58 protein-coding genes, 3 pseudogenes and 1 riboswitch (1 of these 62 cut by a window edge) are annotated in these 57,671 nt (G+C 46.1%); of the genes and pseudogenes, 23 read left to right on the forward strand and 38 right to left on the reverse strand.

Translation table 11 applies throughout. The annotated features are described in order from the left end of the window. The first annotated feature begins 32 nt into the window (after positions 1-32). From BP97_RS0103670 to BP97_RS35160, 6 genes are all read left to right on the forward strand, one after another. On the forward strand, positions 33-266 hold the full coding sequence (locus tag BP97_RS0103670) for a hypothetical protein (protein ID WP_028547890.1): 234 nt from the start codon (positions 33-35) through the stop codon (positions 264-266). A gap of 265 nt (positions 267-531) precedes the next feature. Continuing rightward, a complete protein-coding gene (locus tag BP97_RS0103675) occupies positions 532-1,329 on the forward strand; it encodes a TerC family protein (protein WP_028547891.1) in 798 nt (265 codons plus the stop codon). A 278-nt stretch (positions 1,330-1,607) separates the two neighbouring features. After that, positions 1,608-1,787 carry a hypothetical protein gene (locus BP97_RS39520; protein ID WP_081823918.1) on the forward strand — a complete coding sequence of 60 codons (180 nt, stop codon included), beginning with the start codon at positions 1,608-1,610 and terminating at the stop codon, positions 1,785-1,787. Between the two features lie 246 nt (positions 1,788-2,033). Beyond that, a complete protein-coding gene (gene pepF, locus BP97_RS0103685; RefSeq protein WP_028547892.1) occupies positions 2,034-3,824 on the forward strand; it encodes an oligoendopeptidase F in 1,791 nt (596 codons plus the stop codon). Between the two features lie 106 nt (positions 3,825-3,930). Further along, complete coding sequence (locus BP97_RS35155) at positions 3,931-4,257, forward strand: LapA family protein (RefSeq protein WP_051620342.1); 327 nt, start codon at positions 3,931-3,933, stop codon at positions 4,255-4,257. 161 nt (positions 4,258-4,418) lie between these two features. Then, positions 4,419-5,750: a sensor domain-containing diguanylate cyclase gene (locus tag BP97_RS35160; RefSeq protein WP_051620343.1), complete on the forward strand. Its 1,332-nt coding sequence runs from the start codon at positions 4,419-4,421 to the stop codon at positions 5,748-5,750. 96 nt (positions 5,751-5,846) lie between these two features. Here the strand turns inward: BP97_RS35160 and BP97_RS41380 are convergent, their stop codons facing one another. Further along, entirely contained in the window at positions 5,847-5,972 is a 126-nt protein-coding gene (locus BP97_RS41380) for a hypothetical protein (protein WP_269321899.1), read from the reverse strand. Positions 5,973-6,013: 41 nt separating this feature from the next. Further along, positions 6,014-6,841, reverse strand: a complete 828-nt coding sequence (locus BP97_RS0103705) for a DUF92 domain-containing protein (protein ID WP_036745465.1) — start codon at positions 6,839-6,841, stop codon at positions 6,014-6,016. A gap of 139 nt (positions 6,842-6,980) precedes the next feature. On the opposite strand from BP97_RS0103705, the gene BP97_RS0103710 reads away from it, so the two are divergent. Beyond that, positions 6,981-8,156 carry an HD domain-containing phosphohydrolase gene (locus BP97_RS0103710; protein ID WP_231506204.1) on the forward strand — a complete coding sequence of 392 codons (1,176 nt, stop codon included), beginning with the start codon at positions 6,981-6,983 and terminating at the stop codon, positions 8,154-8,156. A 35-nt stretch (positions 8,157-8,191) separates the two neighbouring features. Here BP97_RS0103710 and BP97_RS0103715 read toward each other — a convergent pair whose 3' ends face one another. From BP97_RS0103715 to BP97_RS0103725, 3 genes are all read right to left on the reverse strand, one after another. Then, positions 8,192-10,159, reverse strand: coding sequence for an ATP-dependent DNA helicase (locus BP97_RS0103715; protein WP_028547895.1), 1,968 nt, complete (start codon positions 10,157-10,159; stop codon positions 8,192-8,194). Between the two features lie 72 nt (positions 10,160-10,231). Next, complete coding sequence (locus BP97_RS0103720; protein WP_036745522.1) at positions 10,232-10,861, reverse strand: fumarylacetoacetate hydrolase family protein; 630 nt, start codon at positions 10,859-10,861, stop codon at positions 10,232-10,234. 155 nt (positions 10,862-11,016) lie between these two features. Beyond that, entirely contained in the window at positions 11,017-12,621 is a 1,605-nt protein-coding gene (locus tag BP97_RS0103725; protein WP_231506205.1) for a CapA family protein, read from the reverse strand. Positions 12,622-12,943: 322 nt separating this feature from the next. On the opposite strand from BP97_RS0103725, the gene BP97_RS0103730 reads away from it, so the two are divergent. Next, positions 12,944-14,158, forward strand: a complete 1,215-nt coding sequence (locus tag BP97_RS0103730; RefSeq protein WP_028547898.1) for an MFS transporter — start codon at positions 12,944-12,946, stop codon at positions 14,156-14,158. A gap of 33 nt (positions 14,159-14,191) precedes the next feature. Further along, positions 14,192-14,374: a hypothetical protein gene (locus BP97_RS0103735; RefSeq protein WP_028547899.1), complete on the forward strand. Its 183-nt coding sequence runs from the start codon at positions 14,192-14,194 to the stop codon at positions 14,372-14,374. Positions 14,375-14,455: 81 nt separating this feature from the next. Here the strand turns inward: BP97_RS0103735 and BP97_RS0103740 are convergent, their stop codons facing one another. Beyond that, complete coding sequence (locus tag BP97_RS0103740; protein ID WP_028547900.1) at positions 14,456-15,091, reverse strand: O-methyltransferase; 636 nt, start codon at positions 15,089-15,091, stop codon at positions 14,456-14,458. A gap of 164 nt (positions 15,092-15,255) precedes the next feature. Between BP97_RS0103740 and BP97_RS0103745 the strand changes: the two genes are divergently transcribed. After that, positions 15,256-16,431, forward strand: a complete 1,176-nt coding sequence (locus BP97_RS0103745; RefSeq protein WP_028547901.1) for a THUMP domain-containing class I SAM-dependent RNA methyltransferase — start codon at positions 15,256-15,258, stop codon at positions 16,429-16,431. Here BP97_RS0103745 and BP97_RS41660 read toward each other — a convergent pair. After that, positions 16,401-16,499, reverse strand: coding sequence for a hypothetical protein (locus BP97_RS41660; protein ID WP_442952347.1), 99 nt, complete (start codon positions 16,497-16,499; stop codon positions 16,401-16,403). The two genes, BP97_RS0103745 and BP97_RS41660, sit on opposite strands and share 31 nt — an antisense overlap. A gap of 39 nt (positions 16,500-16,538) precedes the next feature. After that, positions 16,539-16,679, reverse strand: coding sequence for a hypothetical protein (locus BP97_RS40095; RefSeq protein ID WP_156043136.1), 141 nt, complete (start codon positions 16,677-16,679; stop codon positions 16,539-16,541). Between the two features lie 24 nt (positions 16,680-16,703). Here BP97_RS40095 and BP97_RS41665 point away from each other — a divergent pair. Continuing rightward, a pseudogene (locus BP97_RS41665) lies at positions 16,704-16,944 on the forward strand (response regulator); the annotation flags it as partial. Between the two features lie 89 nt (positions 16,945-17,033). After that, a pseudogene (locus BP97_RS41670) lies at positions 17,034-17,237 on the forward strand (response regulator transcription factor); the annotation flags it as partial. 268 nt (positions 17,238-17,505) lie between these two features. On the opposite strand, the gene BP97_RS0103760 reads toward BP97_RS41670, so the two are convergent. Then, a complete protein-coding gene (locus tag BP97_RS0103760) occupies positions 17,506-18,789 on the reverse strand; it encodes an adenylosuccinate synthase (RefSeq protein ID WP_028547902.1) in 1,284 nt (427 codons plus the stop codon). Between the two features lie 114 nt (positions 18,790-18,903). On the opposite strand from BP97_RS0103760, the gene BP97_RS0103765 reads away from it, so the two are divergent. Then, the gene (locus tag BP97_RS0103765) at positions 18,904-19,794 is read left to right on the forward strand and encodes a LysR family transcriptional regulator (protein ID WP_028547903.1); all 891 of its coding nucleotides are present in this window, start codon (positions 18,904-18,906) and stop codon (positions 19,792-19,794) included. Between the two features lie 117 nt (positions 19,795-19,911). Here the strand turns inward: BP97_RS0103765 and BP97_RS0103770 are convergent, their stop codons facing one another. The 6 genes from BP97_RS0103770 to thrC form a co-directional block, all read right to left on the reverse strand. Continuing rightward, positions 19,912-20,256 (reverse strand): hypothetical protein, encoded by a 345-nt coding sequence (locus BP97_RS0103770; RefSeq protein ID WP_231506206.1) that lies wholly within the window; start codon positions 20,254-20,256, stop codon positions 19,912-19,914. Between the two features lie 57 nt (positions 20,257-20,313). Continuing rightward, positions 20,314-20,400, reverse strand: a riboswitch (cyclic di-GMP riboswitch). 91 nt (positions 20,401-20,491) lie between these two features. Continuing rightward, positions 20,492-21,706 carry an MDR family MFS transporter gene (locus BP97_RS0103775; RefSeq protein WP_028547905.1) on the reverse strand — a complete coding sequence of 405 codons (1,215 nt, stop codon included), beginning with the start codon at positions 21,704-21,706 and terminating at the stop codon, positions 20,492-20,494. A gap of 146 nt (positions 21,707-21,852) precedes the next feature. Then, a complete protein-coding gene (locus BP97_RS0103780) occupies positions 21,853-23,340 on the reverse strand; it encodes an esterase-like activity of phytase family protein (RefSeq protein ID WP_028547906.1) in 1,488 nt (495 codons plus the stop codon). Between the two features lie 152 nt (positions 23,341-23,492). Continuing rightward, a complete protein-coding gene (locus BP97_RS0103785; RefSeq protein WP_028547907.1) occupies positions 23,493-23,714 on the reverse strand; it encodes a YuzB family protein in 222 nt (73 codons plus the stop codon). Between the two features lie 34 nt (positions 23,715-23,748). Beyond that, positions 23,749-24,051, reverse strand: coding sequence for a heme biosynthesis protein HemY (locus BP97_RS0103790; protein ID WP_028547908.1), 303 nt, complete (start codon positions 24,049-24,051; stop codon positions 23,749-23,751). 78 nt (positions 24,052-24,129) lie between these two features. Continuing rightward, the gene (gene thrC, locus BP97_RS0103795; protein WP_028547909.1) at positions 24,130-25,413 is read right to left on the reverse strand and encodes a threonine synthase; all 1,284 of its coding nucleotides are present in this window, start codon (positions 25,411-25,413) and stop codon (positions 24,130-24,132) included. Positions 25,414-25,543: 130 nt separating this feature from the next. Here thrC and BP97_RS0103800 point away from each other — a divergent pair, with 130 nt between their 5' ends. Then, positions 25,544-26,446 (forward strand): LysR family transcriptional regulator, encoded by a 903-nt coding sequence (locus tag BP97_RS0103800; protein ID WP_028547910.1) that lies wholly within the window; start codon positions 25,544-25,546, stop codon positions 26,444-26,446. Here the strand turns inward: BP97_RS0103800 and BP97_RS0103805 are convergent. From BP97_RS0103805 to BP97_RS0103845, 10 genes and pseudogenes are all read right to left on the reverse strand, one after another. Continuing rightward, the gene (locus BP97_RS0103805; protein WP_028547911.1) at positions 26,381-26,827 is read right to left on the reverse strand and encodes an amidohydrolase family protein; all 447 of its coding nucleotides are present in this window, start codon (positions 26,825-26,827) and stop codon (positions 26,381-26,383) included. The genes BP97_RS0103800 and BP97_RS0103805 overlap by 66 nt on opposite strands. A 45-nt stretch (positions 26,828-26,872) precedes the next feature. Next, complete coding sequence (locus BP97_RS41675; RefSeq protein WP_081823920.1) at positions 26,873-27,073, reverse strand: ABC transporter substrate-binding protein; 201 nt, start codon at positions 27,071-27,073, stop codon at positions 26,873-26,875. Between the two features lie 105 nt (positions 27,074-27,178). Continuing rightward, positions 27,179-27,649 (reverse strand): (2Fe-2S)-binding protein, encoded by a 471-nt coding sequence (locus BP97_RS0103810; protein WP_028547912.1) that lies wholly within the window; start codon positions 27,647-27,649, stop codon positions 27,179-27,181. Beyond that, positions 27,636-29,960, reverse strand: coding sequence for a xanthine dehydrogenase subunit D (pucD, locus tag BP97_RS0103815; RefSeq protein WP_442952348.1), 2,325 nt, complete (start codon positions 29,958-29,960; stop codon positions 27,636-27,638). Before pucD ends, BP97_RS0103810 begins: the two co-directional genes overlap by 14 nt. 46 nt (positions 29,961-30,006) lie before the next feature. Next, the gene (locus BP97_RS0103820; RefSeq protein ID WP_028547914.1) at positions 30,007-30,936 is read right to left on the reverse strand and encodes an FAD binding domain-containing protein; all 930 of its coding nucleotides are present in this window, start codon (positions 30,934-30,936) and stop codon (positions 30,007-30,009) included. A 203-nt stretch (positions 30,937-31,139) separates the two neighbouring features. After that, a complete protein-coding gene (locus tag BP97_RS0103825) occupies positions 31,140-31,763 on the reverse strand; it encodes a nucleotidyltransferase family protein (RefSeq protein ID WP_231506207.1) in 624 nt (207 codons plus the stop codon). Further along, entirely contained in the window at positions 31,681-32,748 is a 1,068-nt protein-coding gene (locus BP97_RS35170; RefSeq protein WP_051620345.1) for an XdhC family protein, read from the reverse strand. The genes BP97_RS0103825 and BP97_RS35170 overlap by 83 nt, the downstream gene beginning before the upstream one ends. A gap of 41 nt (positions 32,749-32,789) precedes the next feature. After that, a complete protein-coding gene (locus BP97_RS0103835) occupies positions 32,790-34,118 on the reverse strand; it encodes a 5'-deoxyadenosine deaminase (protein WP_028547916.1) in 1,329 nt (442 codons plus the stop codon). A gap of 29 nt (positions 34,119-34,147) precedes the next feature. Next, a pseudogene (locus BP97_RS40910) lies at positions 34,148-34,294 on the reverse strand (helix-turn-helix domain-containing protein); the annotation flags it as partial. A 12-nt stretch (positions 34,295-34,306) separates the two neighbouring features. Next, on the reverse strand, positions 34,307-34,759 hold the full coding sequence (locus tag BP97_RS0103845) for a hypothetical protein (RefSeq protein WP_028547917.1): 453 nt from the start codon (positions 34,757-34,759) through the stop codon (positions 34,307-34,309). 511 nt (positions 34,760-35,270) lie between these two features. Here BP97_RS0103845 and BP97_RS0103850 point away from each other — a divergent pair. Together BP97_RS0103850 and ytvI are read left to right on the forward strand one after the other, a co-directional pair. Next, positions 35,271-35,639, forward strand: coding sequence for a winged helix-turn-helix transcriptional regulator (locus BP97_RS0103850; RefSeq protein WP_028547918.1), 369 nt, complete (start codon positions 35,271-35,273; stop codon positions 35,637-35,639). A gap of 24 nt (positions 35,640-35,663) precedes the next feature. Next, positions 35,664-36,752 carry a sporulation integral membrane protein YtvI gene (gene ytvI, locus BP97_RS0103855; protein ID WP_028547919.1) on the forward strand — a complete coding sequence of 363 codons (1,089 nt, stop codon included), beginning with the start codon at positions 35,664-35,666 and terminating at the stop codon, positions 36,750-36,752. Between the two features lie 64 nt (positions 36,753-36,816). Here the strand turns inward: ytvI and BP97_RS0103860 are convergent, their stop codons facing one another. The 6 genes from BP97_RS0103860 to BP97_RS0103885 all read right to left on the reverse strand — a co-directional run bounded on the left by BP97_RS0103860 (position 36,817) and on the right by BP97_RS0103885 (position 42,362). Then, a complete protein-coding gene (locus tag BP97_RS0103860) occupies positions 36,817-37,056 on the reverse strand; it encodes a hypothetical protein (RefSeq protein WP_028547920.1) in 240 nt (79 codons plus the stop codon). A gap of 254 nt (positions 37,057-37,310) precedes the next feature. Next, positions 37,311-38,210: a M14 family metallopeptidase gene (locus BP97_RS35175; RefSeq protein ID WP_051620346.1), complete on the reverse strand. Its 900-nt coding sequence runs from the start codon at positions 38,208-38,210 to the stop codon at positions 37,311-37,313. A 136-nt stretch (positions 38,211-38,346) separates the two neighbouring features. Next, on the reverse strand, positions 38,347-39,156 hold the full coding sequence (gene racE, locus BP97_RS0103870; RefSeq protein WP_028547921.1) for a glutamate racemase: 810 nt from the start codon (positions 39,154-39,156) through the stop codon (positions 38,347-38,349). Between the two features lie 165 nt (positions 39,157-39,321). Then, positions 39,322-40,371 carry a delta-lactam-biosynthetic de-N-acetylase gene (locus BP97_RS0103875; protein WP_064745656.1) on the reverse strand — a complete coding sequence of 350 codons (1,050 nt, stop codon included), beginning with the start codon at positions 40,369-40,371 and terminating at the stop codon, positions 39,322-39,324. Positions 40,372-40,506: 135 nt separating this feature from the next. Further along, positions 40,507-41,805, reverse strand: coding sequence for an alpha-glucosidase/alpha-galactosidase (locus BP97_RS0103880; RefSeq protein ID WP_028547923.1), 1,299 nt, complete (start codon positions 41,803-41,805; stop codon positions 40,507-40,509). Positions 41,806-41,924: 119 nt separating this feature from the next. After that, positions 41,925-42,362 (reverse strand): disulfide oxidoreductase, encoded by a 438-nt coding sequence (locus BP97_RS0103885; protein WP_028547924.1) that lies wholly within the window; start codon positions 42,360-42,362, stop codon positions 41,925-41,927. A gap of 90 nt (positions 42,363-42,452) precedes the next feature. Here BP97_RS0103885 and BP97_RS0103890 point away from each other — a divergent pair, with 90 nt between their 5' ends. After that, the gene (locus tag BP97_RS0103890) at positions 42,453-43,313 is read left to right on the forward strand and encodes an AraC family transcriptional regulator (RefSeq protein WP_028547925.1); all 861 of its coding nucleotides are present in this window, start codon (positions 42,453-42,455) and stop codon (positions 43,311-43,313) included. A 54-nt stretch (positions 43,314-43,367) separates the two neighbouring features. On the opposite strand, the gene BP97_RS0103895 is transcribed toward BP97_RS0103890, so the two are convergent. The 3 genes from BP97_RS0103895 to BP97_RS0103905 all read right to left on the reverse strand — a co-directional run bounded on the left by BP97_RS0103895 (position 43,368) and on the right by BP97_RS0103905 (position 47,288). Next, positions 43,368-44,645, reverse strand: a complete 1,278-nt coding sequence (locus BP97_RS0103895; protein ID WP_081823922.1) for a glucose 1-dehydrogenase — start codon at positions 44,643-44,645, stop codon at positions 43,368-43,370. Continuing rightward, positions 44,642-46,681, reverse strand: coding sequence for a glycoside hydrolase family 15 protein (locus BP97_RS0103900; protein ID WP_028547927.1), 2,040 nt, complete (start codon positions 46,679-46,681; stop codon positions 44,642-44,644). Before BP97_RS0103900 ends, BP97_RS0103895 begins: the two co-directional genes overlap by 4 nt. Positions 46,682-46,850: 169 nt before the next feature. Next, complete coding sequence (locus BP97_RS0103905) at positions 46,851-47,288, reverse strand: hypothetical protein (protein ID WP_028547928.1); 438 nt, start codon at positions 47,286-47,288, stop codon at positions 46,851-46,853. Between the two features lie 199 nt (positions 47,289-47,487). Between BP97_RS0103905 and BP97_RS0103910 the strand changes: the two genes are divergently transcribed. The 6 genes from BP97_RS0103910 to BP97_RS0103940 all read left to right on the forward strand — a co-directional run bounded on the left by BP97_RS0103910 (position 47,488) and on the right by BP97_RS0103940 (position 55,046). Continuing rightward, positions 47,488-48,141, forward strand: a complete 654-nt coding sequence (locus BP97_RS0103910) for a helix-turn-helix domain-containing protein (RefSeq protein WP_036745466.1) — start codon at positions 47,488-47,490, stop codon at positions 48,139-48,141. Between the two features lie 2,448 nt (positions 48,142-50,589). Beyond that, positions 50,590-51,261, forward strand: a complete 672-nt coding sequence (locus tag BP97_RS0103925; RefSeq protein ID WP_028547932.1) for a hypothetical protein — start codon at positions 50,590-50,592, stop codon at positions 51,259-51,261. Further along, the gene (locus BP97_RS39530) at positions 51,258-51,821 is read left to right on the forward strand and encodes an accessory gene regulator B family protein (protein ID WP_081823923.1); all 564 of its coding nucleotides are present in this window, start codon (positions 51,258-51,260) and stop codon (positions 51,819-51,821) included. The genes BP97_RS0103925 and BP97_RS39530 overlap by 4 nt, the downstream gene beginning before the upstream one ends. Continuing rightward, positions 51,811-51,933 carry a cyclic lactone autoinducer peptide gene (locus BP97_RS40100; protein ID WP_156043137.1) on the forward strand — a complete coding sequence of 41 codons (123 nt, stop codon included), beginning with the start codon at positions 51,811-51,813 and terminating at the stop codon, positions 51,931-51,933. Before BP97_RS39530 ends, BP97_RS40100 begins: the two co-directional genes overlap by 11 nt. 61 nt (positions 51,934-51,994) lie before the next feature. Beyond that, positions 51,995-53,806 carry an EAL domain-containing protein gene (locus BP97_RS0103935; RefSeq protein WP_028547933.1) on the forward strand — a complete coding sequence of 604 codons (1,812 nt, stop codon included), beginning with the start codon at positions 51,995-51,997 and terminating at the stop codon, positions 53,804-53,806. A gap of 88 nt (positions 53,807-53,894) precedes the next feature. After that, positions 53,895-55,046 (forward strand): phosphodiester glycosidase family protein, encoded by a 1,152-nt coding sequence (locus tag BP97_RS0103940; RefSeq protein ID WP_028547934.1) that lies wholly within the window; start codon positions 53,895-53,897, stop codon positions 55,044-55,046. Between the two features lie 90 nt (positions 55,047-55,136). Here the strand turns inward: BP97_RS0103940 and BP97_RS0103945 are convergent, their stop codons facing one another. From BP97_RS0103945 to selD, 4 genes are all read right to left on the reverse strand, one after another. Beyond that, the gene (locus BP97_RS0103945; protein ID WP_028547935.1) at positions 55,137-55,511 is read right to left on the reverse strand and encodes a YtxH domain-containing protein; all 375 of its coding nucleotides are present in this window, start codon (positions 55,509-55,511) and stop codon (positions 55,137-55,139) included. A 23-nt stretch (positions 55,512-55,534) separates the two neighbouring features. Continuing rightward, positions 55,535-55,987: a DUF948 domain-containing protein gene (locus tag BP97_RS0103950; protein ID WP_028547936.1), complete on the reverse strand. Its 453-nt coding sequence runs from the start codon at positions 55,985-55,987 to the stop codon at positions 55,535-55,537. 164 nt (positions 55,988-56,151) lie between these two features. Beyond that, positions 56,152-57,195, reverse strand: coding sequence for a tRNA 2-selenouridine(34) synthase MnmH (gene mnmH, locus BP97_RS35180; protein WP_036745467.1), 1,044 nt, complete (start codon positions 57,193-57,195; stop codon positions 56,152-56,154). A gap of 76 nt (positions 57,196-57,271) precedes the next feature. Beyond that, a protein-coding gene (selD, locus tag BP97_RS0103960) for a selenide, water dikinase SelD (RefSeq protein WP_028547937.1) crosses the window boundary here: on the reverse strand, positions 57,272-57,671 show its final stretch. 665 nt of this gene lie beyond the right edge of the window; only the last 400 of its 1,065 coding nucleotides appear in the window; its start codon lies off the right edge, out of view; the stop codon is at positions 57,272-57,274.

Consider the following 57,671-nt stretch of genomic DNA (forward strand, 5'->3'; position numbering starts at 1 on the left):
CGATATCTTGTTGAAGAAATGGAGCTAGACGGATGATTAAAAAACATTTAATTTATAAACGCGACAAATGGAATATGCTAACGGTTGAGGTTCACGGTAAAACGTTAATTTTACGTGAAATATCCGACCAATGGGGTGAAGAGTGCCATACCTTTCTTAGCCGACCCGCTATGATGCATTGGGCAGAAGACCGCTTTTCGAAGGAAAAGTTTGGAGGCACTGAGGAAGAATGGACTGCCATCATGCAAGCCTTTAAAGAAGTATAGCTTATTTTTCCTGATAAGAGGGCTTGACTTCAGGCTTGTCCACCTCATATAATAAACTTAATTACATAGGACGTCCTCCAAAGGGGAGTAGCTGTCACAGTAAAGTCGTCAGTTCGGGTGCAAACCCCGGCTTTATTGGCAACGAAACGTTGTTAGCAAGACCTTTGCCTATACGGTAGAGGTCTTTTGTGTTTACTTAAGACCTTTACCGCGTACGGTAGAGGTCTTCTTTATGTAAACCAACTAACGAAGGAGCGGATTGGACATGGAGTGGTTAGACCCGACATTTTTCACGGCATTATTAAGCATTATTTTGATCGACCTGGTATTAGCAGGTGACAATGCCATCGTTATCGGACTTGCAGCAAGAAATTTACCCAAGGAGCATCAGAAGAAAGCAATTATTTGGGGTACTGTCGGGGCTATCGTCATTCGCGCAGTTGCCACACTGATTGTTGTCTGGCTGCTGAAGCTGCCGGCCCTGCTGCTGATTGGCGGCGTCGTCCTGATATGGATTGCCTATAAGCTTCTGGTAGATAAAAAAGATCACGACATTCAAGCGAAAACAAATCTATGGCCCGCTATTCAAACGATTATTATCGCCGATGCGGTAATGGGCTTTGACAATGTCATGGCTGTTGCCGGCGCTTCTCACGGAAGCTTTTTGTTAGTCGTAATTGGCTTGTTGATCAGTGTTCCCATTATGGTATGGGGCAGCACGTTGTTCATCCGCTGGATGGAGAAATTCCCATGGATTATGTATATCGGCGCAGGTATCCTGGCCTTCACTGCCGGTAAAATGCTGACAGAAGACCCTATGGTTCATACCTGGTTCGAAGCCAATCCTATTGTAAAATGGTTATTAGTGGTAGTCGTAGTCGCCGGGGTTATGATCGCCGGGTTGTGGAAAAAGCTGTTCGGTTTTTTCGTATCAATCAATGACAATGGACACTTGACCATTCCTCAAGAGCTTGTGGAAGAAGCCGATATTCATCCAGATGACAGCTTCCTCGCAAGACGCGATGAAAAAGGACGTTTGGTTCTTGTAAAGTCCAACGGTTAATTTCAGCTATTTGACTCCCTACTCTCTCACCTGCATTAAGGCTCTGAGAGATTGGGGAGTTTTTTCATTGTTACCAGGCACGATCTAATGACTACGAGCAGTTCTGTTTTCCCTCCCGAGCCCGTAGAATGATCTTGGAGGAAAACCTGTTCCTTCCTCTCCCCCTATTAAACCCAAAAACAGGATTTATGTGCAGCGCGTCGAATTGGTTGTAACACAGTCCTTTTTACTACTTGGACATACTAAACCGATCCGCCGTCAGATGAGGTGATTTTTACATGAGCAATTCAACTTCTATCCTTACTTTCATCATCGTATCCTTCTGCTTCGCCCTAATCTTAATTATGAAAAGAGAAACTTTACCTAGCGGCATCAAGCGTCCTCTTGCCATCCTTGCTCTCGTCATGGTGGCTTTCTCTTTCTCGCTGATTGTCTACAGCTTCTTCAGCTTGCACTAACCGTTGGTCCAGGAGAAGAGTTTTTTCTCCTCCAGTAGGACATACAACCTGTTTTACTTCGATTAAAGATTCTCTTATAATATATCTACAATCCGGTCATACTAGGAAAAAAATTGCAGGGGCGTGAGCACTATGCGTTTTTTTCCGTTAGTCATGACAGGTATCCTGTTTGCCGGAACGGTGCTTTCAGCTCCTTTGCCGGCAGACGGCTCAACTAAACCATCCAAAATTACGAGGAGGGCTCCCATGAATCAAGTACTTAAGAGAAATGACGTACCTGCCGAGCATCGCTGGCAACTGGAAGACTTGTTCCCCAACCAGCAAGCGTGGGACAAAGAGTACCAAGAGGTCAAGGAAGCCTTGCAAAAAGCAGGCGCTTTTCAAGGCAAATTAAAGGATCCTGCCGCTATCAAGCAATGCTTTGAGCTGGAAGACTCTATCTCGTTACATATGGAACGACTCTACGTTTACGCTAACATGAAGCATCACGAGGATACTGCTGATTCCACGTATCAAGCATTATCCGATAAAGCCAAACGATTAAGTGTAGAAACCGGCGAGGCCTTATCCTTCATCTCTCCCGAAATCTTAAGCTTATCAGACGATGAGCTGCATAAACTGATCAACAATCCAGAGCTTAAGTTCTACAAACGTACTTTGGATGAAATGATTCGCGAGAAGCAGCATGTACTCTCCAAATCGGAGGAAGCACTGCTTGCTCAAGTGGGCAATTTATCTCAAGCTCCAAATACGATCTACGGCATGTTAAATAATGCTGACTTGAAATTTCCTAAAGTGAAGAACGAGCAAGGGGAAGAAGTTGAACTAACGCACGGCCGCTATATACAATTTCTTGAAAGCCGTAACCGTGAAGTGCGTAAGGATGCTTTTCAAGCGATGTATGCGACTTACGGTAAGAACAAAAACACAATTGGAGCAACGCTAGCTGCGAATGTAACGAAAAATATTTTTTATTCCAAGGTGCGCAAGTATCCTTCGACTTTGGAAATGTCCCTTTACGGTGACAATATTAATAAAGAAGTGTACACCAATCTGATTGATACAATCCATCAATCGCTGCCGTTAATGTACCGGTACATGGAGCTTCGCAGAAAGCTACTTAAGGTCGACGAGCTGCATATGTATGACCTTTTTGCTCCATTGGTGGACGAATATAAAATGGACATTACATACGAGCAGGCGCAAGCAACCGTTAAGGAAAGCTTGAAGCCGCTTGGTCAGGATTACCTCAACATATTGAGTGAAGGCTTTAAAGACAGTTGGATTGATATTTACGAGAATGAAGGCAAACGTAACGGTGCTTACAGCTGGGGCGCCTACGGTACGCATCCTTATGTTCTGCTGAACCATAAGGATAACTTGAACAGCATGTTTACCCTCACCCATGAGATGGGTCATGCGATTCATTCGTACTTATCCGATGCCAATCAGGAATACCGCTATGCTCAATATACGATTTTCTTGGCGGAGGTTGCTTCAACCCTTAACGAGGCGCTCCTTATGGATTATTTGCTCAAGAAATCAACCGATCCGAAGGAAAAAATGTATTTGCTGACCTATTACATGGATCAGTTCAGAACGACCGTGTTCCGTCAAACCATGTTCGCCGAATTCGAGAAAATCATTCATGAAAAAGCAGAGCAAGGCGAATCCCTTACTCCGCAGGATTTCAGTAAAATTTATTACGACCTTAACGTTCTTTACTACGGCAAAGATATGGTGGTCGATAAAGACATCGAGATGGAATGGGCCCGTATCCCCCATTTCTATAACAGCTTCTACGTGTATAAATATGCTACCGGTTTTTCGGCGGCAACCAGCTTCGCCAAACAAATCCTTGAAGAGGGACAGCCGGCAGTGGACCGCTATCTCGGCTTCCTGAAGAGCGGAGGCAGCGACTACTCCATCAACATTTTGAAACGTGCTGGCGTGGATATGTCGACTCCGGAGCCTATTCAACAAGCTATGGATGTATTCAAGGACTTGCTTGAGCAGATGGAACAGCTGGCCAAGTAACGTTGTACTGCAAGGCTGCGGACATGATTCATGTTGGCAGCCTTGTTTGTTATTACAATTTTAATCTGTTCTTCATCAGTCCATCCTAGAGGAGGGGGTCCAATATATGAAAGCGCAATGGATGTTTATTTTCATCTTATTATTTGCCCTGATTACTGCTATATTTGCCGTTATCAATGTCGAACCTGTTCGGGTTCAGTTTCTATTCACTCAAGCCGATATTCCGCTTATTCTCGTTATCCTTAGCTCAACTCTACTTGGGGGCCTGATAGTAGGTCTGATTGGCCTAATCCGTCAGTACAAGCTGACAAGATCCATCAAACAGCTGGAGAAGCAGCTGCAGGAGCTTAAAATGGGATCAGCTGAGAATACCAATAGTCCGGCAGTTACGGAGCCACCACTAACTACACCTCCAACCCAGACCGGGCCATAGCAATACCAATATTTCTGATTAGTTTATTGAGACTTTTGGGGAATGGTTAAAATAAGTCCGTTTTTTTCCAATTTTTCATTGATCTATCCTCTATCATTCATTACAATAAAGCTAAACCATGCTACCAATTATTGCACAATATGCAGGAAGGACTCCTCCATATGTTAGAACCGTTGAAGGAAGTCGAAGAGCAGCAGCCTTACACCATCAGCGAGATGAACCATACATCCACCCCTTTTCTATCGGATATATTGGAGAATATTACAGACGGTATTTTCTGTTTGGATGACTTCGGACGTTTCACCTACTTGAACAGTACGGCTGAGAGCTTGTTAGAACGAAGCCGCACAGACTTGCTGGGCGCTTCGATTTGGACCTGTTTTCCCGAATCATCTGGAACTCCTCTGTATGATTATTATTTAGCAGCTGTGACAACCCAGACCCCACAAACGTTTGAACTATGGTTCGCTCCGCTTAACAAGTGGTTCGAGGTTCGCACCTATCCTGGAAGGCAGATGTTTACTACTTATTTTCGTAATATTACGATGAGCAAAAACAACGAAATAGCATTGCGCGAGAGCGAAGAAATGTACAGGATGATTACGGAAAACTCTACGGATATGATCTCAAGAATTGCCATGGACGGAACCTACCTATATGTCTCACCAGCCACCAAAACATTGTTAGGCTATGAGCCGGAAGCATTGATCGGCAGCAACGTCTTTGCTATGCTGCATCCGGATGATTTTCGATTTGCAGACGAGCTTACAGAAAAAAGTTTAAACGACGTGCGTATCGATTTAGGCTCCTACCGTATTCGCAAAAAGGATGGGACTTATATCTGGTTTGAAACGACGGCACGGACGATTCTTGATAACAGCGGATTGAATAAAGAAGTCATTACGGTTTCCAGAGATATAACTGCACGCAAGCATGTGGAAAAGCAGCTCCGTGAAACGAACGAGCTGCTGCAAAAAATATCGACCGTTGATGCTTTAACCGGCGTAGCGAATCGACGCGGTTTTGACGAATGCTTGTTGAAGGAATGGAAGCAAGGAAGCCGAATGTCCACTCCTTTATCGCTTATTCTGGTCGATATTGATTTCTTCAAACGATATAACGATTCATACGGACATATTGAAGGGGATTTTTGCCTAAAGCGAGTTGCCGAGTCATTAAAAAAAGCGGCCAAGCGGCCGGGTGATTTCATAGCGCGTTACGGCGGAGAAGAATTCGTCATCATTCTTCCCTCTACTGATGCCCTAGGAGCCCGGACCGTTGCCGAGCATCTTCGGGAGCAAGTGGAACTGCTGCAAATTCCTCATACCCGCTCTGAGCACTCACCCTATATTACAATTAGCTCCGGTACAGCGACCATGATCCCTAATCATGACACCGAACCGAGCGAGCTGTTCCTCCGTGCAGACAAGGCATTATATCAAGCCAAGCAGGAGGGTAGAAATGTTGTCAGACTGTATCACCGGGATGAATAATCCAACTTAGCCGCAGGTTCAAATGGATCAGCGGCTTTTTGGTTTCATTTTTTGTGATTTCTTTTCCCACAAATGACGCAAACTGTAAAGAGCAGCCTATCGATTCAAGCTGCTCTCATCAGACATTTGAACGGAGGAAGTCAAAATGATTATAACGGTCATTTGGGTCGTCGCTATTGTCGCTGTCTTCTCAATACTTGGAATATTGATTTGGTTTTTCAAGAAAGCATATTCCCGCTAAATAAAAGGAATTAAAGGGTGGTCTAGAGCAGCCTGTACAAAGCAATACAGATCGCTCCTCCCAAGAAGGAGCTTATCATATTGACAGCATCATTCGTCATAAACGAAGCTCCCCGAATCCGTTCCGCCTGCGTTTGGCAGTGTAGACTCTTCTCTATCTCCTTGCCGCACACCTTGCACCGATACATAACCTGACAAACAGCCCCTAACCATGAATCAATTAATGAGCCCGCTAACCCACCGCATGCGCCAAGAAGCAGTATCCCCCACCACGATACCGCCCCTTCAACAGAACTTTGCTCTCCTCCATGCTGGAGATAGAGCAATGCCCAGGCAGAAATGCCAATCACAATGCCTCCAGCCAAAGAAGCTGCTAGCCCAAGCCAAGTTACGCCTCCTGAGGTTCCTGCCGGGACCCTGCGGCCATTAACTATGGATCTGGGCAGTGATCGGCTAAGCCCTCCGATTTCCGTCGCCCACGTATCTGCATTGACTGTCGCCATGATACCTATATATGCAGCCCACCAGAACGGATGGGGCCATAAGCTGTGCCCTATGCATAGGAGCATGCCGATTCCGCCGTTCGCCAATACTTGTCCGGCATCTCTTCGACCTGTTTTCGCATAATTTTGTTCTACGGCAGCCTTACGGCGCTGCTTCCATTTTGACAATAGTGAGGAAGTAATAAAAAACACAATCAGCGTTCCAAACCACGGGAAGCTGCCGAATACATACATGATGGTCCCAACGATGATAGCTGCAGCGGCGCCTGATGCGGATAATGATCTTTTGGAGTAGGCCGCCAGTGCTATAATGAAGCTGCAAACTAAACCGATCACCCAGTCCAACATTCATACCCCTCCTTATCGTTTTCTGCGAAAAAATTATTTCATAAGCCATTTCTTTTAAACTAATGATTTACAGATCTTTAGTCATTATAATATGATTTTCATAGCTGGAAAAATAGAGTCCCTTCGGGAGGATAATAGCGTGAATAGTGATCACCCTGTGAAAGCGCTCGAAAAGAAAAATGAACTTGACCCTCAGCAGCTGCTCCGGATTATTTTTGACTATGCATCCAAAATAACAAATGAGCGACGCTTGGATTATTTGCTTCTCTTGATGGCGGATATGGGAAGAGAAATGATCTTAGCTGATCGGTGTACCGTGTGGCTGCTGGATAAACAAAAAAATGAGTTGTATTCCAAGGTTGCCCATGGGGTCCCACCGCTTAGAATGCCTGCCAGTGCCGGCCTTGTCGGTCACTCCATCGCTGCCGGATCACCTATTTTCATTAATGACGCCTATGAAAACGTCGAATATAAGGAAGTACTGCTAAGCGGAGCCATAGCCATGGATAAGCAGACCGGGTACCGCACCAAATCATTGATGGTTATTCCGTTTCACAATAACGAAGGCGAAATCATGGGAGCGTTTCAGGCTGTAAATAAGCTGACCGCGGATGAAGCATTTTCCGAAAAAGACGTTGAATATTTGTCTCTGGCGGCATCCTATGCAGGGAAATCGCTCGAGTCCGCGCTGCTATCCCATGAAATCGAGGAAACACAAAAAGAAATCATTTATATGATGGGAGAAATCGGTGAAAGCCGCTCCAAGGAAACCGGCAACCACGTGAAGCGCGTTGCGGAATATTCATACATAATAGCCCTCGGTCTCGGAATGAGTCAAGAGGAGGCCGAGCTTTTGAAAATTGCTTCTCCGATGCACGATATCGGCAAAGTGGCCATACCCGACGAGCTATTGAAAAAGCCAGGCAAGCTGACTGTTGAAGAGTTCAACGTAATGAAAACCCATGCCGAGATTGGATATGGGCTGCTCAAAAACTCCAGCAGGCGAATCTTAAGAACAGCTGCCATTGTAGCACATCAGCATCATGAAAAGTGGAATGGGACCGGCTATCCTCTTGGGCTGAAGGGCGAGGAAATCCATATTTACGGCAGAATTACGGCTATTGCCGATGTGTTCGATGCCTTGGGTACTCAACGGGTCTACAAGGAAGCATGGGAGCTTGATCGTATTCTTACCTTGTTCCATGAGGAACGCGGACAGCACTTCGACCCTCGGGTTGTTGATACGTTCATGGAGCATTTGCCTCGATTGCTGGAAGTGCGGGAGGCTTACTCCGATTCCATGCCCGTAACATAATAACAAAACAGCCATGCGAATGCATGGCTGTTTTATTACATCGTCAGAGAAGGCTCCACAGTTTCCTTCCATTGCACTCCCGGCGGCATCAAAGCCGCGATGTGTTCCCACACAGCGTCCAGCTCCGGATTCTCCTCGCTGAAAATCGCTATAATGCCACGGTCCTCACGGGAACGGATCAAACGCCCCATTCCTTGTTTTAGTCGAAGCAGCATATACGGTAAATCAACCTCATCGAAAGGAGCGCTGGACGCCTGCCGTTTGGCCATAAAGACCGGATCTTGAGGAGGGAAAGGAAGTGACCAAATAATCACGTTAGATAATGAAGGCCCCGGCACATCCAACCCTTCCCATAAGCTGACCGCGCACAGGATACTATGCTCGTCATTTTGGAAAGCGGCTATCAGATGGCTAATTTCTTGTTCTCCTTCAAATCCGAAACGCATGCCTCCGCATTCTGGATAATTAACAATTTCTTTCTTGAATCGCTGCAGCTCATCTTTGGTCGGAAACAGGATCAAGGCTCTTCCTTCCGTTTGAACCAATAAGCGGACGGCCGTCTTCATTTTCTCAGAGAACGTTCCCTTGAAGGACCATTTGGGCACGATAACCTCCATTTGATTCTCATAATCATAGGACGAAGCCACAGAAAAAGACAAATACTTGTCAATGCCCAGACTGTCCGCTACATAATCAAAAGAACCGTCAACCGATAACGTAGCAGAAGAAAATACGACCGGCATTTGAGAGCTGAATACTCCCTCACGCAGCACTTCTTTGACCATTCTCGGCATAATCACCAGAGATAGCCCATTAACGCTTTCGGTTACCCAGCAGATCACGTTATCAGATCCGTGAAATAGAGCAAGCGCCTTTTGCATCATTTCCAAGTGCTCTTCAACAATGCGCAGCTCGTATTCATTCAAGGTAAACAGCTCGCTTTCAAAAACAAGCTCTTCCTCAATCTCTGTTAACACATTTTGAAACTTCTTAATTTCTTGAAGCAGCTGATCATTCAATAGAACCTGCTTTCGTTCTGAACCTACAATCGCTTTGCTCTGGCTCTCCAGCACCTCGAACATCATTTCACTCTGCATAATAGCTTCATCAATGAATACAGCCAACGATTCTCGTACCTCTCCTTTTAGAAGCCTTGTAATAAGCTCCTCAAATACTACATGCTTCAGTTTATAGGTCAGTGCCTTTTGAGCAGCAGATTCGAGTAAATGCCCTTCGTCAAAAACAACAGCGCAATGTTCCGGGAGCAAAGGCAGCTGGCCTTCACGCTTCCTTCCCTCATACGTCCACACATGCTCCATGTAGAAATCATGAGAGCAAATGATTAAATCGCCTGCTTTGCGATAATGGTCTCGTGAAAGCGTCTGACCACAGCGGTGACGTCTATCGCACACGAAGCAGTCCTGAAAGGAATCCCAGTTCATCTTGTTCCATTGTTGGTCGTTTAGCTGCGGATAGTTTTTCCGGTCCCCATAGGCATAGAACGATTGTAACGTCTCACTAGAATGAACGAACTCAGGCAGCTCTTCGTACACCTCACCGTAGGTGTCTATGTCTTCATGTCCTAATCTTGCTTCATCCAGCTTGACCAGGCACACATACTGATCGGGGGACTTGCCCAATCTAGCATCAATCGCCATACCCAAATAACGCGACAGCTTGGCGATATCTCCTTCCGGCTTCACCAGCTGCTCAATCAGCGATTCGTCCGCACAGGCGATAACTGCTGGCTTTCTCATATATCGTGCGTAGCATATGGAATATAGCAAGTACACCAATGTTTTGCCCGTACCTACTCCCGCTTCTGCGAAAATGGTCTGTTTCTCCGCAAATGCCCTCTCAAGCTGAAAGGCCATATAAATTTGTTCATCACGAACCTCAAAACCGGACTCCGGTAAAATATCATAAAATACATCCGCTATCCAATTCCCCACCTGTTGAATAAAAGGCTGAGAATGGTCATATTCAAAAGGATACCGCTTCAAAGTTAATTTGCCCCCATGATGTTCAAGATGATAAAAAGGATACTGGAATCCCTCCCGTATCCTTAATCTTTATTAAACCAATTGAATCGTAAATTCTCCGAACAGCTCTTCGCCCCATAGAAGCTCCATACGCTCACCGGATGACACGGCTGCAACCCCTGCCGGTGTACCGGTATAAATAATATCCCCAATGCCTAGCCCATAATGCTTGGCTATGTAATCAACAATGACTTGAAGGTTAAATATCATATCATTGATATTTCCACGCTGTGCCTCCACCCCATTGCGACGTAAAGAAAACTCCGTTTTCTTGATTTCGTCAAATCCCGGAAAGCTATGAAATTGGGTGACTGCAGCCGAGTTCAGAAATCCTTTGGCAGGCAACCAAGGCTGACCCTTCTTCTTAATAACCGATTGCACATCGCGAAGAGTAAAATCAATACCTAGCGCCATTTTGTCGACCAATTGATCCACCGTTACTCCTGGCTTGTAGTCAGCGCCTATGTGTAGAACCAGCTCCGTTTCAAAGTGAACTTCTCCACGGTCACCTGGAAGTGCAATAGGCTGTCCTTGTATGGATGCTAGCGCATGAGTTGGTTTGGTAAAAATCATCGGTTCATCGGGCACTTCATTCCCCAATTCTGCAGCATGCAGACCGTAGTTGCGGCCGACGCAGTATATATTGCGAATGGATTCCATCATAGTCATTCCTTTGCTCTCAATATAGTCACATTTCTTTAGCATAATCGAATAGCGCCAAAATCTCAATGGCAGCCTTATTTAGGAGGCACTCATTCATCCTCATTGAAAAAAGTGAAGGCATCTATTTATAAGATATCCTTCACTTGAGGCATACGTTACTCCTGCTTATTGCCCGAGTCCGGAGTAGGCGACGGTTTGGGCGAGGTCTTCGGCTTCGCAGTCGGTTTCGGGGTCGGCGTAGGGGTCGGCTTGGTTTTGGGGGTTGATGTGGGGCTCGGCTTTGGCGTATTCCGTGGTTCATTTGACTTAGAGGACGAATTATCGGAATGGCTTCCGGAGGACTTCGACGTTCCAGTCTCTGAAGTTATACCGGATTTCTGCGATGGAGCTCCCGTTTCCTTCTTCGTATCCGCTGCCGGCTTTTTCACAACTGGTGTCGGCGTAGGGGTCGGTGTTGGCTTCGGAGCAACAGGACCTTCGGTAATTTTACCTTCCTTGTCTACCTTAGCGTTGATGGAAATAGTACTTAATTTATCAAACAGCTTGGCTCCGTCTTCCTCCGTCATTCTTACAGGCTGCGCCCATTTCGTTAGAATCGGCACCATCTGAAGCTCACATGTCCGTTCTTTCGTGCAGACCGCATCCAGAACCATGCTTTCCCATGTGGCCGGCTCCTCATTCGTGGTAAATATAAAATTGCCCATACTGTAGGCGATCCATTTGCCTTTATACAGTTCGAAGCCCTGCACAACATGAGGATGGCTTGCTACGACAAGATCAGCCCCCTGATCGATATATTTGTGAGCAAGATCGGTTTGTTCCTTGACCGGACGATCTTTGCGCTCCACGCCCCAATGAGCGATAACTACGACCAAATCAGCCTCTTGACGAGCTTTGGAGATTGCTTCTAGCGGAAGCTTCGAGTTATAGGTTTCGGCAACACCAGGCTTATTCTTGCCCGCATACCAATCCGAGTTCTCAGCTACTCGGCTGAAGCCAAGAAAGGCAATTTTGATCCCGTTGCGCTCCATAATCACTGACTGATAAGCTTCATCGATATTGCGCCCGGTTCCGACTCGCTTCATGCCTGCTTTATCCAACTCGTCCAGCGTATCAAGTAGCCCTTCTTGACCATAATCCATAATATGATTATTGGCTGTGTTCACCAGATCGATACCTGCCGCTTGCAGTGCCGGAAGAGCTTGCGGGGAAGATCTATACACATAATCCTTGGTTTGAGCGCTTCCTCGCTCAGTGAGCGGGGTTTCCAAATTGGCGACCGTGATGTCCGCCTTGGACAAGTAATCCTTCACATAGCGGTAAGGGTAATCCCAGCCGTTCTTCTTCAGAATGTCCTCTACTTTACTGGCAAACATGACATCCCCGACGAAAGTAAGCTTTACGCTCTCTTTGTTGTTGTCCGTGGCTTCTGCTGCTGGAGGCTCTTTTGACGTATTGTTAACCACAGAATTCGTGTTGTCTGTTCCTGCGTTACTGGCATTTCCAACGGATGTTCCATTCTGAGTGGCAAAGGAAACCCCCGACCCCTTTGGCGATACTTCAACTGGAGGTCCTGCAAGCTCAGGGGTATCTTTGCTGGATAACCAGTTCATTAAATAACTGAATGAGGCCAGCGTCAACACGCCGAGAATACCGAGTGTGATCCATGTTTTACGGTTGTTCTTCTTCTCTTCCAGCTGTTTTTGAGAGCGGGTTTCATTTAATTCATTTGATTCATTCACTTCACTTGCGTTATTCACTTCCTGCTGGATTTCGGATCGTGATTCTTCTATGATGATCTACCCCTTTTTAAAGATGCTGCATCAAAGACAATAGTCCTTTAGTATCTACAGAAATCAGGAAAACGAAGACCTTCTGCCATTATACCAAAACTTCCCGATCGGGTCATGGAACCAATAACCTATATAGCCTCTCCCCGGAATGAAGCCTGCCCAAGTTAACATAAGTACAAAATGTGAATATTTCCCATGCTTGTGATACAATAAATGATAGGCTCTGCTATTTAACTAAATCTCTACTCAAGACGCAATTTATTGACAGCAGGAAAAGAGGAGAACCGTTTTGGCAAGATGGCAAATTAATTTAATTGTACTATGGATCGGACAATTTTTGGTGATGAGCGGTATGACGATGATTACCCCTTTTTTACCGTTGTACATCCAAGAAATGGGCTTATCGGATCCACATCAGATCGCAATGTGGTCCGGCTTCATATTCGCGGGTAACTTCGTTACATCTTTCTTATTCCAGCCTTTATGGGGAGGACTCTCGGACCGCTACGGGCGTAAAGTGATGCTGCTGCGTTCCGGCTTCGGGATGGCTATCGTCATGACCCTTATGGGCTTTGCAACAAGCCCTTGGCAGCTTCTCGGGCTCCGTATCATGAACGGTGTGATTTCAGGCTTTATGCCTGCCGCCGTCGCTCTTATGTCCACGAATACACCCAAAGAAAAAATCGGTTTTGCCATGGGCACTCTGCAATCGGGCGGGGTAGCCGGCTCCATTCTAGGACCGTTTATCGGTGGACTGTTAGCCGAATGGGTCGGTTTTCGACCTATTTTCTATATCACAGGACCGCTGTTGTTCTGCGCTTCACTGCTAGCCATGTTCCTCGTGAAGGAGAACTTTGACGCAGCCGCAGCTAAGAAAAAAGCGAACATTTCCACCATCGAGGGCTTCAAGGAATTGAATAAAACGAAAGAACTGCCTGCCCTTTATGCCGTTACCTTCGTCATACAATTTTCAATGCTAAGCTCTATGACCTTGATTCCTCTATTTGTTCAGGATCTGCACGGCAAAGGAGAAATGCTAGCCTTTTACGCGGGACTGGTCGGTTCGATCACCGGGTTTTCCAACATGGTTGCCTCGCCGCTGCTGGGCCGTCTTAGCGACAAAATTGGGTCCGTCAAAATATTGGCAGTTTGCCTGGTTGGTGCGGCAATCTCCTTTATCCCCCAGGCCTTTGTCACGAACATATGGCAGCTGTTTGCTGCAAGGTTCATGCTAGGCGTATTTATGGGCGGTATGCTGCCCTCGGTCCAAACATTAATAAGCAACTTTTCACCTAAAGGAATGGAAAGTCGCGCTTACAGCTTTAATACCAGCGCCTTGAGTCTCGGCAACATGCTTGGTCCGGTTATCGGCGGCGTATTGTCCGGATGGATTCACATTCAAGGTCTGTTTATTATGGCGGCAGTTCTGCTGTTCGCCAACGCTTTATGGGTACGCAAAGCACTGTTTAACCGCCAGGCCCGCTCTGGAGAGCCATCTCCATAGACGGTATGATCCATTATGTTTCGGAGGTGCTGAATGAAAGTGAGTGTCAAAAAGGTTCTGTTCGTCATCGTATGTGCAGAACTGATGATCTGGTATTGGGCCCAAATGGACATCCGGGATCAGAACCGGCAAGTCGTCTACCATCAAAACATCCACGAAACGGAAGCGCCTCAGAAACCGCATGGTAACGGAGCTGCACTTAAAAAAGCGTCATAGATTGAACACGACTATTTATAGAAAAGCCGCTAACGCTGAACCCCAAGAAGGAGCCAGCATTAGCGGCTATTTTTTTCTGACTTAGCGAACTCTTGCGATGGCCAACCCGTCATAGGCTGGCAAAATAACGCCTTCTAGTCGCGGATCGCTGGCGATGCTCTTATTAAACTGACGCATCTTAACAATCCGGTTGCCCTTCTCCTCAGGATTCATGCTGCTTCCGTGCATCAGAGTATTGTCCCCGACAATAATTGCGCCCGGATTAGCCAGCTTGATCGCCCACTCCAAATAATTCGGATAATTGCCCTTGTCCGCATCGATGAAAAACAGATCAAACTTGCGTCCTTCCGACTCGAGCTGTGACAAACTGTCCAAAGCTTCACCTACCCGGTACTCCACCTTGTCTCCAAGTCCTGCTTCCTTCAGATTACGATACGCCATGTCAGCGTACTCCTGCTTCAGCTCCAAGGAATACAATCTCCCCTGCTCTCCTAAACCCCGCGCGAGACATATGCCGCTGTAGCCTCCGAGCGCTCCGATTTCCATTACACTGCGCGCACCTGTCATTTTAACAAGCAGCGTCAATAGCTTGCCGTAGCCTTTGGCAACCGATATATCCCTCATGCCACTATCGGCAATACTTTGTGTTACCTTCTCCAGCTGCTCATCCTGTTCCAATAAAGATTCTACATACTGCTCCGCCGTCGACTGTTCCATACTGCCATTTCCTCCCGAATCATTGTATAAACGCAACGTTTATCCTATACTAGACTATTGTATGGCTTTTCCAAAAAGACTTCAACTGAAGATGAAGCGTCAATACAGACAAACACACTGCGTCTTCACTAGACGTTAGCTTAGATACGGAGTGAATAAATGATATGTCAGAGATTCATTTGATCGCCACGGCTCCTATGGGGCTGGAGGCCGTTGTTGCCCGGGAAGTCCGGGACCTTGGCTACGACCAGGTTACAGTAGAGAACGGGCGCGTCACCTTCGTCGGAGACGAGCTTGCTATTGCCCGCTGCAATCTGTGGCTGCGTACCGCAGACCGAGTTCTCGTCAAGATGGGGCAGTTCAAGGCCCTCACCTTTGACGAGCTGTTCGAGGGTACCAAGGCATTACCATGGCCGGATTGGATTCCGGAGAATGCAGAGTTCCCTGTGGAGGGACGCTCCCACAAATCCCAGCTGTCCAGCGTTCCCGCCTGTCAAGGCATTGTGAAAAAAGCAATTGTAGAGAGCATGAAGCAGAGCTACCAAACCGAGTGGTTCCGAGAGACTGGAGCGCGGTACGTCATCGAGGTAGCGCTGTTGAACGATATAGCTACGCTGACCCTCGACACGACCGGTGTCGGTCTGCATAAGCGCGGTTACCGTAAGCTTGTGACGGAAGCCCCGCTCAAGGAAACAATGGCTGCAGCTATGATTCTGCTGAGCCGCTGGCGGGCGGAACGTCCGCTGTACGACCCGTTCTGCGGGTCGGGTACGATTCCGATCGAGGCTGCGATGATCGGGTGGAATTTGGCGCCGGGACTGCGGCGATCCTTCGCCGCAGAGGCGTGGCCTATCGTGCCTGAAGCCTTATGGGCCGAGGCACGGGAGGAAGCCTACGATCTCGTGCGGGACGATGTTCCGCTGGAGATTGTAGGCTCAGACATCGATAGCGAAGCGATCGATGTTGCGCTTGCCGCCGCCAAGGCGGCAGGGCTGGCGAAGGAGCTGAGCCTGCAGGTGCTGCCGGTGGCAAAAGCACGGCCGCGCGGCGATTACGGCTGCATTATTACAAACCCGCCATATGGCGAAAGGCTCGGAGATACCAGTGATGTCGAGAAGGTGCTGCGGCAGTTAGGCGGGATCACTTCCCAACTACCTACCTGGTCGACCTTTATCCTTAATCCTAACAAGCAATTGGAGCGTTATATGGGTCGTCCTGCGGACAAAAAACGCAAGCTGTTTAACGGTAGGATCGAATGCAACCTTTATCAATACTTGGCTCAAGGCGGTCTTTACGGCTGGCGCAAGGATCAAGGTAAAGAACCGGATCCATCTAAATAAGCAACGCATTGTAAGAGCGTATCTCTTCTTCCTAACGAAAAGACCGAAAAGACCATTCTACCGTTCATTGAACGTGAGAATGGTCTTTTTTACTTAGAGGCAAAACACTATTTGCTCTGGATGGGTAAATCCGGGTCCATAATGCCTTGTCCAATAAGCGCTGTTATGGCATCAACCGCCCAGCTGTCTGTTTCGCCGATTAATTTGACCCCCAGCGCAGGTGGAGCCTGTTTTAAATTTTGAATCATAACAGCTGCAGCTTCTCTCGTGAGCTGCATCCTCAAGTAGTGCTGATGGATTTGAACATGCCTCACACGGATGGGATCGAAGCCACCTCCATCTTGAAACAAAAGTGGCATGACATTCGAGTCTTGGTCCTTACCACGTTCCAGGAAACATCCAAAGCCGTTGAAGTACTCAGATGCGGGGCTGAAGGCTACTTGTTGAAGTCCCTGGAGCCGCGTGAACTTGCAGAAACAATTCGCCTTGTGTATCGAGGAGGCACTTTGATTGATTCGAGCATCTCGAGTCAGTTGTTCGAGGAGCATACCATGGTTACGAATAAAGCTGCGTTCAAAGCGGAGCAGCAAGCGGATGTCCCCAATTACGGTTTGACTTCGAGGGAAATCGAAATATTACAGTGGCTGTCCAAAGGACTTCGTTACAAATTGATCGCTGCGAAGCTGTTTTTATCCGATGGTACAGTTCGAAATTATGCTTCGAATGCGTATCTGAAGCTTGGAGTCCGAACTAGAGAGGAAGCCGTTCAGAAGGCTTCCGAGGCTGGGCTGCTTAGTCCTAAGTAAAGGACAGCCTATTGTTGTCCTTTACTTAGGACTTTTGAGAAAGCTTAGAAATTTAGAAAGTCGCTAAGGTTGGAGGTGGGGTGTCCCCTGGAGGAGCGTTAGCGGCCGCCTTTGTTATCGGGAAAATACCCTGAAAATATAAATATCATTTCCCGATAACAACAGCGGATGGAAGGGGACACCCCACCGGAGTACCGCTTACTCTTCTAACTTAAATTTGCTTTCTCAACAGCAAGAAAGGACAGCACATCGGCTGTCCTTTCTTTTTTCATCCTTCATGCCGCTCAATGAAATGCTCCCGGCGAGGACCGTTCGAAATCGAACGAATCGGAACACCGATCTGCTTTTCAAGAAACCGCACATATTGTTTCGCTTCCTCAGGAAGCTGATCAAATTCTTTAATCCCTTTAATGTCGCATTTCCAGCCAGGCAGCCATTCATAAACGGGGACAGCCTGCTCGAGCCTACCTGTGGTTGGAAACTGATCTATCCGCTCCCCCTGGATCTCATATGCAGTACAAACAGGGATTCGCTCTAGATAACTCAATACATCGAGCAGCGAAAGCGCGACTTCTGTAGCACCTTGCACCATGCAGCCGTACCGGGTTGCAACCGCATCAAACCAACCTACGCGTCGCGGCCGGCCTGTCTTGGAACCGAACTCACCGCCATCGCCACCGCGTCTGCGAAGCTCCTCACCTTCCTCACCCATAAGCTCCGTAACGAATGGACCTGCGCCAACACAGCTGGAATAGGCTTTGGCTACAGCAATAATGCGGCGGATCGCGTAAGGGGGAACGCCCGCACCTACAGGGGCAAAGCCGGCTAAGGTCGACGACGAAGTGGAGTAAGGATAAATGCCGTGATCCGGATCGCGCAGTGCACCGAGCTGCCCCTCGATCAAAATAGACTTACCTTCGCGCAGCATTTGATGGAGCAATGATGTCGTGTCACATACAAACGGTCGAATAGACTCGCCTTCTTGAAGCAGCTGCTCCAAGATCTGTTCTACTACAAGCGCTTCCTTGTTGTACAGATGTTCCATTAAAATATTCTTCGATTCCAAAGCTTGAGTCAATCTGTCCAGCAGCTGTTTCCGATTGTATAAATCGGCTACCTGAATGCCTATTTTCAAATATTTATCCGCATAGAAAGGCGCAATGCCGGACTTCGTTGAACCGAATTGCCTGCTGCCGAGCCTCTCTTCCTCCAAAGCATCGAACAGCATATGGTAAGGCAGCACGACTTGGGCACGATCCGATATCCGAACCTGAGGAGCAGGAACATTGCCCGCAATCAGCTTCTCGTATTCTTGAACGAGCCCGTTCACATTTAGTGCCGCTCCCGGCCCTATTACATTGATGACCTTCTCATGGAAAACACCCGAGGGCAGCATATGCAGCACGAATTTGCCGTATTCGTTGATGATGGTATGCCCAGCATTGTTGCCTCCTTGAAACCGAACCACAACGTCCGCACTGGATGCCAGCAAATCCGTTACTTTCCCTTTCCCTTCATCTCCCCAATTCGCTCCTACGACCGCCGTTACCATTCCATTCAAATGTATCCGCTCCTTCAGTTCATTTACTTACAACGTCATTATAGGATGTGTTATGATATAAATAAAATGAATAATATGAATATCTAATATAAACGGAGATAATAGATGGATTATAACTTGGATGCATTCAAAGTATTTCTAGCCGTTGCAAAAGCAGGGAGCTTCTCCAGAGCGTCCGAAGCTCTTTTTATCACTCAGCCCGCAGTTAGCCATTCGATCAAGCAGTTGGAGGAACAGCTGGGCGGACCGTTATTTTTCCGAACCTCCCGGGGAGTCAAGCTGACCGTTGAGGGTGAAGTGCTGCTGCGCTACGTAGAGCAGGCTTTCCAGCTTCTTGCGGAGGGTGGCCGTAAGCTGACCGAAATGCATCAAATGCTGGGAGGGGTCGTTCATATCGGAGCTAACGATACTGTATGCAAACATGTATTAATGCCCTACCTCGAAACCTTCCACCGTAAATATCCTGAAGTTAAGATGCATGTTACAAACCGCACCTCTCAGGAAACTATCAAGCTGTTAAAGGAAGGGAAAATCGATTTCGGCGTCGTCAATCTCCCTGTACAGGATAATCAATTGAACATCCATACCTGGAAGCCGCTGCACGATATCTTTGTAGGCGGTGCGACCTATAAGGAACTGAAGGATAAACCCCTCACGCCTGCCGAGCTGGCACTTCTTCCACTCATCATGCTTGAGAGGGATAGCACCATCCGTCAATATACGGATCGATATTTCCTGAGTCAGCAAGTTCGTTTGACCCCTGAATTCGAGCTCGGCAGCATGGATTTGCTTATCCAGTTCGCCAAGACGGGACTCGGTATCTCCTGTGTGACCGAGCAATTCATAAGCGACGAGCTGAACACTGGAGAGCTGATTCCCTTAAGACTCGAGCCCCGTATTCCTCCACGACATATAGGTATAGTGACACTGAAGGATGTCCCACTATCGTTTGCCGCTAAAACGATGCTTGATATTTGTTTACAGGAATCGCAATAGCTGGTGAACACAAAAAAGCATGCTTCACTGCATTTTCGCAGCGGAGCATGCCTTTCATTGCCCTTAATACTAGCAAGTTTTATACTGAAAGAACCAAGTACAGGTTCCTTTTCTTACTTAAGCCAGCCGTCTTGCTTCCAGCCTACAGCTCAAATAATCATACAAGCTTAAAAATAAATCGTTCACAAAATCACACCGAAATGAAAACTTCACTTCTCCACGCCAATAGAAGGTTAACAGATGACTGTTTTTACCCATGACCATCTCCACATCCCAGCACGGATTATGAAGCTCGAACACTTCTTGATTAATGAACATCTTGGGACCCTCATTCGACAAATACACCCCGATCAAATTGCTTCCCAATTTCGTAAAAAAGCCTTGCTTTGTCATAAACTCCCGTTCTTCACCCGACATCCGATACGATCCTCCAACCCCCAAATATTTCGTACCAAAACACATCAAAAAGACTCCTCTTCGCCTAGGCAGGAGTCCGCTATATATGCGTAACACCGTTCCTTCGGCAGCTGGCTGGCAAGAACCTACCGATTCGTAGCCCCTATAGCTTTGCGTCACAAGCTTTCACCTGCTTTGCCCTTATCGAGTTCGAAATCTCTCAGTTCGTGTAACAAAATACGACAACACTAGCATATAAGATAGGCCCTAAGGAATACATACTCTTAATTTCCTATTTTCATTACTTTTCTACAGACTTTAGACCTAATTTATAAATAAATTCTCCTCTGCGGTAAAATAAGGTCCCGAACAGTGTAATAACAGCCATCGTCACGAATAAGCCAGGCCCTCCCCAATGGGTAAGAAGAATACCCCCGACCAACGGTCCTATAAAATGTCCCAAATTGTTAAACGATTGAGCTCCAAAATAGGTTCCTCTCATCCCTTCCGGAGCTAGACGATCCACTAGTACATTAGCCTGCGGATAATTTAATATTTCGCCCAGCGTGAAAAAGAACATGGAAACCATAAAGCTGATCCATCCAACTGAGAACGCAAAACCGATATCTCCCAAGGCAAACATGACATTACCAACCGCAATCGCTACCATGGGACCCCATCGTTCAAACATCCTCGACAGCGGGACTTGAAGCAACACGACTACAATGGCATTTAAACTCATCAGCATAGCGAATAAAGTGGCGCCGCCGACAACACTTTTTTCAATATATTGCGATAAGGTTACTGTCATTTGCGAATACCCAATGGCCCCCATTATAGCGCCGCCAATGTAATAACGGAACACTCTATCTCTTCTCACTATGTTCCAAGCTGACAAGAGGGTCACGCCGCTGCGTTTCTCGCCTTCGATCTTTGTAATGCCGAACCGGTGCAGCAGCACCAGCAGACCTATAGCGTATAGCAGGTAAATAAAGCCTGTGATCATAAATGGCAGCCAAGCTTCCATCGTACCGAAAAAAGCACCTAGCAGCGGCCCTACCGAAACACCAACATTAATGGCAATGTAGCGCAAGGAAAATACTTTCAAACGCTTCTCCTTTACGGTTACATCCGCCATTAAAGCCTGGGATACCGGTTCATATAAGGAACGGCAAAGTCCGTTAAGCATATTGAGCAGCATGAAAGCTACGGGCGACTTCACCATGGCAAAGCCTAAGAATACGAACACCCAACCAATCAGCGCGGCCAACATAATGGTTTTGCGTCCCAGCCTGTCCGACATAGCCCCGCCGACAAATCCTCCTATCGTGGAAGCTAGCGGACCGAGTCCGATAATCATGCCTATTAATACAGGACTAAGCTGAGAATCCTTTGATAAGTAGATTGCTAGAAATGGCATGCTCATAGAAGAGGCCGTACGGGCTAATACGGTTCCGAAAAGAAGTACATGAACAATGGGGTGATACTCACGGAAAAAGTTAAGTAAACGTTGCATGCAGCGCACACCTTTGCAGTCATTCTATCTTTTTCAACCAATGGTAAATAAAAGATTTACCCATTATACTTCAAAACCCCCTTTCTGTCTGTAGACAAAAAATAGAGAGCCTTCATCGTAATGAAAGCCCTCCAGGCAAAAGCGTATTATTTCAAATCTTCACTCACTTTTATCATATACATTTGACTCAGATTTTGATTCAGCTTCAATTTACCCTGGTCATCATAACCGTCGACACCAAAATCATTATCGTTAACAACGGCAATCGTATTTTTATCAACTACTGTTAAGCCTTCTAATTTTTCATGGAGATAGCCTAGCTTGGCTACATCGACAACCATTTCCTTCGGCACAGGAACAATACCTTTGTCCTTCAGCTGAGCTGCCGTCAGTTTTTCCAAATCATCGCTTGCTTCCGTGCCTAACAGATTGGTCGCCTTAGAGAAATCGACTTTGTAAATGCGTTTGAGCTGTGCTTCTTCTCCCGCATTTTTATCACGCTCGTCGACCAACAAGACATCAGCACTCAATGCAGCCAAATCGCTGATGACAACGTCTTTTTGTTTTACATTTTTAAAGCTGGATGCATTTTCTGCGACATATACATACTCACCGATTACTTTCTTAGTAGCAAGATCCATTTTTAGAATACGCAGATTGCGGGAGTCTTCACCCGTCTTTTTATCCGGTACTGCCATAGGACTTTGAATCGAAGTGTATAGATACTTCCCGTCTCGCGAGATCGTCACGCCCTCAAAGCCCCGATTGGCGATGCGGTTGTTGTACACAGCCGGCAATGTATCATAGATCTCGGTCTGGGCGCCTGCTGCTACTAGCTTTTCTTTTGCTCCTTGCGGCACATAGCGGCCAATCACCGTTCCGTCCCGCTTCACTTGCAGGATGGAAGGACGGTACTCATCGGATAACCAGAATGTATCGTCACTTGGGCTGTAAGCAATCCCCTCAAGATCCAAGCCGTCAGGATCGTAACCCAGCTTCTTCGTTCCGGAACCATCATACGGAACCTCATCGCTTCCTTCCAAATTCGGCATTCCGGTCAAATCAGCCGTTTTGGAATACAGATCTGTTTTGCCTGCCGGCAGATGCAGCTTGATCGTCTCAAGCACTTCTATGCTGCCATTCGCAGCTTTAATTTTGTATAGGCGAGGAACATAAGTATCGTTAGGAAACGTCCGCAGCTTGTCCTTTCCGAATTCACCGTTGGGGCCGCGGTCTGCCAAAGTATAGAAAACATCAGCAGGATCGTTAGGCATATGGAGAAGTCCGGAGAAGCCGCCTTCTTTAATTCCCGCCGTAAGCTCAGGTGGATTTTTCCATTCATGAATTGCCTCTACTTTAGGCTGTTCCTTCAATTGAATGGTCTGAGTCGCCTCATTCCACTCCACTTGCTTTCCAAGCGCTTCACTAAGCGCGCGCAGCGGTACGTATGTGCTTCCGTCGATGACGACAGGATCTTTATCCAGCTTTACTGCCTTGCCATTGGAAATAATATTAAACTTCACCGCTACCGCTTCCAACGCATTTTGTGCTGCGCCCGCGGCTTGTGTTCCCATTAAAGCGAATACAGCCAGCATCGCGATCATCCATTTTCTCTTTCTCAACCATTTTTTCATAAAACTCCTCCGTACGATTCAGCATCAACTCACTTTTCAAGTATAGAATCGATTTGTTTACGGAATATGAAAGCGAATTTAAGTTATTGTAAAGAAAAAAAGAAAGAACGCTTAGCACCGGCTAAACGCTCTTAGAATGAAACAGCGATATATTATTTCACGTATTTCTTGGCTTTCTCAATAGCCTCGTCTTCCGTAGCTCCTGTAACATAACGACCATTAATAAAAATGAATGCAAATCTGGAGCAAGGCCCGCAGTACGATTTGCACGCAACTTTTATATCCGCATCGGGTGCTAACTTCTGAAGCTTGGGTACAGCCGTTTTCATTTTCATATGCTTGCATTTATCGCAAACGCGAATATCGTTCGCCATGGGTAAACCAAATCCTTTCGTAACCGCAGACGGCTTAGTGGTCGCCGTGGTTGCCCTTGCTAGGATTGGTTACAGCAAAGCCTTCTTCCGGCGTATAGAAATAATCGATCCGCACGCCGTCCAACAGCGGCTGGCCTTTTTCCAAAATGACGTCGATATTTTTGTCCGTGCTTACTACTTCATCCTTGTCCGTTGGGGTATCCAGGCTCATACCATAGTGAGCATGGTCGCCATGGCTGTGCGTAATGTAAATGCGCAGCTTTAAATCTTTGTTTTCTTCTTTTTCCATTTCAGCCAAAAGCATTTTGGCAGCGTTACGCGAAATTTTGCAGTTCATCTGTATGACATCTCCTACTGATTGTTTTCTCCTTATTGTAAAGAAACCTGTCCGGGAAAGCAACCTGATTATGTCGTTTTATCGCGCCGCTTCGACGAATTGGCGAATCTTGGACCATTCAAGCTTGGAGTTCTGGAATACGCTGGCAAACGTTCCTTTCGTATCCGTATCAAGATGATATTCATGAATCGCATCTGTGTCTTTCAGCAAATGGCCCGTCAATATGCAAACCGCCGTTGATTCTTTATCTATGACACCTTGGCGTACCAGCTTACGAAGACCGGCAACCGATGCGGCAGACGCCGGCTCACACCCGATTCCGCCCCGATCCACCTGTGCCTTGGCATCCATAATTTCCGTATCCGTTACGGAAACCGTGACACTGCGGTTAGGCTTCATCGTATATTGCAGCGCTTTTTTCCAGCTGGGCGGATTGCCTATATTGAGCGCCGTAGCCCTTGTGGAAGGATTAGACTCCGGCTTCAGTATGTTATGGCCTGCCTCCATCATTGCATGGAACGGACTCGCCCCTTCCGCTTGTACTATGGCTACATTGGGCAGCTTATCGATGAAGCCTAGTTCATGCAAATCCTTGAGCCCTTTTCCTAAAGCCGTGGCATTGCTCAATGCTCCTCCGGGAACAACGATCCAATCCGGCAGCTGCCAACGAAGCTGATGGGCGATTTCATATATGATGCTTTTTTGCCCCTCGATCCGGAAAGGATTCATGGAATTGCACACATATAAGCCCATCGCCTCGCTGTATGACTCACTAAAACGAATGCCGTCATCATAAGTGCCTGGAAAAGAAAGCAAATGAGCACCATAGGCCAATGTCTGCAGTACTTTGTTCATCGAGATGCCATGCTCAGGAAGAAATACGAAGGAAGAACAGCCGGACAGCGCAGCGTACATAGCCAATGAAGAGGAAGTGTTCCCTGTCGAGGTACATGTAAATTTCGTATAGCCGAGATATCGTCCGTGGGATACCGCCACCGTCATGCCATTATCTTTGAAAGAACCACTCGGATTTTCACTTTGCGCTTTAAGCTTCAGCTCTCGTATCCCCGCATATGCAGCTACAGCCGAGGAAGCATATAATCCGGTGTTTCCCTCATACTTCGTAGCGATGTACTCTTCAGGCAGCAGCGGATGAATCAACTCCTTATAACGCCATACTCCGCTCGCATAAGGAGTCATACGTTCCGACAGCCGGCTGTCGAACTCTCTCTTTAAACGTTCGCTGTCGACAGCCCTAAAATCATGCAGGATATCCAGTAAGCCTCCGCATGAGCAAATATAAGGATTCCGAGCTTGCTCGACAGTCAGCTCGGCTCCGCAATCCGTACATTGAAACCGCATGGTAAGCACCGCCTTTAAAATTGAGTTTTATTTGCTTACCATTTACAATAAAGGAATCCAAATCATAAAACTAATATATGTATCTTATAAAAATATAAATAAAATTTATGCTTGAAGGGAGCTGCGGTATATGAATTTGCACGCCCTAAAGCTTTTTTACGAGACGGCGGCTCGAGGCGGTGTGACCAAAGCGGCGGAAGCTCTACACATAAGTCAACCTGCGGTAACCGCACAAATTCGCAATTTGGAGCAGGAGCTTGGATTAGTACTGCTAGCCTCCCAGGGACGCGGTGTTCAACTAACAGAGGCCGGGGAATTGCTGTACGGCTATGCAGTGAAGCTATTTGCCCTGGAGAAGGAAATGGACGTTCGGCTGAATGATTATCGCAGCGGGCAGCTTGGCAAGCTAAGAATCGCCGCAACCTACCTTCCGGCCAACTATGTACTACCGGTCATTATGGCTGCCTACAAGCAGCAATATGAGCATGTAGATCTCATATTGACGACCGCTAACTCCCAATCGGTGTATCATAAGCTGCTCCATTATGAAGCCGAGCTTGCCTTCATCGGCGGGAGCAAAGAGGCGCCGATCGGCATCGTACGCGAGGAGTTGATGGAGGACGAGCTCTGGTTCATCGTTCCTTCCGGTCATAAGCTGGCTAACGCCAACGTTGAATTGAAGGACATGATGAAAGAGCCGTTTATTCTGAGAGAGGAAGGAAGCTCGACCCGCGATAAGCTGTTTGCCTTGTGTAAGCTGCATAACGTCGAGCCTCCAAAAGTAGGCTTGCAGTTTAACGGCCTTGGGGAAACGATACGTGCCGTCATTTCCGGATATGGCGCTATCTTCGTCTCCGCTATCGAAGTAAGCGAACATGTTCGACAGGGCACAGTAGCGAGAGCCCATGTCCAAGAGGTGCAGCTGACCAATCCGATTGCGCTGTACAGCAGAGCCGGCGAGGAGCTCTCACCGGCTGCCCGAACCTTTGCTTCCTTTATGAAGCAAAGAATGCCGTTCCTCTTGAAACCATAACGATTCCGTCAGAACCGTACGCGCCGGAATTGTCTCTGCGATGACCTGCCCGTGGCTGATGACATAGCGGCAAGCAGCCTGCCTACAAAGCAGCTCAGCCGTATCGACAGCCGGCAGCAGAACGAAGCTTGCCTGATTGCCTACTTCCAGACCGTAGCTGTCCTCGATCTGCAAAGTCTTCGCTCCCCGGATCGTAACCATGCGCAGCACCTCTTCCAGCTCCTCGCGCCCTGTCATGTGGGATCTTTCCCAGCTATGCTCACAATGCGGTATCGCTCCGACACCGTCTGCACCTAGCCTTAGCGCCTCCTCCAGGCGCTCCTCATTATCCGGGCAAGCACAAATACCATCCTGCGGAAAAACAATGACCTGCAGGTTCATTAGGGCCTCACCCGTATAGGCCAGCTCTTTTATTTTATTACCAGGCTATTTTTTTCTCTTCAGAAAATCCCAATACGGCTGCCCTTGCTGGATATATACCGTGCGACCAAAGACATCTGCAAACGTTTTGATCGCTTCTTCTTTACGGAACATTAGCGCTTGTGGACTGATTTGAAACGTGGTGGCAACCGATACGATCGGTATCCCCTGTTTGCGTGCTAATAAAATCTGATCTGCATGAGCAATTCAGCTTCTTGTGATACTCTCTGTTGAGCACAGGATTAGCATAAGTATTGCTGTAAACATTGGGCTATACTCCTATTAAACAACTTCACAGTGGCCCCCCCACTTTCATTGTCCTAATTTTTCAACAGCTCTAATGATGGACCCATATCCGGTACAACGGCAAAGATTCCCGGATAATCCTTCTTCCACCTCCTGCCGGGTAGGGCACGGGTTGTTATTTAACAAGCCTTTGACTGACATGATCATCCCTGACGTACAATAACCGCATTGAAAAGCTCCCTCTTCAAGAAACACTCGCTGCACCGGATCAGATTCCGGCCCCTCCAAACCTTCGACGGTCATAATATTTTGATCCATGCATTGGTAAGCCATAACTAGACAGCTGTTAACCGTCCTGCCATTCATCAACACCATACAAGCGCCGCACCGTCCCATTTCACAGGACACCTTAGTTCCGGTAAGCAGAAGATCGTCTCTAAGAATTTCAACAAGCCTTCGAGTAAACGGCACCCCTTGCAATACCACCTCACTGCCATTCAGAACACATCTCCAGCTCATCAACTCATCCTTCCTCATAACAACCGCCCCCTTTCCCCAGATCTACCGTCTCAATCAATTGCTCCGGAGTAATAGGCAGTCTGGTTACCCATCGATTCGTCGCATCTCGAACAGCTGCCGCAATAGCAGGAGCTACAGCCACCGTTCCAATCTCCCCGATACCACGGGGACCATACGGATCTCCTTCCGGAAGCTCTTCAATAGCTTCCAAGCTGAACTTGGCCGGAGTATCAGGTAAAGTTGGAACAAGATATGCATCCAAATTTCGGGTAACATAATGGCCGGAAACCATAAGAGCGTCCTCCATTAACGTGAAGCCGAGCGCCATGCTGCTCCCGCCCTCAATTTGACCCAAAAAGCCCATAGGGTTAATGACCGGACCGGCAGCAACAGCATGAAATTGATCCAATACCCTCACTCTTCCAGTCAACGTATCAACCTCCACCTCTACCGCTACGCCTGTGTACGTATAAAGAAAGTGACCTCCTACCACTGCATCTGGCGTCGTCGGGAAATGAATCTGACTGGCTACACGTATCGGTTCTTGGGCCTCATCCGCCAAATGTTTGTAGGTAACGAGAGGAACGGATTTATTTCCTTCTTCCTTCGCTGCCTGAAGCTCTGAGCGCATCCATATGCCTCGCGGACCCGTCTCCATTTCTTCCGCAGCCACCCCTGTTTGACGAGCTGCTTCCTTCAGCAGCTTATCTACAAACGGCTGTCTCATCCGCTGAAGCGCCTGCCACAGCATCGTCGTTGCTCTGGAAGCGGTACTCGAGCCGCTGTGCGGAGCGCGATCCGTATCGCCAATGATCATCTCCACATCTTCTTTGTCGCAACCAAAATGATCCAACAGCATGATCTGCAATGTTGAGAGCAGCCCCTGACCGAATTCCTCGTAGCCGAAAGCCGCTTCAATCTTACCGCTTCGATTCAAACATAGCTTCCCTCCTCCGAAGTCAGGAAGCCCGAAGCCAAGTCCAGAGCCATGCATTGCTACAGATGCGCCAATTCCCCGATGTATCCACGGAAGCTGGCCTTCTCTGCTCCCGCAAGAGGCTTTTCTGAGCCAAACATCACTTTGATTGATCGAATTCCATACCTGCCGCGCCCCTTCTGTAGCAACGATACGCTGCCCCATTGGCCCCGGATCATCCTTCTCCCGAAGATTCATGCTGCGAAACTCCCACGGGTCCATACCTAGCTTCGCCGCAAGCCGATCTATCTGCCCCTCCAGTGCAAAGATAACCTGATTGCCCCCAAAACCACGGAATTCACCGGAAACTCCGTTATTCGTATAAACCGATACCCCTTCAACATCAACATGAATCATCCGGTAAGGCCCCATTGCATGCTCAGTAGCAAAGTTTAGTACGGCCGGGCCAAGCGTAGCGTACGCACCGGTATCAGCAATGATCCGTACTTGGTGAGCCACAAGACGTCCTTCCGCGTTAGCGCCCGTACGCATCGTAATTTTCATTGGATGCCGTTTCAAGCCTGAGCGAACCGACTCCCAACGATTCTGATGAATTTTCACAGGACGACCGCTTTTCAAAGCAAGGAGCGCTCCGAAGGGCTGTATGTTCAGCTCATCCTTTCCACCGAACGATCCTCCAATCGGACTCGAAACGATCCGAATATCCTCTTCCGGCATCGCCAATATCCGCGAAAGCTGCATCCTATCCTTGTAGCCGTGCTGCGTGGGCGCATATACCGTCAACCGCCCATCAGCCTCAGGAACAAACAAGCCCCCCTCCGTCTCCATATAAGCGTGCATTTGACGCGGAGTATAATAGGTCTCCTCCACCACAAAAGCACATTCCCGGAATGCCGCCTCCGCATCGCCTCGTTTATAATTCGTGCGGTGCAGCACATTCCCCGAAGGGTGAAGCTTCAAAGCTTCAGGCTTCATGGCTTCCTCAGGATCCTCCAGAACCGGGAGCTGAACATACGTAACTTCAATAAGCTCCAGAGCCTTCTCGGCAATATCCAAGCTATCCGCCGCTACCGCTGCCACTGCATCCCCGACATACCGGACTCTGTCCTCGCATAGTACAGGCTGATCTGGAATGGCAATTCCAAACCGGTTCATTCCAGGCACATCCTTGCAGGTAATGACCGCCCGAACGCCTGGCAGTTTCTCTGCTATATCCGTCCGAATGGATAATATCCAAGCATGAGCATGCTCACTTCGAAGCACCTTCCCGTGCAGCATTCCATCCATGTGCCGATCCGTCAAATAAGACAAAGCTCCGGTCACTTTTTCCGGACCATCAGGACGGATATGCCAACGAGTGCCCGCCGTTTCTTTAGTCAACAGCATCGTCATTCCCCCTTCGGTTTACCAGCCTATCCTTAACCTTACTTCATAGAAATCATGTGTCGCTGGCTTCTCGAAGCCTAAACATTTTCCAAAGCTCCGATATAATCAAATTGGAGGCTGCCTTTTGGCGATACTCTGCCGAGGCAAAGGCATCCTTGAACCCGTTCCATTCGGAATTCAAACTAATTAAAGCCTGTCGCATGAGCGGAGGCGTTAACCGCCTTCCTTCCAATAAAGCCTCTGTCTCTATTAACCTCTTCGCAGTACTCGCCCCGCCACCTACCGCCAATCTAACCTTCTGCAATATCCCTTCCTCATCCACCTTCATACAACCCGCAACCGTGACAAGAGAGGGAACGAACGCTTCTCTGCGACCTACTTTATGATAAAAAGCTTTCCTATCTTCAAAAATGTTGTCCCCCCCGTCAACAGACGCCTCCATCATGATTCCAGAAAGAATAGCGTGTTCGGAAGCCGAGGCGGGATTTTCATCGGAAGATAACCAATCTTCCAAGCGAACCACTATCCAACCTTTCCCGTGAAACCATACCAATTCAGCATTTTGTACAAGCAGTGCAGGGATAGCGTCACCGATTCTCGAAGCTATATTGCCACCGATTGTCCCAAGGTTACGTATAGACGGTGCTGCAATATGCCGGCAAGCTTCACGCAGCAGCACATTGCCCGAATGGTGCCGACACTCTTCGAGATTCGTCAACGCACCTACATGCAGCATAGAGCCGATATCCACTCCTGCCTCACTCTGGCAGCGAATACCCTTCAGCTCCGAAATAGCCTCCAGACTGATTAAATGGGCAGGCATTGGAGTAACATCCGCTTCCCATTGCGTTCGAAGCAGTGTTCCACCTGAGACATAACAACTGTCCGCTCCAAGCTTACTGCGTAGCTCCCACGCTTCAACTATACTTGTCGGCCGCCACACTCGAGGGACCGCAAACCTATCGTAAGAACCCACCGCCATAGCCGAATCCCTCCTTTTCAATAAGCAGACTATTTGTTCAAAAACGTTGTTCCCTTCTATACGAAACTCCTAAAGAACCTTCCTCCTGCCGCCAACGCTTTTTTCCGTGCAACCGTATCGACTCCCCAATTGCGTTTTGCGTCATTTTAAACAACACATATCTGACATAAAATAAGTAAAAAAAATTTAGCACCTTCTTGCCTTCACCCTTTAAGATAATAAAATCGGACTCGCTCCAATTCCTCAGGCGTGTCCGCATCCAAAAACCGATAATGTTCATCCTCTTCAATAACCATCCCACTGTAATGAGGGAGAAAAAATAGCGCTCTCGCCCCCTCATCACCCTCCAGTTGACCGACAGCCTCAAACATAGATCTGGCAATCAGCACCGGCGGCCTCGGAGCCCCCATGCAGCCTACAGCACAATAATCCAATTGTGGTCGCTTCATGAAGGATTGAATCAATCCATCAATCATACTGGCAGTGATAAACGGCTGATCGGCTAACATAACAACAACAGCTTCCGGAACCTCCTGCTCACACGCCTTTTGCAATCCGCTTCGCAACGAATGCGCCATCCCTTTGTCTGCATCCAAACAATGTATACTCCGCAACCGCCTTCCTTCCACTTTCTTCAATGTTGTCGGTAGCCATTCCACTCCTTCTTCCCGCCTCGTTACAATAACAATGTGATCTAACGAAGACTGAAGAGCCCGCTCAAGAGCAATCCCTCCCAATCTCCTGTTAGGCTCGAGCTCTATCGAAAGCTTGGAGCACCCCATTCGTTTGCTTTGGCCCGCTGCCAAATATATCCCCGCTATTTTCAACAACAACACTCTCCCTTCCGTTAAATTCCTTCATACCCATTCTCCGCACTTGAATCAATTCCGCCGCAATACTAACCGCTATCTCTTCAGCACCATCCGCACCAATGGGCACTCCTACCGGAAAGCGAAACCATGGCGGTGGCACCTCCCCTTCCAGCAGTCTCTCCGTCCTGACTTTCGACCCCATAATACCTGCATATCTTACTTGGCGAGAAAGAAGAAGCCTCACTAACTCCTGGTCTTTAGGAAAGGAGTGACTCATAACAACGACGAAATCCCCATAACTTAAACCCGACCGCTGCAGCACCTCCTTCGGACTGCCAATCAACAATTCCGCCTGATCGAAACGTTCACTTGTACACAACCCTTCACGCCAATCCGCAACCTTTACACAAAATCCACTCTGCGCAGTAACTCTGGCCACAGGTATCGCATCATCCGACGCACCGAACAGAAGCAGGCGAGGCCTCGGTGCATAAATACATTCCAAGACACGGCGCCCCCCAACGTCGAACACTCGCGCCGAATCCCTGACTGACTCTTCATTCGCCTCCTTCATTCTATAAGAAACAACCTCAGCACCATCAGAACCTAACCTTCGTATAAAACAGACTGTTTCACCACTATCCAGCCGTTTATTCAGTTCAACCAATTCCGCCAACAAACACCCTTGCACAGGCTCCAGCAGCACTCGAATTTTACCTCCGCAGCCGACGGCATCCCCCCAGGAATAATCGTCAGCCGGACGCATATCATACTCTACCCACTGAGGTAAACCGGATTTCAATATATCCTCCACTCGTTCATTCAAATCAGCCTCTAGACACCCTGGACTTATTCCACCCCTCCGCCCCGCATCCCCCATAAGAAGCATCGTCGCGCCAGCCTTTCGATAAGCATGCCCCTCCACTTCCACAACCGTTGCCAGAACCGCCCCCGTTGTCTCCGTGCGAAAATATACCGCAAGCAAGCTATGCATATCCATGGAACCGCCCCCTTTCCACTACACCGTCGCACTCATGCCACCTACATCCGTTTTAACAGCCTACTTACCGCCCGATCCGATTCCCGAAGCACAATTTCCTTATCGACTGTCAAATGTCGTTTCCCCTCCAAAACGATTTTACCGTCAATGAGAACCGTGTCCACATCTCCTCGAGTTGCAGAATAAACCACTCTCGAATATGGGTCGACGTCCCAAGAAGGGAATGCATGAAAATCATTGAGATCAAGCATAATTAAATCCGCTTTCTTCCCCGGCTCTATACTGCCGATTTCCCCTTCCATCCCAAGCACCTCCGCCCCTCCCATGGTCGCCATCCTTAGCACCGTTTTGGCATCCATTATCGTCGGCCCGTGTTGTACCTTCTGCATCAAGGCAGTCAAACGCATTTCCTGAAACATATCTAAATTATTGTTGCACGGCGCACCATCCGCACCAATACCAACATGGATATCTCTGAGCAAAAGATCCGGCACCTCGGCCACACCAGAAGCAAGCTTCAGATTCGATCCAGGACAATGCGTAACCTTAACTCCCTTATTCTTAATAATCCGTTTTTCCTCATCGTCCAGCCATATGCAGTGCGCCAAAATCAAGCTTGGATTAGCCAATCCAATATGGTCGAGATAAACGACGTTCCGCATCCCCCGCTCCTGCTCAACCAATTCGATTTCGCCCCGGTTTTCCGATGCATGAGTATGAACCTTCACCCCGTACTTGGCGGATAAATCCCGCACTTCCGTCAGCAGCCGTTCCGTACAAGAAACGACGAAACGAGGACAAAATGCGTATCGAAGCCTTCCATTATCAAACCCATCCCATTTCTCCAGCAGCTCCACACTTTGTCGGAGTGACCTTTCCGTGTCTTCCAGCAAAGCAGCAGGAACCCCCGCGCCATGATCCATCATAACCTTGCCTGATACCGCTCGGAGTCCACTCTCTGCCAGCGCCCTGAATGCCGCGTCTGCGTAATTGACCGTCTCCATATCCAGAATCGTCGTCGTTCCACTGCGAACCAGCTCTCCAATTCCAAGCAGCGCTGAATAGTAGACAGATTCCTCGTCATGCGCAGCCTCCAGAGGCCAAATCCTGTTACGCAGCCAATCCATTAATTCCATGTCATCCGCTCTACCGCGAAACAACGTCTGACACAAGTGAACGTGGGTCTGTATAAATCCCGGCAGCAGCACCTTGCCCTTCCCCAAAATAATGCGATCCGCCTGTTTTTCTAAAGCTCCCAAATCAGCTGCAACATGAACTATACGATCATTTTCAATCCAGACATCCCCAATAAACAGATCATCCGTTGAATTCATCGTTATGATTTGTGCTTGTTTGATTAATAGTCTCATTACAACCTCTCCTCCTAAAGCCAGGGAAGCTAACCGCTTTTCAGCATTTGCCTGAATACGAACATCAGCTTCAACCTGAGTAAATCGTTCACATTTTTAAAATCAACCTCCAATATTCCCCCTATCTTTTCCAATCTATATGCAGCCGTGTTACGGTGAATAAATAATTGTTTAGCTGTTTCATTAACCTACCCATCATTCTCAATGAACGCCTCCAGTGTACGCAGCATTTCCCGAGAATATTCGGGATCTTTATTCAATAAAGCATCCAACACTTCCACGCAATAGGTCCGCATTTTCCCCTGAGGCAGCTTCTGAAACAAATAAGACAGCTCCACTATCTCAAATTGCACAATGGCATCCTTCAATCCCAAGCGTTCTGCCAATCCATATGAGCCTACACATTCGTTATATGCCTCTAGCAGCGAATCCGGCCGTTTTTTCTTGTTACTCACACACAACCGTGTCACTTTCCCTTCCTGTAAGCCACCAATAACCCCCTGCAAGCATTTAGTCAAAATATCCGGAGCATCCATGACATTCACAGATTTAATGACCCTTGAAGTACCGGACTTTCCAGCAATCACCCCGGCCTCCGACAAAGGATAAATCAAGAGCGCTTGTTCCACGGTCAAATGCACAGCCATCCCCACCTTCAATTGACATCATTAGTTTCAATCGAACAAAACAAGAGGATCATGTGTCTTCACGTTATTTTAATGTAATTTTATATAACATTATATAGATCGAATTATTGATTTTCAATATTTGTGTTATATAATATTACACAAAATACATTGTGATACCTCCGTTTCAATAAAACCAACCTTTTTCCCCAACACAGAAAAGACCCCTACCGGACTTGCCGATAAAGGTCATACTCGGGTAAATCAATAACATTTCATATACGGAAGCCTGACTTCAAGCTCACTTAAATATTTGTTAGTAGATGCTCCTCTGGGTATCAGTCCCGGGAAACGGGAATTATTTGTGCAAACGTATTTCCACGCTCGAGACTCGGCAGGCCTGGCTTGCTATTTTTTTCTTTCTTCTTTACTATTAATATAGTAGCGAATCTTTGATTACATTATTACACGATAGTTATTTACTTACCTTAATGTAATCAACTATAAAGGGAGAGGATGGTTTTCCATGTCCATGTCAGAAGCTGAGAACAACCAAACGGTCATTCAGAAAAACAACTATGTCCCGAAACAACCTACCCATATTGAATGCTCTATTGAAAAAACGTTGGATGCAATCGGGGGGAAATGGTCCTTTCTCGTTCTCCGGGAATTATTTGGCGGAACCAAGCGATTCGGAGAGCTTCAAAAGAAAATAAAAGCCATCAGTCCCAAATCATTAACCGAAACGCTGCGCCATTTGGAAGAACAAGGGGTTCTGGAGCGCACTGCCTACCCTACTGTTCCTGTCACCGTAGAATATACCTTAACACCCAAAGGGCAGGATCTTCATCAAATCTTGAAAGAAATGAAGCTCTGGGCCGCTAAATGGTCCTAACATCCCCCGCTGACGAGGTGTAGAATGATAGCGTTTTATAGAAAATATTGGAAAACTGTTTTCGATATTGCTTTACTGCTGATCACAGTCTATTTGTTTATGCTGCTTTTCAGCTACTTGTACCGAATTGCAACTCCTATCTTCCTCGCCTTTATCATCTTTTTAATTATCGAGCCGCTAGCCCGTTTTCTACATAGGAAAGGGTTGAGCAAGAGCATTGCCTCAGCTATATCAACCGTCGTGTTCATCCTTGTTATTTTAGGGGCACTGACCGGGGTCGGAGTTATATTTACAAGTCAAATTTTAAGTTTGAAAGATAAGCTGCCGGAATATTCGGCCATACTGCAGCATCAGCTCATTCTTAAAACCGAATTGCTGCAGAGTCGAATCGAATCGATGCCCTCCTTGCCTGATGATATCGTTCAGAAAATAACGGAATATTCCACTCAGATTACGCAAAAATTGACCTTATTGGTCGGGCAATTTCTAACCGGAACTTTCACCATGCTGACAAGCTTTTCTACGTTTGTCGTTAATTTCGTTATCGCTATTATATTGGCTTATTTCTTAAGTATTGAGATTGAATCGTGGAAAAGAATAGCGAAGAAAAAAACACCCAAAACGTTTAAGTCGGCCTTTACGTTTCTAAGGGAAAATGTTTTAAAAGGCATTATTGGTTATATCAAAGCACAATCTAAATTGATCAGTTTGACGTTCATCGTTATTTTTGTTGCATTGCTTATACTTGGAGTGAAAAACTCATTCTCTATCGCTTTGCTTGCGGCTATATTCGATGTACTCCCTCTACTCGGCGTATCGACACTGTTCATACCATGGATCATCTACTTGTTTGTCGTTGGACAAACGGTGCTTGCTATATGGTTAACTGCGCTGCTAGGGGTTGTCATACTGGTGCGTCAAATTATGGAGCCGAAGATTACGGGGGATTCCCTCGGAGTTTCTGCTTTCACTATGCTGTCTTTTATGATTATTTCACTCTCTCTGTTCGGGGTTGCCGGATTGCTGCTGTCCCCTGTTCTGATCATTACTATTAAGGCATTGTATGAGCAAGGATACCTGCAGAGATGGATTCGTTGGCCGGAAGGCGAATAAGCCATACAACAGCTGCTGACTAGCAGCAAATGTACAAAAGCTCGAACCGAGGTTCGAGCTTTTGTCATTTAATTGATAAATATTTACGTTCCGCGCGGTCCGTAAAAAAGTTCATTAGAAATAAGGTTACCGCAATATCGTCGATAGGCACGAAAGGCATGACATCAGGTATGATCCAGTAGACAATAACCGGAATGGCAAACAACAGCTTCTCGGATAAAGGCACTTTAGGAGAAGCGAGCAAAGGGCCTATGCGGCGGAACACATGTCCCCAGTATTTGAATGATATGAGTCGTTTCCACATCTGCATTCCCTCCTTGATGCACGGCTTCCTTCTAGTATAACTGACTTCTCCGCAAAAACAAAAGAAGCCGCCCATAAGGACTGCCCTGATTGACGAGAAACCAAAACTGGAAATGTTGCTATATACTCCAGTGGGGTATGCCCCTCCAGCCACTGTTGTTCTCCTCCGAGGCATACCCCACCTACCCATATAGCCAATTTCTCGAAGTAACAGGTTTCTCAATAGACCAGCCACCATAAAGAAGGTCTTTGTACCTAAATTTTTAAAGCTTCCAGCATTAATCTAGAGACCGCATCATACATTCTCGGAAACTGATCGAGAGAAAGCGGATTCACTCCCAAGCCTGCCTCCACTGTAAATCCCGGTCTACGGAACTCCTGGATGAACCAATCCTTGTATCCTGCATCACTATCCGTAAGCTTTATGGGAATGTATCCGCTCACTCGGGCCAGCCGCTTAACAATCTCTTCGGACTCAGGCGGTTCAAAGTCCCGATAGTTCCAATATATTTCTTCTCCCTGCGTATGGAATGCAAGTACCATTCGGAAACAGTGTCTCCTCGTAAAGTCAGCGATCGCACAAGCTTCCGGTTCACAAAGCGGATATTCTCCCGCATAATCTCTTGGACCAGGTCCCTTCACACCCCTTCGTTCCTTCTCTGCGTCCCAACCGGCGGGAAATTGATCGTTGAGGTCAACACCCCGAATATTAGCTTTCCAGCCTGAAAAATCTGTGGAACCCAGGTTCCATACCAGCACCTGCTTATAATGCGGCTGTTCAAGAGATAACCTGCCTTGCACAAGCTCTACCCCATCCGGGTTTACCATAGGAACAACCCAAATCGTCGTCTGCCTGAACCGTTCACATACATTGTCGCCATAGAGCTGGTCGCTATTTGCATATGCATCAGCATAATCTTCCACAAATTTCATAAGAAGCATCGACGTAATCCATTCGTTAGCATGGAAGGAGCCGTTAAAATGAACATGACTGGACCCGCCCCCAATTCTCAACACAGGGATACTCTTGCCTAGCACACTAAACCCTATATTATCTACATGAATAAATGAATACCGTTCTTCCAACCGCGTAATATCCTCAACCAAGTCCACATATCCATAAACTCTACTCGTGTCAACAATCGTCCGCTTCATCCTCTGCCCCCTTACATTTCACATTAATTGTGACCTGTTAAGAAACTTCTAATATGTATGCGAAGCAAAGAGCTGTTCATGCTAACTGCCAAATAAAAACAGGCGATTCGTAGAAATCCGATTCGCCTGTTCGTTATTAAATAATATGAGGTACTTGCCAAACAACGGGTGTCACACGAATGTGATCGTTCAACCATGATTGGGCTATTTGTTTGAACATTGTAGGGTCTCCGCTGCACAGAAATTGATGGACAGGGATCGAATTGGACGTCGCCAGCATCCCTTTATGATATAAGATCGTGCTAATTTCTCTTGCTGTTTCATCTGCAGAGCTGATCAATGCTACATCAGGTCCCATTACATCCGAAATGGCGTCTGACAAAAACGGATAATGTGTACATCCGAGAATCAGGCAATCCATCGGTTCATATTTCAATCGTTGAAGCGACTGCTCGACGACCATTCGGGTATGCTCCGTATAAAATTGGCCGGTTTCCACCAACGAAGCGAGCTTGGGACAGGATTCGCTGAAAACTTGAATGTGCGGTGAGATTTGACGCAGCGCTTGCTCATAGGCATTGCTTTTGATCGTGCCTTCCGTTCCGATAACGCCTATTATGCCATTACGCGTCGTTTTGATTGCAGCGCGCGCTCCTGGATGAATAACGCCAACCACAGGAATAGACAATCGTGCGCGAATTTCATCCAATGCTACAGCCGTTGCTGTGTTGCAGGCGATAACAACCATTTTCGGTTGGAACTGCAATAAATAATCGACGATTTGATGCGTATACTGAACCACTTCGTGTGAAGCTCTCGGTCCGTAAGGAGCCCGAGCCGTATCGCCAAAATAAATGATCTTTTCTTGCGGGAGCTGGCGCATAACCTCTCTTACAACCGTCAGCCCGCCTACTCCTGAATCCAGTATGGCTATCGCTTGCTGCACAAGTTTTCGCTTCCTTTGACTGTGAATTGATGAGACGCTGCATACCTCTAATAGAGTATGATGGTAGAAGAAGAAAGGTACCATGAAACACCACTGATACCTGCGCCAATTCATAATACCAGAAGGCACAATGCCTTTCCATCATTCAAAGCTAAAGAAAAGCTATCATTTAGATGATGCTTGTATATCATTTAGCAACGCAAATTCATAACCTGCCTCTTTTACGCCTTTGATGATGCGATCCAATGCTTGGATATTTTCCTCAGAGCCCTGATGCATCAGGATAATATTGCCGTCATGCAAATTATTCATGATATCGTTATAAGGATCGTCCGGCCCATTTTTCCTAGGCTCCCAATCTCTCATCGCCGTCGACCAAAATACAGAAGTATATCCCATGTCAGAAACCATGCTTAGCAGATGCATATTATAGCTTCCGTACGGAAAGCGGAAATACGGCTGAATGTCTTTGCCGGTCACTTCCTTGTACAGCTTTTCGTAATCTTGTATTTCTTTCTTCACTTGGGCGTCAGTCTGCTTATTCATATCTGTATGAGTCATCGTATGATTGGCTACCAAGTGTCCGTCCGCTACCAGCTGACGAACAAAATCCGGATCTTTCTTTACATTATATCCAGCTATGAAAAAGTTGGCCTTCGCATCGTTATCCTTTAACGATTTAATCAATAAATCAGTATCTCCTAGCGGACCACCGGTATCAATGGTTAAATAAACCTTTTTCCCGCTTCCTACCCATAGCGCCTTCATATCTTTAGTGAATGTTTTCGTTTCATTGGGAAAATTAGGAACTTGTCCCTTCGGCTTCTTCATGTAATACCATGAGAGTGCCTTCTTATCATTCGCTGATGCAGTCTTGGTGTTGGATGGCGGTTGATAGGTAGCCTCTGTTGCCGTCTTTTGTGCGGGAGCTTCCTTGGCAGGTTCCGGAGATGCAACGACAGGCGATTCGGTCGGCTGGTTAACAGAGTCCTTCCCTGCAGCAGCAGTATCCGTAGCAGAATGAACACCATCTGCTTTACCTTGTGATCCCGAAGGTGTGGCCGGTGGCGCAGAGGGAGGCTGGTTCCCCGCTCCAGCTTCATTTGACGCTAGCTGCTTGTTCTCCTTAGTTGCAGCCTGTTCTGAGCAAGCCAACGTCGTCAAAACTAGGCAAAAGATTACTGCGATGGCACCGATTCTAGAGCTAGTCATCATCTTCGGAGTCCCCTTTTGGATAAAATAGATCGATCAATGCGAATTTTTGTTCGTATATATTTTACCAAATCGCCCTTGATATGACAATGAAAAACTCCCTCCGGCCTTCGCCAAAGGGAGTAATCTCGTTAATAGTTATACGAACTTCGGAAGCCAGTTGCCGTGAGCTTCGATCAAATCGTCACACATGGCAACAATATCATCGATAGATAGCTCTGCCGCTGTATGAGGATCAAGCATCGCTGCGTGATAGATGTGCTCCTTCTTGCCGGTAATAGCCGCTTCCAGCGTCAACAGCTGGGTATTGATGTTGGTGCGGTTCAAAGCCGCTAATTGTGGAGGCAAGTCCCCTACATAGGTAGGTGTTACGCCATCGGCATCAACTAGGCAGGAAACCTCGACGCAAGCTTCTTTCGGCAGGTTGGTAATCAAGCCGGTATTCATCACATTGCCGCCGATTTTGAACGGTGTGTTCGTTTCCATCGCATCAAACATATATGAAGCATACTCTTTGGAGCGTTTGTGCTCCAGATTTTTGTTGTTCACGAGCTCTTCACGCATCGTCTTCCACTTATCGATCTGACGAATGCAGCGGCGAGGATACTCATCCAACGGAATGTTGAACCGATCGATCAGCTCAGGATAATTCCGTTTAATAAAGTACGGGTGGTACTCGGCATTATGCTCGGAAGATTCCGTCACATAGTAGCCAAAGCGGAACATCATTTCATAACGGACCATATCCTTATGCTTTTCCTGCTGCTTCTCGCGGGCGCGGCGTTTAATTTCCGGATACAGGTCGATCCCGTCCTTGGTCACTTCAAGCAGCCATGCCATGTGATTGATCCCTGCGATTTTCCAGTTAACACCTGTGGAATCCATCTCCAGGTTTTTGAACAGATGAGACACACAGCCTTGCACGCTGTGACAAAGACCTACGGTCTTCACACCGCCATAAGTGTTCATCGCGTTAGTCAGAACCGCCATCGGATTCGTGTAGTTCAAGAACCATGCATCCGGACATACTTCCTGAATGTCTTTGGCAAAATCCAGCATGACAGGAATCGTCCGCAGGTTACGGAAAATACCGCCAATCCCGATTGTGTCGGCGATCGTTTGTCGCAAGCCGTATTTTTTAGGAATTTCAAAATCGGTAATAGTGCAAGGATCATAACCACCTACTTGGATGGCGTTAACTACATATTTCGCGCCGCGAAGAGCTTCTTTACGGTCGGTATACGCTTTCACTACGCAGCTGCTTCCAGTGGAAAGCTTGAGGTTGTTCAGCATATTCTCCGAATCCTTCAATCGTTCCAGGTCGATATCAAACAATGCCAGTTCAAAGCCTTGCAACGACGGGGTCATCATACAATCCCCTAGCACATTTTTAGCGAATACCGTACTGCCTGCTCCTAGAAAAGTAATCTTTGACATAATAATGATTGCCTCCTCGGTTCAACTTAGTCTGAATATCCTTACTTAGACTATACTTGCTGGAACCAAGAATGCATATGGAGACATCCCACTTTTACATGGATAAATGTAGTTCAGTATTAAACAGAGCTTCTGCGCTCAGCTACTAGCAGCATCAAATGCAAAATCGTTATCAATGCGAAGGCTATCAACGCAAGAAAAGGAATAGTAATAAAGCCTAGCCAATTAATATAATCGACATCACAAGGAACTGGGCCGCATCCTGTCGCAGCAGCTTTAAACCATGAAGTCTTTTGCATCAAGTAATGATAAAGCGATATTCCCATTCCCCATACACTTAGAGGAAGCACATAAAGGTACTGCTTTGTGTCCTTGCGCACCGCGGCGATGGCGAGTATAATCACGAGAGGGTACATTAGAATGCGCTGATACCAGCACAGTTTGCAAGGCAAGAAGTGCAAAATTTCGGAAAAATATAGGCTGCCTAACATTGCAGCAACTGCTACAACCCATGACAAATGTAGTGCATTTTCTTTCACAAATCGGTTCCAATTCATCGTTTCGACTCTCTCCCCAAGCAGCTTGAAATACGATCTTTCAGTTCATACTTTATTCTCATCATATCAAAATTGATCGAGGTGTTCCATATGAGGGAATCCCATCATTCCGTCTCCTTTAACCCTCGCCCCGGGAAAGGAGAACTGGCGGTTCTGTTCAGCGGTCAATCTCAGACGAAGCCGCTGCATCGGGTCGGCCCCCAGGTTCTCGACTATTATTTAGTACACTATGTTGTATCAGGGCGCGGCACCTTTCGCTGCATGGGAACGGATTATCACTTGGAAAAAGGCAGCAGCTTCTTCATCTTTCCCGGTGAACTGGTCAGCTATGTTTCAGATGAAAAGGACCCTTGGTGTTACCGCTGGGTAGGATTCAAGGGTACCCGGACGGATGAATTTTTAAGCGGTTTCGGAATATCTCAGCATCAACCGGTAGCTTTAACACAGCAGCACCGCAAAATGCAGGCATTATATCAGCAGATTCAGCTTACGCTTCGCAAACGCTTGTCCCACTGCGATATGCAGTCCGAAGGCTATATGCGCCTGCTGCTGGCTGAATATGCCCAAGAGCTGGTTCAGGGCAGCATTCAGAAGGAGGAGGCTTCCGGAATCCAGCAGCAGGTGGAGCAGGCGATTCGTTGGCTCACCCTTCAGTATCATCAACCTATCTCTATCGAATCCATGGCCCAAAGCCTAGGATATCATCGGACGCATTTGTCTAAAATGTTCAAGCAGCATACCGGACAGGCCCCTATGAATTTTTTATTAAAAATCCGTATGGAGCGCGCCAAAATATTGCTGCAGGATTCGCTCACCATTGAGCAGGTGGCATCTTCCGTCGGCTTCAGCGACCCGCTGTATTTCTCCAAGCAGTTCAAGAAGTGGTTCGGTCGATCCCCTTCTGAATACCGTCAGGATCAAACGATGAATCCTTATGATTGCAGCCAATAACAACAAAGAAAGAGCGATTCAGGCCGTTTGGCCTAGAAATCGCTCTTTTTTTGATTACACAGAGAAGCTATATTCAACTTGACTTGAGTTTTCGCTTAAGAAGTCCTGCCATTGAGGCTGCGGAACCAGATCGACGACCGCTTTAATCTCAATGCGGTTGAAGTCCAGCTCAGGCACCTGCTCTAAGGTTAACCTATCGCTGATCACTTTGCCTAGCAAGCCCTGGAACTTCTCTTCCATTTGCTGGAGCCGGTACAGCCCAGTTTCAAAATCTTTACGTGAGGCATTCACTGAGCCCAGTACACACTTGTTCTCCAAAACCAGCTCCTGATTGATCATATCCGAGGAGATTTTCAAGGTCCGGCTGCCTGGCGTAACGCCAAGTAAAGCGAGCACTCCGTTCGGACCGAGTGCGATCATTGCCTCGAATGCCAGCGGGCTGAAGCCCGTGCATTCGAATATCATATCGGGGCGCTTGCCGCTCCGCTCCAGGAATCCGCTGAGCGTCTCAGCGGATTCCGAGCTCTGCCCGCTTGCGCCGCCGGCCTCCCCAGCCTGCCGGTACTCGGCACCGCAGGCGCGAACCAGCTCCGCCGCCGTGCTGTCCGCCGGCGACTTGGACCACACCACGGTGTCGAGTCCGAGACACCGTGAAGTGAAGGCCGCCAGCAGGCCGAGCGGCCCTGAGCCCAACACCAGCACCGTCCGGGGCTGCCAAATTAGACGCTGCTGGATGCGCTGAACCTCATCCCACACCTTTTCCACGATGCTCTGCGGCTCTGTCAGAACGCCATAAGATAAACAAGCAGGCGGTACCTTAACCAGGTATCGAGCCTCCTCAACATAATACTCTGATAAATAACCGTGCCTGCCTTTAATGCCCCGTTCGACGTAGTGGCCGGTTTCGCAGAAATCTGCATGTCCATTTCGGCAGTTCACGCACATGGGATCGCTGCAAGGTCTGCGCACCAGTGCACATACCAGATCTCCTTTGGCTAGACCATAGTTCTCGTCGGCCTCCACTACGACGCCTAGCGACTCATGACCGATTGTCAGACCATCCTCCCCTTCGGGAGGAACCCCATACTTCTCGGTCATTAGCTCCCGGTCGGTACCATCGAGACCTACACACAACAGCCGTACCAACACATCGTCCGGCTGCTTCCGAATCGGCTGCTCCACCTCTATCAGTTCAAGCCGGACGCTGCCTTCGCCCTTTTCAGGAGCTACTTGCTGTTTGCGCTCATTTATCTGCCTCTGTCCCTGCTGCGCAGCAACCGGATTTGCCTCTGCCGCCTGAGACTGAAGCCCGTTCAACCGTACCGTCTTCATTGCGAAGCTCCCGAGGTTTGCAGCACCTTCGCATCACTGACGTCTTCCTTGCCGGTCCCTTTATTTTTCAACTGCTTCAGCTTGGACATGTATTCCTGAACGACCTTAACGAACGACGCATGAGACCATGTGAGAGGCGATACGGACATCGGTTCCCCTGTATAAGGATGCACTTGCTCAGCCAGAATGCCCGATGGAAGCGCATGACTCATTGTCCAGCGGATCAAATCTTCCGCTTCCTTAAGCTCACCCTCGTTATTGGCTAAGGCAATAACCCATTCCGCATACCATAACGTGCAAATAAACCAGGGATTACCGGGAACCTTTCCTATGTCTTGCGTCACTTGATGGTAATAATCGTCACTGTATCGGCCGATCCCCCCTACCTCCGTCTGTATCCACAGTTTCTCACGTATCGCTTTCATCGTGGCGGCAATCCGGGGATCCTCCGCCGGGAACATTTCAAAATCAAACAATGCATACATGCTCGCATCCAATGTCATATCGGGTTCATAAGTATTTTTCTCACGATTCCAATACAACGACCTGACAAACCGTTTCTCCTGCTCGGAATACATATGCTGCTCCACCGCGCTTTTCACCTTGGCTGCAGCTTCCCTATAATAGACCATTCTGGCTTTATCCTGAAAATATTCAGCGAAATTACTTGCCGCTAGGAGTCCAGCGTAAACACTGGCAACTGTAAATGCATGAACACCATACCGTTCCTCCCACAAATCGTGCGAAGGAAGAGGAAGACCTGACGCATCCTTATAGCTAGCCAAAAATCCAGCGGCAGGCACCACGAACTTATCGTAATCATCCCTTGCGCTATCCAGTGTTTTGGCCAATTGATGGTGATGCCATAGCGTGTACAGCACCAAAGCCGTCTCATCCTCTTGAATCGGGAACTGCTTTTCCCCGGCTGCATTAATCCAAGGGTGCCAGCTTGAGCCTACGGAACCATCGGGATTGTACTTATGGAGCAGAAATCCTTCCTTCGTAATCACCCGCTTGCAAAAATCATAGAACTTGCTCGTCAGCGAAAAGTAACCCGACCTGTCCAATGCATGAGCAATCAAAGCTCCGTCTCTAGGCCACATATAGGAGTAAGTATCTTTCGCAAATTTCAAAATATCCGAGTCGTTAGCAGCTACAATAGCTCCCCGGTTATCCATATTGGTTCTTACAACCAGCAAGCTTCTTTTATAAAAAGAGGCCATGTCCTTATCAATCAAGCTCAAATCATGCCGGTCTTTGGCGAGCCACTGCTCCCAATAATTATAGGTTCTTTGAAGGAGCGTATGCGGCGTGACCTCACGGATTTTCTGTTCCATTCCAGTCACTTCCTCCAAGCATTTGCCAAAGCAAATCCAGAACCATGCTTCCGTCTTACCGCTGGCCGGAACCTTCAATTCTAGCTCAATGGTGCCGTCAACAGAGCCCTGTGCGATTGGATTGCGTCCAAGCTGACCGTCCTCCGCATCTCTCCATGTACCTTCCATCCCGTTCATTTCCTTCTGACCAATCGCATAGCTAGTGCAGCCGATATTCTTACCGCCGGCTCCGCAGCAGGAAAGCGACATGTAGCGGTGTCCTTTATAAAAAATAAGCGAACGAAGATCAGGATCGTAATAGACCGTATCCCCAACCCCATTCCCGTACAAATGCAGGTCAAGATGAAAATACAGCTTGATCGTCCGCTCCTGCTGCCTCGTATTTTCAACTACAACCTTACGCACAAACGCATTTTCTTGCACATCCACCCCGTCCCGGAGGAGAAGCTTTAGTCCGAGTCGCTCATGAATCCCTTCCACATTCGTTATCATGGAATCATTCAAGTAAGAAGAGCTCTTTTTCAACTCCGGATTATCGATCCAGAAAAAACCTTCCGGCGTCCACATACCAAAATGAGATAAATGGTCTGCAGCCTGATTCTCTTGCCCGACATATGGGTAATACATATCGCGTACATTATAGCTTGTATCAAAATTCACCAGCACATTGCCGTTACCCAAAGGTAAATCACGCGCCATAATCATTGATCCTCCTTCCTATCTCCACCTAATTTCCCCGAATACAAGCCTAATTTATGCAAGTAAACCGTAAAGTTCTTCATCATGCAATGCATTGCAAGAACAAGAATAAAACACAAACAAAAAAAGCATGCAGCCGATGAACTGCATACTTCTTTTAACGGATCCATTATTTGCGTTTACGACCATGTTTGACCAAAGTCATCCGCCGCGAATGCCGCAGCCAAGAATAGTAAGCTTTCAAATCCCGTAATTGAATGTCTTCAGAAACTTTGCCCAGGAAGGTTACGACGATCATTTTATGTAAAGGATTCCCTGCGATATCCACTTCGTCCTTAATCATCATAAACTCGGCAACCATAACCAAATCTTCATCGATTAAATAAACGTCTTTTTCATTCTCGTAATACGGCTTGATGCGTTCAAACTTCAAAGCATCCCATAAATAGGAGCAAATATGCTCGATTCCGCCTTGATCGCTCTCAACACGTTCAGACCAGCGGGATATGGCATGACTCGTTATAACGATATCTGCAATCTTGTAACCGTTAAATGCCACATAAAAGGGCTCATAAGTGCTCCAACGGTTCATGACTTTATCTCTCATCTCCATGATCCCCCTCCATGATGAAATGCAGCCCTTTATGCTAAATGTAGTATTTATACTACACTCCGTCAAGATTTACTTCATTTTATTAATTATTTTTTAGATTCATGCCTACTAATTCACTATATTTTTTTCTAAGAGCTATTTCTTTTCGTGAATTTGTCCTTTACAATAAACAAAGAAAGAGGTGATTTACAAAATGGGACAACCTATCCCTGAATTCGGTAAATTTTTAGAAGGCTTGCGCGGTTCCATGTCATTAAGAGAAGCAGCCAAAAAAAGTGGACTATCACACGCATATATTCGAGATTTGGAGTTGGAAAAAAACCGCTCCACCAACGAAAAGATTACCCCATCGCCCGACACTCTCAAAAAACTTTCCGATGCTTATAACTATCCCTACACCGATTTGATGATCAAAGCCGGACACTTGAAAGCTCAAGATTTCAACGCTACTACAAGCTCAAATATAAATGTAGATTTGGCTTCCGTTTATTATATAGAGGTAGGAACCAAGGAAATTATGTATTGTAATCAGGAAATGAAAGTGAAACACAGCATTGATTCATTAAGAGATTTCAGCGAGTTTCTCGAAAAGCTCGACGAGCAGGAATACAAGAAAGTCGACGCTGACATCTATGCAAACTTTCAGCATATCCGCAAATACGATGAGAAGAACGGAAACCTGTATTTCGATAGTAAGGGAGAAGGCCTCTTCGTATCGATGTCCGCCCTGCGCCAGCGCAAGTACCATGATCTGATTCTTCGTAAAATTGCCAATAACAATCAGACCAGTTTGGAATTCTCCTTTGGTAAAACTGCTGGAATGAATCCTGCTTTTATAAAGGGGTAAAATCTAATCAATCTATACTAGATATATGAAAATGATAGCGCTTCGTATCTACTAAATATCTATATGAATGTTCTATAGTATAATGACTAATCTAAATAATATATTGACATAGTGTTCAGCCTATTTGTACTATATGAGTGCAATTAGGCTTATTTTTATTAAGGATTGGTGAACATATGCAGCAGCTTTGGGAACTTCTTATTTTCGGAATAACTTGGGCATCGATGCTTTCTTTAAGCCTAGCATTGTTTCGAATTAGAACAAAAAAATATATACCTCAAATGCTAATTTCTATCGTGCTGCTTTCCCAAATTACATATATCATTCAGAGCTTTCATTTGGCTCTTCTAGTTACGAGTATACAGCCTATATGTTTTTTTCTTTGCCTATGGTTGATTTTTAGATTTAAGTGGGTTTATTCCTGTATCATGGTAGTACTAGCTTATACGATGGCCCTTGCTTTTGAGATCTTTTTCAATTGGATCTTATCTGGTTTTAATTACAACGACTTTATAAATATTTATCAGGAGCAATACTTTATTCAAGGATTTGCGGTCTCTTTTCTTTGTTTCTTAAGTGTGTTTATATTAGTTAAATTCAGACTTGGGTTCTCCTTCCTATCAAGTCATTCCTCCAATAGGCCAATGCCAAAAATGATACTTACCGCATTGACTATAGGAGTCATTTCTTTGGGTTGTACTAGCCTTTCTTTGTATATTTGGAATAAGTGGATCATGGCTAGTTATGGAATTACTTTTATTTTATTAGCCGTAATTTTCCATCTATCTTACAAGAAGGAACTTTCGGAGTAATTTGTGAGGGGCTTTAATTATACTCAGTGTTATTTTTCATATTTCTTATTTGAAGGATGTTTCTGATTAGGAGGGAGCTAGCATTTTGGAGCAGTCCAAGATAATTGCGTTATATTTAGTATTCTGGCCCTCTCTTCAATTGATGGGTCTTGTTCTTTTTTGAGTTAAACCTCAACTGTATTTAAGAGAGCTTATAATTAGCACATTAGTTCTTACGCAAACCTCATATTTTTTGCAAACTTACAAGCTTGTTTTCTTAATGTCAATTTTACATCCTATTATTCTTTTGCTTTGCTTTTGGCTATTTTATCGACTCAAATTAGTCCAGTCCTTCCTTATGGCAACTCTGATATTCGGGCTGAATGTTGTGGCTGGAATCAAGCTTCAACCTAATTCTATCCCAATTTAATTATATTGAGTTTGTAAGGATTTCAAGAAACGATTATTTTATCCAGGGCTTAGTTCTTACATCGATTAATTATTTGATTGCAATACTTTTATACTTTTATAGAATTGGCTTCACCTTTGTTTCAAGCAGCAGATTGATTCAAAAAATCTTTTTCCGAAAAAACTAGTTTTAATGGTTATTCTGGGTTGGCTGCCGATAATGATAACCAGTTTAACCATTGCATATTTTTATCATGTTATCCATTACTATCACATTCTTTATACTTATTTTTATTTTACATCTATCCCATGAGAAAGAAATGATGGAGTAACGAGAGGCTATTAGGTGCACTTTTAGGTTTTGAAAAATAACTATTCTTAGCGGGAGAATTTCGAAAATGGAACAGCTAACTTCTACACTACTACACGTATTTTATTGGTTTACAGTGCAATCTTTCGGTTTATCCATATTTCGTTTAAAAATCAATAGATTTAAAACTCATATAATTCTAAGTTCAATAATTTTATCCCAAGTCTCACTACTACTCCAAACATTCAAATTAATATATTTACTATCTATCCTTCAACCTTTATGCTTTCTTCTTTGCGTTTATTTAATATATCGTTTAAACATATGGCATTCATTACTTTTTGTTTCTATCTCATTTGGCGCCAACGTTTTGTTAGAATCAGCATTAAATTTAGTACTAGCTAGTTTTGATTATGAGAAATTCATTACAATAATCCGCAACGATTATTTGCTTCAAGGCTACTTCTTATGTTTTGTAAATATCATATTATCTCTTATCTTACAAAAATATAGAATTGGATTTACATTTATTAACTCAAAGAATTCAAATACAAAATATTCAAAGCTTTCCATTAAGTTTTACATTTTTTTATTTCTCGGAGCATTACTGCTTTATATTACTAGTTTTACACTCATCTTTTATGACAAACTCGTTCTCCTCGTTCTCTCAGTGTCCTTTCTTATTTTTCTATACCTAATACATATGTCCTATGAAAAAGAGATGAAAGAATAAATTTTACGTTACAAATGATTCATTTGTATTTGTAATTTTCAAACTCACTACCGGGTCACATTTCCCAATATGATACATACTCGTAGCTGGAAAGCGCTTTATTCGACAATTTTCTACTTGTTAAGTAAACAATACTGTATTAAACTGAACTTAATTCAACTTATACATTACTTTTGACACATATTTTTGATTAAAGGGGCATCAGAATGTTTTATTTCGCCAAAATAATTGCAAATGCTATAGAGTTTGCATCAATGATTTTAGTAAGCTTATCTTTGTTTCGTATATATTTTCGTTATTCATTACATAAAGTTGCCCTCATTGCATTTATAATGGCTCTTATTTCCGTCTATTTTAGAGATGTTATAAATGAACCAGGACTTGCTGCAATTCCTGTCATAGCATCAGGGATTGTATTAATTACAATATTTTTTGGTCTTCCATTAATCTTTTCAATATTAATCTTTATTATTGGCTCACTAGCAACAACACTTTTTGAAGGAATAGTGGTATCAATAGGTACCTATTTAAATTTATTTTCACCAGAAAAGTTTCAAACGTCCCTATCTCAGTTTATTTTATGTGAGTTGATTGTTTCAGCCCTCTTACTATTATTAGTATACCCACTACAAAAATATAAATTAGGTTTTCACACAACCATTAATGATGCGCAGAAAGGATATAATTTCTTATTGTCTGCCGTATTGGTTATTGCAGTTGTTATCATTCAGATTCAAACTGTAACCTTCAAGGAATCTAAACTGCATATAATAGTTCCTATCTTTATTGGAATCATTTTTCTAGCCGGAATATACCTTTCCTATAAACATAACCAAAAATTATGGAAGAATAGACGTGAAAGGTTGTCACGAAAATGAATTTTATCGATCAATCTGCGGAATATATTGCTAAAAGCATACGAAACAATCATTCAGGTGCTGGATCGGAAATTGCATTAAAATATTCATTAATTCTATTAATAAATACTTCTTTATCCATAGTCATTTCAATGATAATTTGTTTAGCTACCGGTCATTTACTACAATGTTTAGTTGGAATTTTTGCCTATATGCTTATTAGATTTGTTACAGGCGGACTTCATATGTCATCTTCTTTATCATGCTGCTTATTATCGATAATTATATTTAATAGCATTGCAATTACCAATTTTAATTACAATAGTTTATTTATATTTCTTGACATCGTTTCAATATGTACATTTTATATAACTGCACCTAATAACATACAGGATATTAGCAAGATTAATCCAAAATATTATCCGATTTTGCGAATACTAGCAATATTAATTGTTTCTTCTAATTTTTATTTTCAATCTACTATCCTAACAGCTGCTTTTTTTATACAAGCATTTTTAACAACAAAGTACTCTTATACAATTAGAGACTTTGTAGAAAGGAGGTATGTGTATGAAAAATAAACTCGCAATCTTCGCAAATGGAATTCTTATGACTTTGGCTGCTTTATTTGTTACTACTAATTCAATTTCCGTTCACCGCCCAGAAACACCACAAGAACTACTAAAAAAATAACACCTGGGGGCTGTCACGCAATGACAGCCTAATTAATCCTTCTCTTATGGAGCTGAATTTCATGCAGAAAATTCCTGTGACACGAGACGGCAAGAGAGGGTCGGAAATCATAATCTTGGATTCGAGCAGTGTTGTCAAAATCGATAAGATTCGCGATCGTGAAATCGTAGTTCACACGAAGGATCAGCAGTATTATCTTGATTTTTCTTTCGACAATTTGGAAGAATGGCTGTTCGAGGATGGGTTTCGGCTCTTAGATAGCGCGAATATCGTCAACATGAACCACGTAGGAGATTATGATACAAAAAAAGGTATCGTCTACTTAGGCGAAAAAGACCGCAAGCATTCCAAAACAGCCTCTGCCGCACGTATTCACAAAGAACATATCGAAAACGTAATGCAGTTAATTACGACTGCTGACCCCTCTTCCGCCGATCACAATCCCATTCAACACGATGAACTGTTTGCCCGTATTGTTAATGAGACTCAAGACGATCAGCTGCTTCGTTCTTACGCGACCATCCGAGCGATGAATGAGCGGAAACGGGCTGAGGAAAAAATCGTTCATATGGCCTACCATGACTCGTTAACGCAGCTGCCTAACCGTCTCTATTTTGATGATCGTCTCAAAGCCTGTCTTCAAGAATCCGAGCGGAATGGGAATCGAATGGCTGTCATTTTTTTTGATTTGGACCGCTTCAAAGTTATTAACGATACGTTAGGCCATCACATAGGAGATCAGCTCTTGCAAGCCTTGGCGCGCAAGCTTCAAATATATGTAAAAGAGCACAATGTCGTCGCCCGTTTTGGCGGAGATGAGTTCATGGTGCTGCTCTCTCGAAGCAGCCATATTGACGAACCAGCACAGCTGGCCAAAGGAATTTTAAATCTCGTCAAAGAACCCTTCTTGATTGAAGAGCATGAGCTGTTCGTTACGGCCAGCATCGGAATCAGCCTTTATCCGAATGACGGAATCGACGCGGAAACGCTGTTAAAAAACGCCGATAACGCCATGTACCGCTCCAAAGAGAAAGGTGGGAATTCGTATCATTATTACCATCCGGACATGAATAAACGTTCCTTGCACAAGCTAAATATGGAGATTCATCTGCGCAAAGCGCTGGAACGAAATGAACTCCGTATCTTATACCAGCCGCTAGTGGACCTGAGAACCGGCAACATTTGCGGAATGGAAGCTCTCGTACGCTGGCTGCATCCGGAGTGGGGTATGATTTCTCCTGCTGAATTTATTCCTCTTGCCGAGGAAACCGGGCTTATTATTCCTATCGGCAGTTGGATTCTTAAGCAATCCTGTATACAAAATAAACAATGGGCTAGTTCCGGTTACCCACCGTTGTGTGTGTCTGTGAACATTTCGGCCATTCAGTTCCATCAGCCGCAATTTATTCCGTTGATTCAACATATTTTGAAAGAAACCGGACTCGAACCTGAGTATTTATGCTTGGAAATTACGGAGAATGTCGCGATGAACAATATCCCTCAAGTTATTGAGACGATGCATCAACTAAAAGAGCTAGGTGTCCGAATTTCCATTGATGATTTCGGTACAGGTTATTCCTCCCTAAGCTATTTGAAAAGATTCCGTGTTCACACGTTAAAAATCGACCAGTCCTTCATTCGCGACGTCACCTCGGACGAAGATAATGCAGCGATCGTAACCGCGCTAATCGCCATGTCGCATCAATTAAAAATTAAATCATTGGCGGAAGGTGTAGAAACTAAGGAACAGCTCGAATTTCTTCAATCCCAAGGATGCGATGAAATTCAAGGCTACGTCTTCAGCAAGCCGACTTCTGTGGATGAATTTGAAATCATGCTAAAAGAGAATAAACAGCTATTTTTGCCGAAATAGGGAAAAAAGTGCGGTCCTGTACTGAAACTTTTTTCTCTTTTTTACGTTTATAACTGTAGAAATCCAATATTTTGAAGGGAAAGAAGAAATGTCAGCCAATTTATCGAGCAGTCCTAAGACGCGAACGACGGTGGCCGCCAAGAAGCTTCCTTCCTCTAAAAAAAAGAAGAAGAAACGCGCTTCCGCTCTGGTTACACTATTTTTTTATACGATGTCTGTACTCATGGCGTTTGGAATGGTTTTTAGCTTATGGTTCTTTTTAACAGAATCGGGAACGAATCTTCGCTATTTGATGGCTGATACGTTAATTTCAACGCAGCACCGTCATTGGGCCGCTTACCTGATCGGTAATGATGAGTTAGAGAAACGTGTAAACCGCTACTGGGCACAATTCGACACCTATACCGAAGTCAAGGATCAGCATCTGGTACAGGTCAGCACCCCAGTCAATGCCACGCCTAAGGTTGAGGAGAAGAAGCCTCTCATTCAGATTGAGCCTATCGAAGGCAAGAATTTCAAAGGGAAATTGCTTATCGTCAACGATCCCAAAAAACTGAGAATAGCCGTCCCCGGCAAGGTGGGCAAAGGTGAGAAAGTATCGTCCATGGTCAAACGACTAGGAGCAGTGGCAGGCGTCAATGCTGGAGGATTCGTAGACCCTGAATGGATGGGGAATGGATTCCAGCCGACTGGCCTTGTCATGTCAGGCGGTAAAATTTTCTATAACGATGGGGGCATGAACACCCCGAACCATATTGTAGGCATCGATAAGGAAGGACGGATGATCGCCGGGAAATATAAGCCTTCCGAGCTGCTGCAAATGGGAGTACAGGAAGCAGTTACCTTCGCTCCACGCTTCATTGTTAACGGGGTAGGGCAAATCAAGAATCAGGCGGATGGCTGGGGAATCGCCCCTCGTACCTGCATGGCGCAGAAGGAAGACGGTACGATTATGTTCGCCATTATCGACGGCAGACAGCCGGGTCACAGTATCGGCGCCACTCTGTTTGATATTCAGAATATTTTTCTTGAGCATGGAGCCATCACGGCAGCCAATCTGGATGGCGGCTCGTCCACCGTACTGGTTCATGATAATCAAATCATCAATAAGCCGGCCAGCGAGTACGGGGAGCGGTATTTGCCTACGGCATGGCTCGTATTCGATCATCCGGAGTCAGCGGATATCCGCAACATATGGCAAGGCTTGGATCCAAGCAAGATCGATCCATCCAAATGGTAATGATCTCATCCCTTACATTTTCAGCATGCAAAAACCATCCGAATCAGGTTTATCCACCTGAACGGATGGTTTTTTTGTATTGGAGAGATATTACTTCTCTTCACCCTCAGATTCTTTTTCTTCAGTGACGATAACCGTGGCTGCTACAGGTACTTCGACCGCTTCATCGGTTTTGCCGTTTTTCCAGGAAAGTGCCTTATCCTTCACTTTACCTGCCCATTCGGATGTGCTTGAGCCAATCGTTTGTGTTTTTTCCGATATCGTGCTAGCAATCTGCTTGGATTTATCCAATACGGTACCTGCAACCTGCTGTGTTTTCTCGGATACGTTATGAACGCCTTCTGCTAAATCAGCTCTAAGCTCCCGTCCTGATTTGGGCGCAAGCAACAGCGCAGTCACTGCTCCTAATACAGTACCTACCACGGCTCCGATCAACAAGTCTTTACCTTTTTTATCCGCTGCCATGCTGTTCATCTCCTTCATCTTGATCATTCGTCCGATTTGCTTTTGGGGGAGGGTCTCTGAGCTTGCCAACGTTGCCATAGCTGGATTCCTGTTGTCGTCAGCTCTATTAGGTCTTTTACCATATCCTGTCGGCTATGTAGCGATTCACGAGCCTCCAGAACCGTATCCGACAACGTCCGGGAGACGAGCTTCACCGAATGGGATAGCGTATTGGCCGCTTCCCCCGTCTGCTCTATCGCTGCTACAAACCCGTCGGTAGCTTTTAATCTACCCTGCACATCCTCCAACACTTGCCTCGAGAGTCTGATCGTATGGAGCGATTCTTCCGCCGTATGCTCCAGCTGTGATCGGATGCCGTCTAGCGTCTCCTGCGCTTGAAGCATTGCTTTACGGGATTCTCTAAGCATAGCAATGAGATAGCCGACCAAGACAATGAATGCTATGGATGCCAAGCATACGCTGATTTGCCATATCACGTATCGCCACCTCCCTCCCATCGGCAACTTTCCTAGACGAATGCCTATGGAATAGTACATTATAAGTAGCAACCACCTGTTTTGACACTAAAAATGGAAAAAAAATATAAATCCTTAGTTAATCTACAGCCGATTACGTTAACAAGCAACAAAAAAGGACCTTATTAGGGTCCTTTTTGTTGAAGCTTCAATTGTTGAAGAAAGCTGGTTACCTTACTGACTCCATCGTTCGGGTCATCTATAGGCAGATGTACATCATCGTGAACATGTCTTTCACTGGAATGCTCATAACGAGGATCGTAGTAGTGCTCGAGCAGCAGAGCTGCTGCTTCGGCGTAATGATTCATCAACAGCTGCCTCTCAATCTCCGTGGCAATAGGAGTATGGATGCGTCTCTGTATTCGCTCAAATGCAGACAAGCATTCCTCTTTATGTTCAGCAGGGTTATACTCCTCAAGGATATGCCTGATACGAGCTTCTATCGGCATTTCTACATGAAGCTGAATCCCCTGCTCTTTAGCATCCAGTAAAAAACCAGGCAATACTACTTTGCCTACCCGTTTGCTCTCCGACTCCACAACAATGTAGGGCTGCTCGTTAAATCGAAGCAGCTCCTGAAGCAGCAGCGCTTCAAATGTTTTTTGATTGTTAGGCTTGAGCCCGATTTGCCCAAACACGGAGCCGCGGTGGCCTGCCAGCCTTTCAATATCAAGGACAGGGACGCCTTGCTCTGCAAGCTTACGGAGAAGCAAAGTTTTGCCCGTTCCCGTATATCCATTAAGAACAATGAACCGAGGCTTCGGCTTGAAGGTCTCCAAGGTTTTCACAACCCACTGCCGATAGGATCTAATGCCTCCTGTCAAACGGTAGACTCGGATTCCCATAAGCGCAAGCACAGTGGCTGTCGTTCTACTTCTCATTCCCCCGCGCCAGCAGTAGACAGCTTTACGCGAATCGATTTTCTCAAATTGCTTGATAAATTCCGGCAGCTTAGCTGAAATAATCTCCAGCCCCCGGTCCTTCGCTGCTTGAAAGCTGACCTGTTTATAGGTCGTTCCGATCTCCGCCCGCTCCGCATCATCTAGGAGAGGAATGTTCAAGCTTCCCGGAATTGTAAAGTCTCGGTACTCTCCCGGCGACCGAACATCGATCAGTGTTAGCTCCTGTCTTTGTTCCAGCAGCTCTTCTACAGTGATATCTTGAAACAATAGCCTCTCTCCTTGCTTTAGTCCCATTCTATGGTTTTAACTGAAATCATCATATGAAATGCTAGAACGCTGCAAGCTATAACGTATCAATCACGCTAATCTGTCCTGGATGATCGGTAACCACTTCGCCGATCAAGGCTGCTTCTACACCAGCTTGAAGCAAGCTGCGAAGCAGCCCCTCGGCTTCCTCAGCTGCCACAGAGATCAGCAAGCCTCCTGAAGTTACGGCGTCACAGAGTATCCATTGATCGATTTGATCCATAGAAGCTGCGAAGGTGACAGTCCCTTCAAGATGAGCATAGTTGTTTTTAGTGCCGCCTGGTACAAAGCCGGCCTCTGCAAGCTCCCGAACGCGCGGCAGTACAGGTACCTGCTGAAAGCCGATGCGAACTCCCACAGAGCTGCCCTTAGCCAATTCTGCCGTGTGACCTAACAAGCCAAATCCAGTTACGTCCGTACAACCATGTACGGTGTAC

This window comes from Paenibacillus sp. UNC451MF, from assembly GCF_000686845.1.
Classification (GTDB): domain Bacteria; phylum Bacillota; class Bacilli; order Paenibacillales; family NBRC-103111; genus Paenibacillus_S.

Coding starts and splice junctions, on each gene's coding strand:
- BP97_RS0103670 (WP_028547890.1), top strand. CDS start 33: ATGATTAAAAAACATTTAATTTATAAACGCGACAAATGGAATATGCTA.
- BP97_RS0103675 (WP_028547891.1), top strand. CDS start 532: ATGGAGTGGTTAGACCCGACATTTTTCACGGCATTATTAAGCATTATT.
- BP97_RS39520 (WP_081823918.1), top strand. CDS start 1,608: ATGAGCAATTCAACTTCTATCCTTACTTTCATCATCGTATCCTTCTGC.
- pepF (WP_028547892.1), top strand. CDS start 2,034: ATGAATCAAGTACTTAAGAGAAATGACGTACCTGCCGAGCATCGCTGG.
- BP97_RS35155 (WP_051620342.1), top strand. CDS start 3,931: ATGAAAGCGCAATGGATGTTTATTTTCATCTTATTATTTGCCCTGATT.
- BP97_RS35160 (WP_051620343.1), top strand. CDS start 4,419: ATGTTAGAACCGTTGAAGGAAGTCGAAGAGCAGCAGCCTTACACCATC.
- BP97_RS0103705 (WP_036745465.1), bottom strand. CDS start 6,841: ATGTTGGACTGGGTGATCGGTTTAGTTTGCAGCTTCATTATAGCACTG.
- BP97_RS0103720 (WP_036745522.1), bottom strand. CDS start 10,861: ATGATGGAATCCATTCGCAATATATACTGCGTCGGCCGCAACTACGGT.
- BP97_RS0103735 (WP_028547899.1), top strand. CDS start 14,192: ATGAAAGTGAGTGTCAAAAAGGTTCTGTTCGTCATCGTATGTGCAGAA.
- BP97_RS0103740 (WP_028547900.1), bottom strand. CDS start 15,091: ATGGAACAGTCGACGGCGGAGCAGTATGTAGAATCTTTATTGGAACAG.
- BP97_RS0103745 (WP_028547901.1), top strand. CDS start 15,256: ATGTCAGAGATTCATTTGATCGCCACGGCTCCTATGGGGCTGGAGGCC.
- BP97_RS41660 (WP_442952347.1), bottom strand. CDS start 16,499: ATGAACGGTAGAATGGTCTTTTCGGTCTTTTCGTTAGGAAGAAGAGAT.
- BP97_RS40095 (WP_156043136.1), bottom strand. CDS start 16,679: ATGATTCAAAATTTAAAACAGGCTCCACCTGCGCTGGGGGTCAAATTA.
- BP97_RS0103760 (WP_028547902.1), bottom strand. CDS start 18,789: ATGGTAACGGCGGTCGTAGGAGCGAATTGGGGAGATGAAGGGAAAGGG.
- BP97_RS0103765 (WP_028547903.1), top strand. CDS start 18,904: ATGGATTATAACTTGGATGCATTCAAAGTATTTCTAGCCGTTGCAAAA.
- BP97_RS0103770 (WP_231506206.1), bottom strand. CDS start 20,256: ATGTGTTTTGGTACGAAATATTTGGGGGTTGGAGGATCGTATCGGATG.
- BP97_RS0103775 (WP_028547905.1), bottom strand. CDS start 21,706: ATGCAACGTTTACTTAACTTTTTCCGTGAGTATCACCCCATTGTTCAT.
- BP97_RS0103780 (WP_028547906.1), bottom strand. CDS start 23,340: ATGAAAAAATGGTTGAGAAAGAGAAAATGGATGATCGCGATGCTGGCT.
- BP97_RS0103785 (WP_028547907.1), bottom strand. CDS start 23,714: ATGGCGAACGATATTCGCGTTTGCGATAAATGCAAGCATATGAAAATG.
- BP97_RS0103790 (WP_028547908.1), bottom strand. CDS start 24,051: ATGAACTGCAAAATTTCGCGTAACGCTGCCAAAATGCTTTTGGCTGAA.
- thrC (WP_028547909.1), bottom strand. CDS start 25,413: ATGCGGTTTCAATGTACGGATTGCGGAGCCGAGCTGACTGTCGAGCAA.
- BP97_RS0103800 (WP_028547910.1), top strand. CDS start 25,544: ATGAATTTGCACGCCCTAAAGCTTTTTTACGAGACGGCGGCTCGAGGC.
- BP97_RS0103805 (WP_028547911.1), bottom strand. CDS start 26,827: ATGAACCTGCAGGTCATTGTTTTTCCGCAGGATGGTATTTGTGCTTGC.
- BP97_RS0103810 (WP_028547912.1), bottom strand. CDS start 27,649: ATGAGGAAGGATGAGTTGATGAGCTGGAGATGTGTTCTGAATGGCAGT.
- pucD (WP_442952348.1), bottom strand. CDS start 29,960: ATGACGATGCTGTTGACTAAAGAAACGGCGGGCACTCGTTGGCATATC.
- BP97_RS0103820 (WP_028547914.1), bottom strand. CDS start 30,936: ATGGCGGTGGGTTCTTACGATAGGTTTGCGGTCCCTCGAGTGTGGCGG.
- BP97_RS35170 (WP_051620345.1), bottom strand. CDS start 32,748: ATGGATATGCATAGCTTGCTTGCGGTATATTTTCGCACGGAGACAACG.
- BP97_RS0103835 (WP_028547916.1), bottom strand. CDS start 34,118: ATGAGACTATTAATCAAACAAGCACAAATCATAACGATGAATTCAACG.
- BP97_RS0103850 (WP_028547918.1), top strand. CDS start 35,271: ATGTCCATGTCAGAAGCTGAGAACAACCAAACGGTCATTCAGAAAAAC.
- ytvI (WP_028547919.1), top strand. CDS start 35,664: ATGATAGCGTTTTATAGAAAATATTGGAAAACTGTTTTCGATATTGCT.
- BP97_RS0103860 (WP_028547920.1), bottom strand. CDS start 37,056: ATGTGGAAACGACTCATATCATTCAAATACTGGGGACATGTGTTCCGC.
- BP97_RS35175 (WP_051620346.1), bottom strand. CDS start 38,210: ATGAAGCGGACGATTGTTGACACGAGTAGAGTTTATGGATATGTGGAC.
- BP97_RS0103875 (WP_064745656.1), bottom strand. CDS start 40,371: ATGATGACTAGCTCTAGAATCGGTGCCATCGCAGTAATCTTTTGCCTA.
- BP97_RS0103880 (WP_028547923.1), bottom strand. CDS start 41,805: ATGTCAAAGATTACTTTTCTAGGAGCAGGCAGTACGGTATTCGCTAAA.
- BP97_RS0103885 (WP_028547924.1), bottom strand. CDS start 42,362: ATGAATTGGAACCGATTTGTGAAAGAAAATGCACTACATTTGTCATGG.
- BP97_RS0103890 (WP_028547925.1), top strand. CDS start 42,453: ATGAGGGAATCCCATCATTCCGTCTCCTTTAACCCTCGCCCCGGGAAA.
- BP97_RS0103895 (WP_081823922.1), bottom strand. CDS start 44,645: ATGAAGACGGTACGGTTGAACGGGCTTCAGTCTCAGGCGGCAGAGGCA.
- BP97_RS0103900 (WP_028547927.1), bottom strand. CDS start 46,681: ATGGCGCGTGATTTACCTTTGGGTAACGGCAATGTGCTGGTGAATTTT.
- BP97_RS0103905 (WP_028547928.1), bottom strand. CDS start 47,288: ATGAGAGATAAAGTCATGAACCGTTGGAGCACTTATGAGCCCTTTTAT.
- BP97_RS0103910 (WP_036745466.1), top strand. CDS start 47,488: ATGGGACAACCTATCCCTGAATTCGGTAAATTTTTAGAAGGCTTGCGC.
- BP97_RS0103925 (WP_028547932.1), top strand. CDS start 50,590: ATGTTTTATTTCGCCAAAATAATTGCAAATGCTATAGAGTTTGCATCA.
- BP97_RS39530 (WP_081823923.1), top strand. CDS start 51,258: ATGAATTTTATCGATCAATCTGCGGAATATATTGCTAAAAGCATACGA.
- BP97_RS40100 (WP_156043137.1), top strand. CDS start 51,811: ATGAAAAATAAACTCGCAATCTTCGCAAATGGAATTCTTATGACTTTG.
- BP97_RS0103935 (WP_028547933.1), top strand. CDS start 51,995: ATGCAGAAAATTCCTGTGACACGAGACGGCAAGAGAGGGTCGGAAATC.
- BP97_RS0103940 (WP_028547934.1), top strand. CDS start 53,895: ATGTCAGCCAATTTATCGAGCAGTCCTAAGACGCGAACGACGGTGGCC.
- BP97_RS0103945 (WP_028547935.1), bottom strand. CDS start 55,511: ATGGCAGCGGATAAAAAAGGTAAAGACTTGTTGATCGGAGCCGTGGTA.